The following is a 50,888-nucleotide window of genomic DNA, read 5'->3' as shown; positions in this document are numbered from 1 at the left end:
AAAGCTGGCGCAACTGGAGCTACAGGTGCTACCGGTGCTACCGGTGCAACAGGAGCTAAGGGTGATAAAGGTGAAACAGGTGCAACAGGTGCAACTGGAGCTAAAGGAGAAGATGGCAAGCCATCATTGGCTCAAGTCGTAGACAACAACGACGGTACTCATACTGTTAAAGTTGGTCTGGATAAGAATGGCAACGGTCAGTTGGATCCAGATGAAGTAACCTCATCTACTATCGTTAAAGACGGTAAGGACGGTAAATCTCCACTAGCTAAGGTTGTTGATAACAACAACGGCACCCATACTGTTCAAGTCGGTTTGGATAAGAATGGCAACGGTCAGTTGGATTCAGACGAAGTAACCTCATCTACCATCGTTAAAGACGGTAAGGATGGTAAATCTCCATTAGCTGAAGTAGTTAACAACAACGACGGTACTCATACTGTTAAAGTTGGACTCGATAAGAATGGCGACGGTAAGCTTGATCCAAGTGAAGTAACGTCAACGACTATCGTGAAAGATGGCGCAACTGGTGCTACAGGAGCAACAGGAGCCAAGGGTGAAGATGGTAAATCATCATTAACTGAAGTAGTTGATAACCACGATGGTACTCATACTGTTAAAGTTGGACTCGATAAGAACGGCGATGGTAAACTTGATCCAAGCGAAGTGACTTCAACAACTATCGTGAAAGACGGTAAAGATGGTAAGACACCATTAGCAGAAGTAGTTGACAACCAAAATGGAACACACACCATTAAGATTGGATTTGATACAAATGGCAATGGTAAGCTTGATCCAGACGAAGTAACCTCTGCTACAATCGTCAAAGATGGTAAAGACGGAAAAGATGGTAAGGACGGAAAAGATGGTAAGGACGGAAAAGATGGTCAAAGCTCTCTTGTAACTATCGTTGAAAATGGAGATGGCACTGTTACTATTCTTGTTGGAATTGATAAGAATAATAATGGTAAGGTTGATCCTGATGAAGTAACATCTTCTACAATTATCAGAAATGGTAAAGACGGCAAAGACGGAAAAGATGGTAAAGACGGTAAAGACGGAAAAGATGGCAAGGGTGTAACCGGCCCAACCGGTCCTACAGGTCCAACCGGTCCTACAGGTCCAACCGGCCCAACTGGTCCTACAGGTCCAACTGGCCCAACAAAACCAGTAGTTCCGACTGATCCAACTGGTCCTACTAAACCAATTAAACCAGTAGTTCCAACCGATCCAACAGTTCCAGCTAAGCCAACAAAACCTGCAGGAACAACCAAAGTAGTAGCTAAGTCAGGAACCCTTCCTAAGACTGGTGATAATAGCAACCATGAAGTAGGTGTTGTGGGTGCAGGACTTCTATCTGCTGCACTTCTAGCTGCCTTAGGTGTTTCTAAGCGAAAAGAAGAAGAACTCTAAGATATTCCCATTGTAAACTTTAAGGAATATCAAGTTTAGAGTAAAACAGAGGCTATTAGAATTGTAAATTCTATTAGCCTCTAGTTTTGTTGTATTAATGTTTTGGAGGAATTGAATGTCATCAATTGTATTAAATATGATTGTAAAAAATGAAGCCCATATAATTTTGGAAACACTCCAAAATTTAGTCAATTCGATTACTTTTGACTACTGGGTCATTTCTGACACTGGATCCACAGATGGAACGGAAAACCTTATCTTGAACTTTTTTAGCGAAGTAGGGATTCCGGGAGAGTTATATAAAGATGAATGGCAGAACTTTGCGCACAATAGAAATGTGGCTTTAGACCATGCAAGAGGGAAGGGAGACTATGTTCTTACCTTTGATGCAGATGATAGGGTTGAAGGGAATTTAAAAATTTCTACTGATCTGGAAGCAGATGCCTATTATCTTAATTTTTCAGATGAGAGCGGAACTCTTTCATTTCGTCGCGTAGCCATTTTTAAAAATAGGCCAGAAGTCTATTGGCGAGGGGTTGTGCATGAATTCATTGAATTACCTGAGGGTGCCACTTATGGAAATCTTGTCGGACCTTATTCAGTCATTGCAAGAACTAGAGGTGCACGAAGCCTAGATGGTGCTAAATATTTTAATGATGCAACTTTACTTGCAAATGCTGTTCATAATAACCAAGACCCTGATTTAGAGCCCAGATATACTTTTTATTGCGGGAGATCTTACCGTGGTGCAGGCTTAAATCACGAGGCCCTTCCTTGGTTTAAAAAGCGAGCAGATATGACGAATGGATGGTCAGAGGAAGCTTATTATTCTTGTCTAGAAATAGCACAAATTTATGAAAATGAAGGGAAAGCTTTTGAAGGTCGAGAGTATTTGGAAAAAGCTATCCAGATCAATCCTAATCGTGCTGAAGCATGGTCTGAATTAGCTAAATTGTATAGAGAAAAAGGCCAGCATCACATTGCTTTTGCCTATGCTTATATGGCTAAGGATTTAGAATTAAATCCGGATAGTCTATTTAGCTGGGAGGCGGTTTATGATTATTGGATTCCATTTGAATTGTTAGAAAATGGTGTTAAGATAGGGAATTTTGAAGTTGCCTACCAAGGCTTCAGAGCCTTAATTCTGGCAGGACAAGCCGATACTTATAAAAATTATTATGAATACTTGCCTCAATTTGAACAATATCTAGATAATGAGATTATTGAGAAAATCATAGAAGTAATCAACGGTACAGAAGCTTAAGAGCAGCAATGCTAGATAGACTTTTGTCAATTATAGTGGCTTGATACAGCCTAAAAGTTGGAGAGGACCAAATGGTCTTCTCCATTTTTTGTTTTTGGAGAAGTTCCTATTAGTCTAATTCTTACTTTTGAAAGGCAGAAAAAAACCAGAAATTCATAAGGAATTTCTGATTCTTTATTTATTCTTGATAAGAAACGATGCCAATGATAGTATCGACAGCGCGTTCCATGGTTTCTAGGCTGACATATTCGAAGCGGCCGTGCATGTTTTCGCCACCGGCAAAGAGGTTAGGTGTTGGGATGCCCATAAAGGAAATTTTAGAGCCGTCAGTTCCGCCCCGGATAGGCTCGATGACAGGCTGGATGTCCAGACTTTCCATGACTGCTTTGGCGATATGGATAGGTGTCATGTCCTTTTCAATGACCTGTTTCATGTTGTAATACTGGTCTTTGAGGGTCAAGATGACGCGCTCGCTGCCCAGCTCTTGGTTCATCTTATCAGCAATGACCTGCATAGCAGCTTTGCGATTTTCAAAAGCTTCTGTCTCAAAGTCACGGACAATGTAGCTAGCCTGAGCTTCTTCAACAGTTCCGGTCAGGTTCATCAGGTGGTAGAAACCTTGGTAGCCCTCGGTCCTCTCTGGTCGATCGGCTTCTGGCAGCTGGTTGTGGAAGTCAATAGCCAGCTGGAGAGCATTGACCATCTGGTCTTTAGCAGTTCCTGGGTGGACATTGCGACCTTGGAAAGTCAGCTCTGCTCCAGCAGCGCTAAAGGTCTCATACTGGAGCTCACCTAGAGGGCCGCCATCTACTGTGTAGGCAAAGTCCACATCGAAGTTCTCAGCGTCAAACTTATCAGCGCCGATACCGATTTCTTCATCTGGTCCAAAGCCAACTCGGATTTCTCCGTGCTTGATTTCTGGATGGGCAGACAGGTATTCGATAGCAGTCATGATTTCAGCAATACCTGACTTGTCGTCTGCTCCCAAAAGAGTGGTTCCGCCAGTCGTAATCAGGGTTTGGCCCTTGTATTTATGGAGACTGGCAAAGTCCGCAGGATCTAAGTTAAAGCCAGATTGTCCCAGCGGAATCACACCGCCGTCATAATTCTCAACGACCTGCGGCTGGATGTTTTCCGCGTTGAAGTCTGCCGTATCCATGTGGGAAATAAAACCAATCTTGCGGGTAAAGCTAGGGTCGTTGGCTGGCAGAGTTCCAATCGCAAAGCCGTTGGGCAGGTAGTAGACATTTTCCAAGCCAACCCGCTTCATCTCAGGAATGAGGACATTGTTGGCAAAGTCCACCTGACTCTGGGTGCTGGGTGTAGTAGTAGATGTCTCGTCTGAGCGCGTGTTGACCTTGACATAGGTCAGGAAACGATCTAAAAGATTAGGGTATTTCATAAAGGCTCCTTGTTTTCATAGATTAAGTCTATTTTAGCACAATCTTGAACAAAAGACATCTGTAAGTCAACATTTCTCTAGTTGAAAGGTCTTGGAAGATGAGCGCAATGGAAATAGGTGAAAATAAGCCTTATAAGCTTGAAGAATAGGATTTTTTGCAAGACTATGAATATAAAATGATTGAGAAAAGCAATGGCAAATATGCTAGAAGCGCATGTTAAAGGAAATTTTGTGATATAATAAAAAGTAGAAAATCAATATAGTAAATAAGAGGTAGTACCATGATTTATGAATTTTGTGCGGAGAATATCACCTTGCTGGACAAGGCTTTAGAGGCTGGAGCGAAGCGGGTTGAGCTGTGTGATAATCTAACAGTTGGTGGAACAACGCCTAGCTACGGTGTCATCGAGGCTGCAGTACGAATGGTCAAACCTTATGATGCGACTGTGATGACCATGATTCGTCCTCGTGGTGGGAATTTTGTCTATTCAGATTTGGAAATTGAGATAATGCTTTCGGACATCCAGAAGTCACGTGAAGCAGGGAGTCATGGCCTCGTTTTTGGTGTTTTAACGGAAAATAACGAGATCGATTATCCTAAGATGGAGCGGCTGCTTGAGGCAGCTCAGGGACTGGATGTGGTCTTCCATATGGCTTTTGATGCTATTCCTGCTGAATATCAGTTCGGAGAGCTAGACTGGCTGGTTGAACATGGAGTTAAGCGGATTTTGACTCATGGCGGGCCAGCGTCAGAGTCTATTCTAGAGCATTTGGCTTGGCTGGATGAATTGATTGAGCATGCGGCAGGGCGGATAGAGATTTTACCTGGTGGTGGGATTAATCTAGAAAATCGTGCTGAGATTGCTGACACTTTGGGTGTTGATCAATTACACGGTACTAAAGTAGTATTTTAGCAGGAAAGTTCATGCTGGATTTATTTGAAAAATACAGGCTGAAGGAAGAAAGTTTGCTGGATTATGGTTTTGTCAGGTCTGGTGCAGGATACAGTTATTCGACTGAGATCATGGCTGGTGACTTCCAGATGGATGTACTGATTTCCGATGGAAAGCTGGATTTTCAGGTGCTTGACTTGGATACAGGTGATGAGTACCGGCAGGTCAAGATAGAAAGTATGGCTGGAGAATTTGTCGGACAAGTCAGGGCGGCCTGTCAGGAGGTTTTGCTGGATATTCGGCAGCATTGCTTTGAGGAAGTAGGTTTTCTTTATGAGCAAAGTCAGCGACTGAGTAGCTATGTGGCGACTAATTATCAGGGGCAGTTGGAGTATCTTTGGGAAAAATCTTCTCGTAAAAGCACTAATAGAGCCGCTGTTTTTCGCCATCAGGATAGCAAGAAATGGTACGGAGCTTTTTTGACGACCGATTGGTCTAAGTTTGAAAAGGAGCGCAATGGTGCGATCGAGGTTCTCAATGTCAAGAGTGACCGAGTTGCGGAACTTATTCAGCAAAAGGGAATTTATCCCGCCTTTCATATGAATAAAAAATACTGGCTCAGCCTACCCTTGGATGGAACCTTGTCGGATCAGCAACTTTTTGATTTGTTGGACACCAGCTTTGTCCTGACTAAGAAAAGATGAGCATAGTTTGCCTGAGTTTCATTTTTAGATGAAATAGCGTATAATAGAGATAGTAAGAAACGGACAGTCGGATTAAGGGCTGTCCGTCCTTTGTTTGGAATGAGGAAACAAAATGAATCTTATCAGAAAACTGGATTGGTTTTTTAAACTGGAGAAGCGGCGCTATATGATCGGCATTTTGGCCTTGTCTCTGGTCAGTGTTTTTAATCTGATTCCGCCACGAGTCATTGGACAGGTTATAGACCAGATTGCTGGGCGGAGTCTGACTGCTGGAGAACTTGCTTATAATCTTCTCCTTTTGATTTTGGCTGCTTTTATTATGTATGGTTTGCGGTATGTCTGGCGGCTCTACATCTTTGGTACAGCAAATAATCTGGGACGCCTCTTACGCTTTCGGCTTTTTGAGCATTTTACGCGGATGTCGCCAAGTTTTTATCAAAAATACCGAACGGGTGACCTCATGGCACATGCAACCAATGATATCAATGCGGTAGTCAGCGTAGCTGGCGGTGGTGTTATGTCAGCGGTGGATGCTTCTATTACAGCCTTGGTGACCCTCATCACCATGTTCTTGGTCTTGGACTGGCGGCTGACCCTGATTGCCATTCTCCCTCTGCCCTTTCTGTCTTGGGGAACCAGCTTGATTGGTCAGAAGAATCACGAGAGCTTTAAAGCGGCTCAGGAGGCTTTTTCTGATCTCAACAACAAAGTTCAGGAGAGCGTAGCGGGGATTAAAGTTACCAAGTCTTTTGGCTATCAGAATGCAGAGACTCAGTCTTTTGCAGCTATCAACCAAGAAGTCTACCAAAAGAACATCTTGGCTGCCAAGTACAATTCCCTGTTTGACCCGATGGTGCTAATTTTTGTCGGCTTATCCTATGTTCTGACCCTGATTTTTGGGGGAATATTTATCTCTCAAGGTCAATTTACAGTCGGTGAGCTGGTTACTTTTATGACTTATCTGGATATGCTAGTTTGGCCGCTGCAGGCGATGGGCTACCTAGTGAATATCAGCCAGCGGGGAGCCGTTTCCTATGAACGGATTGAGAACTTGCTGGCTGAAGAGTCGGATGTAGAGGAAGCCCAGCAGCCACTTGCCAGTATTCAAAATGGCCGACTGGACTATGAGATAGATTACTTTGCTTATGAGAATGAAGCCACTTTGAAGGATATTCACTTTACATTAGAAAAAGGGCAGACCTTGGGGATTGTCGGACCGACTGGATCTGGGAAGACCACCTTGCTACGCCTTTTGCTACGGGAGCAGGATATTCAAGAAGGAGCAATCTATCTGAATGGCCACGATATCCGAGAGTATGCTCTTAAGGATCTGCGTGGTCTGATTGGTTATGTGCCTCAGGATCAGATACTCTTTGCTTTGTCCATTCGGGAGAATATCCGCTTTGCCAATCCAGAACTGTCAGAAGAGCAGGTTATCCGAGCAGCCCAGCTTTGTGGTGTTTATGAGGATATTAAGGCTATGCCGGATGGTTTGGATACGCTGCTTGGAGAGCGGGGCGTCTCGCTTTCTGGTGGTCAAAAGCAGCGTTTGGCTATGAGCAGAGCCCTCATCACCAATCCAGAAATTTTGATTTTGGATGATTCCTTGTCAGCAGTGGATGCCAAGACAGAGCATGAAATTTTAGAAAATCTCAAGCAGGAACGAGCTGGCAAGACGACCATTATCACTGCCCATCGTCTTTCAGCCATTGTCCATGCAGATTTGATCCTAGTGCTGGAGAATGGCCGTATTAAGGAACGAGGTAGCCACCAAGAACTTCTAGAAGCACAGGGTTGGTATGCTCAAACCTATCAAAATCAGCAACTATATGAACGCTTTGAGGAGGAGTCTGCAAAATGACAACACAATCAACTTTTAGACGCCTCCTAGGTTATATGTGGCGCTATAAATGGATTAGCCTGCTGGCTCTAGCCTTTATTTTCGCAACGACTCTAGTGACAACGGCCTTACCGCTTTTGGCTCGTTCTTATATTGACCAGTTTGTCAGCCGAGAGGCAGCCCAAAGTGGTCTCTATCTGCTGGGGATTTACTATGGTCTCTTTCTTTTGCGGGTGCTCCTTACTTTTCTGGGGCAGTATGCTTTTGCACGAGTGGCTTATAGCATTGTCCGTGATCTTCGGCAGGAAACTTTTGCGAATATGCAGCAATTAGGGATGGCGTATTTTGATCAGACTGCAGCAGGGGCTATCGTTTCTCGCTTGACCAATGATACCCAGTCAGTAGCTGATATGTTTAGCAGTATTTTTTCGAACTTCCTCAGCTCCATGCTTATCTTGGTGGTGACAATTGCAACCATGCTGGCTCTGAATTGGCGGCTGACTCTGCTGATTGTCCTCTTTTTGCCTGTCATGCTTGGTTCGATTATCCTGTATCAGCGCCTGTCCAATCGCTTGCTCAAGCAAGTTCGAGCCAGACTGAGCGACCTCAATGTCAAACTTTCTGAGAGCATTGAAGGGATGCGGATCATCCAAGCTTTTAGTCAGGAAAAGCGGCTAATCGAAGAATTTGAAGCAATCAATGGGGAACACCTAGACTTTAGCAACCGCTATCTGAATGTGAACAGTCTCTTTCTGCGTCCTGCCATGTCTTTGCTGAAAATCTTGGCTTATGCCCTTATTCTGACTTATTTTGGCTTAAGTTGGCAAGTAGCTGGAGTAACTGCGGGTGTCATGTATGCCTTTATCCAGTATGTCAACCAGCTTTTCAATCCCTTGATTGATGTCATGCAAAATTACTCTGTTCTTCAGACATCGATGGTGGCTGCGGAGCGCGTTTTTGAACTGATGGATCGTCGAGACTTTGAGCCTGAGCAAGCAGAAGAAGGACCTGAGATTCAGGCAGGCAATATTGACTTTCAGCATGTGAGCTTTTCCTATGACGGAAAGAGGGAGATTCTAAAGGACATTTCCTTTAGCGTCAAACAAGGCGAGACCATTGCCTTTGTCGGGCCAACGGGTTCGGGCAAATCTTCTATTATCAACCTTTTCCTGCGCTTTTATGAATTTGAGAAAGGCAAGATTCTTATCGATGGCAGAGACATCAGAGACTACAGTCAAGCAGAATTACGCCGCACTATCGGTCTTGTTTTGCAGGATCCCTTCCTCTACCACGGCACCATTGCATCCAATATCCGCATGTATCAGGAAAATCTATCGCAAGAGGAGGTCGAAGAAGCAGCTCGCTTTGTTGATGCCCATGAGTTTATCAGCCAATTGGCTCAGGGATATGATAGTCCGGTTACTGAGCGTGGCTCCACCTTCTCCAGTGGCCAACGACAGCTTTTGGCCTTTGCCAGAACCATCGCAACCAAGCCTAAAATCTTGATTTTGGACGAGGCCACTGCCAATATCGATTCGGAAACTGAGGAGCTGATCCAGCATTCTCTCCGGAAAATGCGGCAGGGTCGAACCACTATTGCCATCGCCCATCGGCTGTCTACGATTCAGGATGCCAATTGCATCTACGTTTTAGATAAGGGGCGCATCATTGAGTCCGGCAGCCACGAAGAGCTTCTAGCACAAAATAGGACCTATAAGAAAATGTATCAGCTGCAGGCTGGGATGATGGATGCCTGATAAACAAGGAGAAATTCAAACAAAAGTTGTAGGACAATATGCCTACAACTTTTTTAGATAGTCTTTCAATTTTTCCAGATTTTCTTTCAAATCATCAAACCGTAGCTTAGCATAGTGGTAGGGGCAGGTCTCAATGTAGCTGCTTTCAAAAAAGTCCAGCGGCAGCTTGCTATGTTTGAGGGAGCTGACTGAGGAGAGGGACTGGAGGTCAAAAATCACACCATCGGTTGTCAACCGGTGGGGTAGAGGGAAATGAAGGTCGTCCAAGAGGAATTGTGCCTTATTCTTTTCAATTTCCAGTTGGTTCAATAATGCCAGACGATTCTTTTCAAACATCAGATTGTCAATGTAGAGGGAGAGAGCTTTTTGCATGATGAGGTTGCTGTCGTAGTCAACCGCTTTTTTATAGGACAGAAAGGTTTCTCGAATCTGTGGTGGCAGAGCCAAAGCAGTGATGCGCAAGGCTGGAAAAAGACTGGTGGAAAAAGACTTGATATAGAGGACATGCTGGCTGTCATCTATATAGTAAAAAGGCAGTTCTCGCTTGCTATCAAAGTCAGCCAGATAGTCGTCTTCAACGATATAGACATCATAACGCTTAGCGAGGGAAAGGATTTCTTCCTTTTCCTGACGGCTGTAGGAATGTCCTAGTGGATAGTGGAAACGGGGAATCGTATAGAAAAACTTGATTTGCCTTGTTTGAAAAATCTTCTCTAACTCTTTCAGGTCAATCCCAGTCGGTTTACGCTCTATGGTCTCATAAGGTAGTTTCTGATTTAGCAGTAAGTCGTTGATCCGATGATAGGTGGGTTGCTCAACCAGAATGGTCTCTTTGCCATTGGGGAAGTCAATCTGAGAGAGAATGTAGAGGGCTTGTTGGGTACCGGAAGTCAGAATCAGATTGTCTGCAGAAGTGTAGACTGCCGAGTCCAAGAGTAAGCTCTGGACCGACTGTCGCAGATCTTCCAGTCCTTCTTGCTGGGAGTAGTAGTTAAAAAGATAGTTTTCTCGGCCAATCAGCGTTTCATTGACACAAAGACGGAAGTCTTCATAGGCTTGGTGGCGGTCGTCTGTCACAGCCAGCTCAATATCTTCCTTTTTGTTTTGGTCATTTTCCAAGACATAGTAGCCACTCTTAGGTACAGCATAGATGTACTTCTGATAACGAAGTTCAATCAGAGCCTTCTGGGCAGTATCTTTGCTGCAATGGTAGCGGTCTGCCAGCTTGCGGACGGAGGGAATCTTTTGCCCCGTATTAAGCCTTCCCTTTTCAATGTCCTTAATAATTTTATCCATGATGACTTGGTATTTAGCTTTTGCTGCCATTCTGTCCCCCTACAGATTTCTTTCTCTTATTTTACCTTATTTCTAGGAAGCTGACAAAGTTTCTTGTTTATTCAAAATATAAAAACCAGCCTTGACTTTCTTTCAAAACTGGTTCAATCTAGGATATTTGCTTCGTGCTTATTCTTGCAGAAAGCCAAGTGTAGCTAAGGCTTCCTCGATATAGTCTAGGTCCTGCTGAGAGTCCGCTTCGATTAGATGGTAGTGGACTCCATTTGTTAGCTCAGATAAGGCACGAAAATCGCTCTCTGAGACTTGCTCTAAAAATTGCTGCACATCGCGACGGCAGGTTAATTTCAAATAGGTCTGGATTTCCCCATAGACAGGATGCTCAATCATGATATTTTGCACCCGTCCGCCATTATCAACGATAGCCAAAAGTTCGGCTTCGATATCGTCCGCCTTGTGTTTGAGTTTAAAGAGCCTATGACAATGAGCGGGTTCATTGCTTTCTTTATAGAGATAGCCCCTATTGGTACTGATAATCGGAGCACCATCGGCCCGCAGCAGGGCAATATCCTGAACGATAATCTGGCGAGTGACATGAAATTGCTCCGCTAAAAATTGCCCGTTTAAAGGTTGTCGAGCTTCTTTCAAAAGCTCTAATACATCATTTCTTCGTTTTTTTGTCATATCTTCATTGTAAATCAAATCTCTAGAAGATTCAAGGTTTAGCGTATCTTTTTCAGAGCCTGATAGACAAATTTTGCAATGACAAAGTCCACCATGCTGTGTACAATTGTACCAAATCCAACTAAACCAAAGAGGATATAGAAGGCATTCGCCGGATAGGCTGTTGTCGTATAAAAGAGAATGCAGACCACTACCTCACCAAAGGCATGAATCAGGGCCAGCACAAAATTAAAGATCCAAGTCTTTTTCTGACTGTCCAGTGTTTCAGGATGCTTTTGCAGATAAAGAGCGCCGATAGTCCCGAAGAGCAGGTGAGACAGGGCTCTCAGGGTGATGATGAAAGGAAGGCCGGACATGAAAAATCCGATGGTAGAGCCGAGAACGACAATCACTGTCATGAGTGGTGAGATGAACATGGCCAGAAAGATTGCAACGTGGCTGGCTAAAGTGAAGGAAGCGGGCGGAATGACAATCTTAATCGGCATAACCAGCGGAATAACGATGGCTAGGGCAGTCAAGAAAGCGGTCAGTGTCATAAACTGATTTTTGGATGTTGGTTTCATAATAAACTCCTTTTATCTACTGTATATACACTAGAATAGTACATTGTTTTGTCATAAAAGTCAAGAAAGTTTTTTGAAAACAAGTGATTTTCTTTGCCCATTTGTCAAATAAGATAAAATATCGTATAATAAGACGGTAAAATATGGCTGTCACTCAGTTCTTATTCTTTTCTGAATGTCTGCCCACTTATAAGGAGAAATGATTTAATGAATAATTTACCAAATTGCCCAAAATGTAACTCAGAATACGTTTATGAAGATGGTGTCCTCTTGGTTTGTCCAGAATGTGCCTACGAATGGGATCCTGCGGAAGTTGCAGCAGGAGAAGCTGGTCCAGTAGCTATTGATGCGAACGGAAACCAGTTGGCCGATGGAGATACAGTTACCTTAATCAAGGACTTGAAAGTCAAAGGTGCTCCTAAGGATCTCAAACAAGGAACGCGCGTGAAAAATATCCGCATTGTCGAAGGTGACCACAATATTGACTGTAAGATTGATGGATTTGGTGCTATGAAGCTCAAGTCAGAATTCGTCAAGAAAATCTAAGAAACCTTATGAATAAAAAAGTAATTTTTGCTTATCGTCTTCTTCTTCTGATTTTATCTTTTGTCGGAGTCTATCTAGAAATCACTAAGTATGGCGTGGGAATGCTGATGTACTACACGGTCTTGTCCAATCTTCTGGTTCTGTTATTCACCGCCTATCTCATTTTTAGAATGTGGACGGACAATAACTGGGAGAGTTCCAAGCTGTTGCGCGTGAAGGGCGGCGTGACCATGTGTATCATGATTACCTGCGTGGTCTATCACTTGCTCCTAGCTCCGATTGCGACCGATTTTTATCGCTTGGAAAATTTCCTTTGCCATTACATTGTGCCACTCATGTTTTTCTTTGATACTCTTGTATTTGATAAAACTCGGCAGTATCGTTGGTTTGATCCCATTTCTTGGACGAGTGTTCCGCTGATTTACATGATTTTTGCCCTTATTAACGGTTTTTTCTTGAAAATTGATATTCCGAATGCCAAGGATAAACCCTTTCCCTACTTTTTCCTTAATGTCTATAAGCACGGTTGGCCTTATGTTATCAAGATGTGCTTGATTATCTTTGTGGCCTATCTGATCTTTGGTTATGTTTTTTACGGAATCAAATCTATCTCATTTTCAAAGAAGCAAAAAGCTTAGATAGTTATAATAGGTGATGAAAAACAGATTTTTTTCTGTTTTTTATTTTGTCTCTATTTTTTTCTTGCCAATATCATATTTGTGTGATATACTTAACTAGTTAACGATCAACCGGTTAAGTATTGAGGGGGAAATATGAAATACAATCAAAAATTGTTAAGTTTAGCAGGAATTATTTTAGCTTGTAACCTTTGCTTGGCGGCTTGCCAGTCTCAGTCATCTCGTCAGGAAAACAGCAAGGAGAAAGTAAAAGTTAAGCGAGAGGTGAAAAAGGAAAGCAAAGCTAGTAAAAATAAGGAAGTTCCTGGTGTAGATAAGCCGACGGATGATGGCTTTCTTTTTAAAAGCGAATCTCAGATTAAAGCCAAAACTAGTGAAGGTTTGATTTTAGAACATGATGGCCACACCCACTTCATTTTTTATTCTGATTTAAAAAATAGTAAATGGGCTTATCTGATACCAAAAGATGGTCAAGAGTCTGTAGGCGCGCCTAAGCTGACAGATCAAATGAACACTGCTGATGATGGCTATGTTTTTAATCCGAGAGACATCGTGTCAGAAGACCAATACGGCTATGTTGTGCGTCACGGAGATCATTTCCATTATATTTTGAAGCAGCCTGTGGATAATCTTGCTCAAAAACCAACCTATCGTCCAAACCTCTCTGGCAATGCAACAGGACATATTTATCAGCCGAGTCCTGTACCATCTATTCCGCAATATCAAGGTACAAATAAGCGACAGTTTGCTGGGATTGATTATCCTACAAGTGATGGATTCTTATTTAGAGGGACAGGAGTAACGGGCAAGCTGGCTACAGGCTTGCTGGCAGATCATAATGGTCATACTCATTTCATTCCTTATGAGCAGCTGATTGCTTCACCATGGGAGTCATTGATTCCAGCAGAACATAAGAAAGCTGCTGAAGATGCCTATTATGGCCGACGAGGGCACGCACAGCCTTCACCAGAACCATCGCCGGCACCAGCACCTACACCTACTCCATCAAAAGAGGAAGAAGAAATTGCTAAGAAAAAGGCCTATTTGGCTCAGCAATTAGGAATCGATGAAAGCTTGATTCAAGTGAGCGATACAGATAAAGGAAAGGTATTTATCTATCCGCATGGCGATCACAGTCATTCGACCTTGATTAGTAAGATTGATACTACCAAGCCTTTTGACCCTCATGGAAATCCTCACGCTCATGACGCAGTCGGTATGGCAACCTTGAAAGCTCTAGGATTTGATGATGAAATCATTGAAGATATTTTACATGCTACGGCAGACACCCCATTCCCGTCAGATGAGACGGATAAGGAAAAGATGAAAGCCTGGCTGGCAACTGTAAAATACTTAAATATCGGTCAACGCAAAGACCCTCTGGAGCGAAAAGGTTTAGAACTAATGCCAAATATTGAAGTTCTGGGAATTGGCTTTACTCCGATAAAGGATATCAGACCAGTGCTGCAATTTAAACATTTAAAACAGCTGTGGATGACAAAGACAGGCGTTACCAACTATGATTTCTTAAAAGAAATTCCGACCTTGGAAGGCTTGGATATTTCGCAGAATGGCATCACTGATTTATCTTTCTTGAAGAATTATCCAAATCTCAAAACAGTCGCAGCAGCAGGGAATGATATTACGGACATTTCACCTTTGGCTAAGTTGAAAAATCTGGAGTCATTGAACCTTGACTACAACAATATCTCAGATATTTCTGCTTTGACGAAACTTTCAAAATTAAAAGCGGTAAGTTTAGAGCACAACCAGCTAAAAGATGTGTCTGCTCTAAGCCAAAAAGAAGATTTAACGCGGCTCTTCTTATCCAACAATCCGAACTTAAATCTTAATACCCTCAAAGCCTCCAAACTTGAAGAACTAACAGCTGACAATTCCAATGTTCAGAGCTTGAACTTCCTGAAGTCTAATCCAAATCTAACAACTCTAAGCCTAAATGATAATCGCCTGACTTCGCTGGCAGGAGTTGAAGCTGCTAAGAACTTAGTTACCTTGTCCGCAACACAAAACAAGATTAAAACTTTAGACATTCCAGCCGCTCAGTCTTCCTTGAAGAATTTAAACTTGGGTGAGAATGAGCTGAAAAACTTGGAAGGAATTAATCAGTTTAGAGCTTTAGACAATCTCGCTGTCAACAAGAATAAAATCACAACCTTAGCGTTGCAGGAACCAAATAAGACTGTGACTTATATCAATGTAAGCGACAATCACATCCCTAAAGCAGAGCTTGAATTGAATGAAAATAAAATTCCGAAGGCTTTAGCACAGCATTTCCCAGATGTTCAGGGGGGCAGCATTGATAATAATAAGCCTGCGGATGCAAAAGCTGAAGAAATTACTGCTTTAAAAGATCAAGAAACTACTGAAAGCAAAGCTGAAGAAAATAAGGAAGTGGTAAAAGAGAGCGAGGCTGACGGAACGTCTGAACAAGTGAAGGAAGCATCTGATAAGCCAGCCTCAGCTGAAGCAAGCAGCCCAGGAACTTCAAATGATAGCGAGTATCCAGCTGTATCTCCTGAAGCAGAGGTAAATGAGCAAGCGGAAGCTTCTTCAAAACCATCATCAGAAGAAGTGCCAGCTGCCGAAAAGCCTGCATTAAATGATGAGCCAGCTCAAGCAGCAGACAAAGAAAATCAAAAGGATCCGAAAGATAAGGAAAAAGCGGATAAAGAAGCTAATCACTGATGCTTATCTAAGACAATCATAAAAAACATGATTTTTTTCTTGAAATAGTTTTTAATTTGTGGTATAGTTATAAACAATTAAATAGTCCTTTAATTCTATCCAGAGAGATAGGCAAGGAGCAAAGTAAAAATGATAGGTGGAGTGTGACAAGTGCGTCTTGTTTCAGCCTGTCTCTATTTTCTGAGGTCTCCTTGCAAAAGGAGGCTTTTTTAATGTTTTTAGGAGGTTTAGATGAAGACAAAGGAAGTTGTCGATGAGATCACCATGAATCGTGCCATCACGCGAATCACCTATGAAATCATCGAGCGCAATAAGGATTTAAGCCAAATCGTTTTGGCAGGCATTAAGACCAGAGGGGTTTTCATTGCCAAGCGGATCCAGCAACGACTGGCTCAGCTTGAGAAAATTGAGATTCCAGTTTGCGAAGTGGATACAAAGCCCTTCCGAGACGATATCAAGGTCAAGGAAGACACGACAGTGATTTCAGTTGACATTACTGATCGTGAAGTGATTATCGTTGACGATGTGCTCTATACAGGCCGGACTATTCGCGCAGCCATTGATAATCTTGTCAGCAATGGGCGACCATCACGTGTCAGTCTCGCTGTTCTAGTGGACCGCGGACACCGTGAGTTGCCGATTCGGGCAGACTATATTGGCAAAAATATTCCAACGAGCCACCTTGAAGAGATTATTGTTGAAATGACTGAAAAAGATGGTCAGGACCGAGTTCTGATTGTAGAGGAGGAGACAAGATGAGTCAAGAAGTTAAATACGATGTCCATGATATGCCAAAACCTGGCTTACTCTTAGGACTTTCATTCCAACATTTATTCGCTATGTTTGGGGCGACAGTGTTGGTTCCGATTCTGGTGGGAATTGACCCAGCGGTAGCCCTGTTTTCAAGTGGTTTGGGAACGCTGGCCCACTTGACAGTGACCAAGTACAAAATCCCTGCTTATATGGGTTCCAGCTTTGCTTATATCGCTGCCATGCAAATCCTAATGAAGACAGATGGGATTGCTGCGGTTGCGCAAGGTGCTATCACGGGAGGTTTGGTCTACTTCATCGTAGCCCTCATCGTGAAATTCGCAGGAAACGCCTGGATTGATAAGATTTTGCCGCCAGTAGTGGTGGGGCCGATCATCATGGTGATTGGTCTGAGTCTAGCGGGTACAGCCGTTGGCGATGTGATGTATAAGACCGTTGGAGACCAGAAGGTCTACGACATTACCTACTTTGCTATCGGGATGGTAACCCTCCTCTGTGTCATTCTCTTTAACATCTACGGTAAGAAAATAGTTGGTATTATTCCAGTTCTGCTGGGCTTGATTGTCGGCTATATCTTCGCTCTGATTGTTGGAGCGGTGACAGGTCAGGAGATTATCTCTTTTGCCAACGTGACAAAAGCTTCTTGGCTCCACGTTCCGCCAATGAATCTTCCGTTTATAGATTATGATTTTAAATTGTATCCAAGTGCAATTCTAACAATGGCACCGATCGCCTTTGTAACGATGACAGAGCACTTTGGGCATGTAATGGTTCTGAATAGCTTGACAGGCAAAGATTTCTTTAAAGAGCCTGGTTTGGATAAGACTTTAGCTGGAGATGGTCTGGCTCAGGTTATCGCGGGTATCTTTGGTGCTCCGCCAGTGACTAGCTACGGTGAAAATATCGGGGTTATGGCGCTCAATAAAATCTACAGTGTTTATGTGATTGCTGGTGCTGCTGTATTAGCGATTATCATGAGTTTTGTTGGGAAAGTATCCGCCCTGCTCCAATCGATTCCAAGTCCAGTCTTAGGAGGCATTTCCATCGCCCTCTTCGGGGTAATTGCTTCCAGTGGTTTGAAAATTCTGATTGAAGCCCAAACCAATTTTGACAACAAAAAGAACCTGCTGATTGCCAGTGTCGTTCTGGTATCTGGTATCGGTGGTCTGACCCTGCAACTATCAGGTCTGCAAGTTTCAGGAGTTGCCTTGTCAACTGTTCTCGGAATTGCCCTCTACCTCATCCTGCCAGAACCTAAAAATTAGGCTGACGAGATTGCTACATTTGTCCAAAGTTTTTAATAAAAAAGGAGTATAACATCATGTCATCAAATCAAATCGCACTTAAAAATCTTGTATCTATGGAACACCTTACGAACGAAGAAGTAATGGCCCTGATCAAGCGCGGGATTGAATTTAAAAACGGCGCAAAGGTTCATTATGATGAGCAGCATATCGTTGCAAATCTCTTCTTTGAATCTTCAACACGGACTCACAAGGCTTTTGAAGTAGCAGAATTAAAACTTGGATGCGACCTGCTTGACTTTGATGTCAAGACAAGCTCAGTCAACAAGGGAGAAACCTTGTACGACACGATTTTGACTATGTCAGCTCTCGGTGTAGATGTCTGTGTCATCCGTCACCCTGAGGTCGATTACTATAAAGAATTGATCGAAAGCCCAACGATTACAACTTCTATCGTAAATGGTGGTGATGGCTCTGGTCAGCACCCAAGCCAAAGTTTACTTGACTTGATGACAATTTACCAAGAATTCGGTCATTTTGATGGTTTGAAAGTAGCCATCGCTGGTGACCTTGATCACTCTCGTGTAGCCAAATCTAATATGCAAATCTTAAAACGTCTCGGTGCGGAGCTCTTCTTTGCTGGTCCAGATGAGTGGAGAAGTGAGGAATTTGCTGACTATGGTAAATTCGTAACGATTGACGAAGTGATTGACCAAGTGGATGTCATGATGTTCCTCCGCGTACAGCACGAACGCCATGACTACAACTCCATTTTCTCTAAGGAAAATTATCATAAACTTCATGGTTTGACGCAAGAGCGCTATGATCGCATGAAAGATACCGCTATCTTGATGCACCCAGCGCCTGTCAATCGCGATGTAGAAATTGCAGATCATCTGGTTGAAGCTCCAAAATCTCGTATCGTAGAACAAATGACAAATGGCGTCTTTGTCAGAATGGCAATCATTGAGGCTGTTCTCAAAGGACGCAACTAATCTCAAAATGTAGCTTGGGAGTAGGATTGGACTCAAGAAGGGCCTGCCTACTTCTTTTTTAAACTTAAACTTAAAAACTTATAAAAAAACAAATGTTAAAATCAAAAGAACTACTCGAAATCACGTTTTCTGAGTAGTTCTTTTGATTTATGCATTGCTGGATTTTGCAAAGATTCTTGGGATAACTTTTTTGAGTTGTGGGATGAAGACGAGACTGACCCCAATAACGATGAGGCGGTCTGCATAGTCGGTTAGCGCTTGGACGATGATGGTGCTGGTGACTAAATCTAAGCCTAAACCGTGTAAACCTTGAACGATAATACTAGATCCGCTTGGGGTAATTCCTTTGAAGACTATCACAGTGATCAGAGAGGCCAAAGCAGTAGCCGGCAGAGAGACTAGAATCGTTTTCCAGAGGAGGTTTAGTCTTGGTTTTGAATCAGAGTTGAAAGAGGCTGAGACGAGCAGGGCCAAAAGAATGGCTACTGGAGAGAAATAAATAGCAGAGATATCCGTTGTAAAGGCGCTAATAAGAGCACTGGCAACCGCTGTTCCTACTCCCAAAATAGGTCCTAAAATGAGGCTAGCCAATATCGTTCCAAAAGTATCCAAATAAACTGGGAGTTTTAGAAAAAGTGCGATGTTGGCACCGATATAGTTTAGAGCGATGCAGATAGCTGTAAATGTAATGGTAAATGGTGTTGTTTTTTTCATAGTTTTATCCTAAATTTAAAGTTTCTAGATCTTGGCAGATGATTTCCTTTGAAGTGTTGAGTACCACGGAGAGAAAATCCTGAAAGAAGAGGTGGGTGTTTACTTGAGTCAGCACCTTAGCATTGGCTTGTTTACCATAAAAATGATAGGCATCAACTAGCGTTTGTCCTAAGGCAATACCTTCCGTTGCGAGATCGACGAAGGAGTCGAATCCTTGACAAAGGTCTTTATGTAGGAAATGGGCAACGGCCAATGGATCGTTGATGACACAGCCGATGATACGTTCATACTCCCAATGAAAATCCCAGTAAAAACGAGTGATTTTTCCGATAAAGTCAGCGACTTCAGGGTTGATAAAACGCATATATTCCAAGAGATTAGGCGTCAACACAATCTTTCGCGTGACATCTAGACCGACCATTTCAATCTTTTTTCCAAGTTTTTCATAGGTTTCTTGCGCTGCATGTGGATCGCACCAGTAGTTGTACTCCGCTACGGGCGAGCAGTTGCCATGCGATTTGTAGCTGCCGCCCATGCTGACAAATCGGTTTAGATGCTGCCCAAGGTTAGGATTTTTCCTAAGAGCCAAGGCAATATTGGTCAAAGGCCCCAGTGCTATGATGGAAGTATCTTTATTTTTCTGGAAATAGTCTGCCAGATAGTCATAAGCTGCTTGTGGCTGGGCTTGGGTGGAACTGCTTCTTGCTATCCCGCTTTCCCCCAATCCATCCATGCCGTGGGTATCCTGAGCGGAGACGAAATCACGAACCAAGGGCTTGTCGGCTCCTGCATATACTGGAATATCTAGCCGATTCAGCCTTTCTAGGATTTTAAAGGCATTTTCAAGACCAAGTTCTACTGGGACATTTCCAGCAACTATGGTCAAAGCAACGACCTCTAAGTCAGGGTGTTGCAGGGCATAGAGCAGGGCTAGGCTGTCGTCTATGCCAGGATCGCAGTCAATAATAACTTTTCTTTTCATAGGTCCTCCTTTTAAGAAATAAAATAAGGCTGAAACCTCCGTCTCAACCTCTCAGTTAGTTCTGCCAAAGTGGCAGGACACCAGAAAAAACTATGCGCAATTACATTACTTTAGAATATAAGGGTACTTAGTTTTTTATACTGGGAAGTTTGCGAACCAGTCCAAAACGGGTGTTTTGAATTATGCATTTACTATCATAAAGAAAAATTTCCTAAAAGTCAATGGGAAGGAGGACAAGAATAGTCAGTCTTTTGACTTTATGATATAATAAGTAAGATAAAAGAAATGAGGAGAATACAATGGCAAAAATAGTACAAACAGATAAAGCACCGGCAGCAATCGGACCTTATGTCCAAGGAAAAATCGTCGGCAACCTTTTATTTGCAAGTGGTCAGATTCCTTTGTCACCAGAGACGGGAGAAATTGTAGGAACAACGATTGAGGAGCAGACCCAGCAAGTTTTGAAAAATGTAGGAGCCATTTTAGAAGCAGCTGGTACAGATTTTGAACATGTGGTCAAGGCAACCTGCTTTCTAAGCGACATCAATGATTTTGTGCCATTTAATGAGGTCTACAAAACGGCCTTTAAGAGCGAGTTTCCAGCTCGTTCGGCAGTAGAAGTGGCTCGCTTGCCTCGTGATGTAAAAATCGAAATCGAAGTCATTGCTGAGATTGTAGAATAAATGATTGGGACCGGGAGAAGTTTCCCGTCCTTTTTTAGAAATAAAATGTTAGACGAAGGGAGAAAGAATGGCTGAACACAAGATTCAATTAGTGATTGTGACAGGAATGAGCGGTGCCGGAAAGACTGTCGCCATCCAGTCTTTTGAGGATTTGGGTTATTTTACCATTGATAATATGCCGCCGACCTTAGTACCAAAGTTTTTGCAGTTGGTCGAAGGGACAAAGGACAATGATAAGTTGGCTCTGGTTGTTGATATGAGGAGTCGCTCCTTCTTTTTGGAGATTCAGGATATTCTGGATGAGCTAGAAAGAAGCACGGAAATCGATTTTAAAATTTTATTTTTAGATGCGGCTGACAAGGAGTTGGTGGCTCGCTATAAGGAAACTAGACGCAGTCACCCTTTGGCAGCTGACGGGCGAATTTTAGATGGTATTAAACTGGAGCGCGAACTTTTAGCTCCTCTGAAAAATCTCAGTCAAAATGTTGTAGATACGACGGAACTGACACCACGGGAGCTCAGAAAGACCATCTCTGAACAATTTTCAAACCAGGCTGACCTGCACAGTTTCCGCATTGAGGTTATGAGTTTTGGCTTCAAATACGGTTTGCCTCTGGATGCGGACTTGGTTTTTGATGTACGTTTCCTGCCCAATCCCTACTATAAACCTGAGCTGCGCAATCAGACAGGATTGGACAAGGATGTCTTTGATTATGTCATGAACCATGCGGAGTCAGAAGAGTTTTACCAGCATTTGCTGGGCCTGATTGAGCCGATTTTGCCCGGCTATCAAAAGGAAGGAAAGTCTGTGCTGACCATCGCAGTTGGCTGTACAGGTGGACAACACCGTAGTGTGGCTTTTGCACAGCGTTTGGCGGATGATTTAGCGAAAAACTGGCCAGTTAATGCCAGTCATCGCGACAAAAATCGCCGGAAGGAAACGGTGAATCGCTCATGAGAAAACCGAGAATTACAGTTATCGGCGGTGGTACAGGAATTTCAGTCATTTTAGACAGCCTGCGGAAAAAGGATGTAGAAATCACAGCTATTGTCACAGTTGCAGATGATGGCGGCAGTTCTGGTGAGCTGCGGAAGAACATCCAGCAGCTGACGCCGCCGGGTGACTTGCGAAATGTTTTGGTGGCTATGTCTGATATGCCAAAGTTTTATGAGAAGGTTTTCCAGTATCGCTTTGCCAAAGGAGACGGCGTTCTAGCAGGTCATCCCCTTGGGAATCTGATTATTGCAGGCATTTCCGAAATGCAGGGTTCGACCTATAATGCCATGCAGCTTCTGACCAAGTTCTTCCATACAACAGGTAAAATCTACCCTTCAAGCGACACTCCTCTGACTCTGCATGCTGTGTTTACTGATGGAACGGAAGTTGTCGGTGAGAGTAATCTAGCCAGTAAGGCTGGGATGATTGAGCGGGTCTATGTGACCAATACCTATGATGATGCAAAGCCTGTTGCCAGTAGAAAGGTGGTCCAGAGCATTTTGGATAGCGATATGGTGGTGCTGGGACCGGGTTCTCTCTTTACCTCCATCTTGCCAAACCTCGTAATCGAAGAAATCGGCCAAGCTATTTTAGATACTAAGGCAGAAGTAGCCTATGTTTGCAATATTATGACTCAACGTGGCGAAACTGAGCACTTTTCAGATAGCGACCACGTTCAAGTATTGCATCGCCATCTGGGCAAAAAGTTCATTGATACTGTCTTGGTCAATATCGAGCCAGTTCCGCGTGAGTATATGAACAGCAATAAATTTGATGAATATCTGGTTCAGGTTGAGCATAATTTTCGAGGGCTGCAAGTGCAAGTTCCGCGTGTCATTTCATCGAATTTCCTTCGATTGGAAAATGGCGGAGCTTTCCATGACGGAGAGTTACTTGTTGATGAATTGATGCAGATTATACAGGTGCGCAAATGAGCTTTACAGTAAAAGTAAAAGAAGAGCTTTTAAGCTTATCTGTAAAAGACAAAAATGAGTTGGCTGCCATGATTAAGATGGCTGGTAGTTTAGGAATTTCTTCGACCGGCCTCACCTTATCCATTTCAACAGAAAATGCCAAGATTGCTCGCCATCTCTATGAGCTGCTGTCGGACCTTTATCAGGTCAAGTCAGAAATCCGCCACCATCAGAAGACTAATCTGCGCAAGAATCGCGTTTATACAGTATTTCTAGATCAGAAAGTAGAAGAAATCTTATCTGACCTGCACTTGGCTGACTCCTTTTTTGGTATTGAGGCAGGGATTGACCAGGCCATTTTGTCAGATGACGAAGCCATCCGAGCTTATCTGCGAGGGGCCTTTCTCTCAAATGGTAGCATGCGGGAGCCAGACTCAGGCAAGTACCAGCTGGAAATCTTGTCCGTTTATCTGGATCATGCTGAAGATTTGGCTGCCTTGATGCGTCGTTTTCTGCTGGATGCCAAGACCATCGAGCGTAAGAAGGGGGCTGTCACTTATCTGCAGCGTGCTGAAGACATCATGGATTTTCTCATTGTCATTGGGGCTATGGAAGCCATGGCTGAGTTTGAGTCTCTTAAGCTTATGCGGGAAGCGCGCAACGATCTTAATCGCGCCAATAATGCGGAGACAGCGAACATCGCTCGCACGGTCACAGCCAGTATGAAAACCATCAACAATATTGCCAAAATCAGCGATAATATCGGCATTGAGAGTTTACCTGTAGACCTGCAGGAGGTTGCTCAACTTCGTATCCAGCATCCGGACTATTCGATCCAGCAGCTAGCTGATAGTCTGAGCCGGCCTCTAACTAAGAGCGGTGTCAATCATCGCTTGAGAAAAATCAATAAAATCGCAGATGAATTATAAAAGCTGCTGAGCTTAAGCTCGGCAGCTGTTTTTTTATAGGCTTGTAGAATGTTTGGGTTGGACTTTTTGCTCAGGATAGATATGGTTAATGGCATTGTTGACAGCAGTAGGTGCCTCACCCAGCCCAGTGGCAATCAGATCAATCTTCCCCTCGTAGCTACAGCAGTCTCCAGCTGCATAGATACCTGGCACGGAAGTTTCTTGCTTGCTATTGACCAAAATCTTGTGACGGTTAAGCTCCAAGCCCCAATCTTTGAGATTGCCGACAGAGGATTTAAAACCGTAGTTGACAAAGAGATGATCCAGAGGCAAAAGCTGACTATCCTCTCCCTTGACTTGGCTGATTTCCAAGTGGGTAATCTTGCCATTTTCGCCGATTAATCGATGAGGTACAAAGGGTGTCTTAATTTCAACACTAGAAGCCTTGAGTTCTTCCACACTATGTTCTAAAGCCCGGAAGTTGTCCCGACGATGAACCAGACTGGTTTCCGCAATCTTTTCAAAAGCTAGCGCCCAGTCAACAGCCGAGTCGCCGCCTCCCAGAACAACAACTTTTTTACCAGCGTACTGGCTGATGTTTGAAACGTGATAGTGGAGGTTGCTGTAGGCTTCAGCATCATCTAGCTCCAAAGCTCTCGGTTTGAAGGCGCCACCTCCCATGGCGATGATAATGGTTTTGGTCTGATGCTGGGCTTGAGAAGTCGTGATGATGAAGCCATCATCAGATTTAACGATATCCAGAACCGTTTCGTTGAGGCAAATTTCAGTCTGGAAAGTCTCCAGCTGCTCAATCAGACGCTGAGTCAACTCTTCGCCAGTCAAATTAGTAAAGCCAGGCACATCCAGAATCTTCTTTTCTGGATAGAGAATGGCTGGCTGACCGCCCAGCTGAGGCAGAGAATCAATGATTTTAACCTTGGCTTGGCGCAAATGAGCGTAAAATGCAGCGAATAAGCCAACTGGACCGCCGCCGACAATCGTAATATCATACAGTTCAGACATAATTTTCCTCAATCTTTTTAAAATAAACTAGCATTATTGTACCACAAAAAGAGGTTGAAATGTAGTTAAATTTTTGTAGGGATTGTAAAAGCCCCATTAGGGGCTTTAAATTAGATAGCAAATAAATCATTGAGGTTTTCAGCCAAAGTCGGATGAGTGAAGATTTGCTTGCTCAAGTAGGTATAAGGAATCTTATTATCCATGGCTACAGTTAGGATATTGATAATTTCCTGAGCCCCTGCTGAGAAGATTGTTGCTCCGACGATTTCCTTGGTTTCGGTGTTGACAACAGCTTTGAAGGCACCGCGTAAGTCAGCATTGACATGTCCGCGAGGCATAGCTGCGACTGGAATCTCCTTAACTGCAATCGGCAATCCTTGATCTTGGGCTTCCTTTTCAGTCAATCCGATTTGAGCCAAAGGCGGTGTGATGAACATGCTGGTAGGGACGTTCTTACGATCTTCCAGTGTGTAGCTGCCGTCGCCAGCCAGATAGCTATAAAGGATACGGAAGTCATCCAATGAGATATAAGTAAACTGCAGACCGCCATTGACATCGCCCGCTGCAAATACACCAGGTACAGATGTTTCCAAGTGTTTATCAACCTTGATAGCTCCGCGCTCTGTCAGCTCGATATCTGTATTTTCCAACTTCAGTGGTTCAACATTAGGCTTGCGACCAGTAGCATAGAGCAGAGCGTCAAAGCGGAATTCTCCATCTTCTGTCACAACCACAACTTCATCACCATCATTTTTAATTTGCTTGGTTTGCACATTTTGCAGGAGCTGGATTCCGTCTTCTTCCATATATTGCTTAGCCAGAGCAGCGATAGAAGGCTCTACTCGAGGGAGAAAGACAGGTGCAGCATCCAGTACAGTTACTTGACTGCCTAATTTGTTGTAGAGTCCAGCAAATTCTAGGCCGATGTTACCGCCACCCAGAACTCCTAAACGTTTAGGAAGTTCCTTCAAATTTTGGATGCCAGTTGAGTCATAGACATGCTCGGTTTCAGTCAGTCCTGGAATTGGCAGGACATTGGAAACGGCACCGGTATTGATAACAATAGTTTCAGCCGTCAATTCCTCTTTCTCATCGCCAGCTGTGATTTCGATGACTTTGTTTGAAAGGAAATGAGCTTCCGCATCGATGATGACGACACCAGCGCCACTGATTGCTGCGTAGTTCTTCCCGTTGAGACGGCTGATTACAGCATTCTTCTCAGCCATTACTTGGTCAAAAGCCAGACCTTTTTCAGCTGCGACGAGCAGGGTCTTGGTTGGGATGCAGGCGATATTGATACAGGTTCCCCCGTACATAGCCTTGCTTCGCTCAATCAAAGCAACTTTTTTTCCTTGGGCCGCCATTTTGGCTGCCAATGTTTTACCGGCCTTACCAAAGCCGATGACAATTAAATCATAGGTTAACATAATTTACCTCCATTTTTCAAAAAGATTGTATCACGTCTGATCAGAAAATGCTCATTTCTGCTACGCCTATTTTAAAAAGGTATCATAAAACATTTTAATAGACTTTGTCCATTTTATTGGAACTAAATTTTAGCGCTTTTTCTTGCTATATGTTATACTTTTTTTCATCATAAATTACTATAAGGAGAAGAAAATGTCTGTTTTTACACTGATTTTGGCAAGCTTGGTTGCCTTGGAATTTTTCTATATTATGTACCTGGAGACCATCGCAACGACCTCAGCTACGACAGCACGGGTCTTTGGTATGCCTCAAGAGGAGTTGGAGCAGCAGTCGGTCAATACACTTTTCAAAAACCAAGGAGTTTACAACGGGCTGATAGCTGTTTTGGTCTTGATTGCGGCTTTTGTGCAGCCTAGTCCAGTTTGGCTGGGGATTTTTATGGTTTATATCATCTTGGTAGCTGCTTACGGTGCAGTGACTAGCGATCCGAAAATTTTGTTCAAGCAGGGCGGACTAGCAATGTTGACTTTGTTGAGTTTATTTTTCTAGAAAGAGCGGGAAATAGTGATTCCCAGCTCTTTTTTTACACAATGATTGACTTTTTTATTAGACATGTGTAGAATAAAATCAGAAGAAGACTTTAGAAAGGATGGAAATGTAATGAATCATTCAATTAAACGTTTACCAGATGGTGAATTTGCCATTTTAAAGATTATTTGGCACCTGCCAAATCCAACGACCTCTGCTCAAATCATGGAAAAGCTGGGTGAAGATAACCATTGGAAGCCTCAGACTTTGTTGACAGTCTTAGCTCGCTTGACGGAAAAGGGCTTTTTAGAAAGTGTTCGCAAGGGACGTGAAAGGCAGTATACGGCCTTGATTTCGGAAGAGGAATATTTAGAAGTAGAGACGTCAGACTTTTTGAAGCGCTATAGCGGACATTCCATGGGAGGCTTTGTCAAGACTCTCTTTTCATCTAATTCTTTTTCAGAAAATGAACTGGATGAGCTGCGTAATTTACTGAATCAGAAAGAGTAAGATGAGGTAGTATCCATGAAACAGTTCCTTTTGTCTTTCCTCTTAACCAGTTTCTCAACCTCGATCTTGGTTCTGTTTTTGAGCCTTCTTTTTGTAGCCCTCAAGACCAAGATTTCAGTCAAGGTCAAGTATGTTATCTGGTTTTTAATCTTGCTGAGTTTTTTATTCCCATTCCGTCCTCAGTTTGGCTCTGGTTTGATTCGGCTGAGTACTGGGGCGACTATTCAGACAGCTGTTAGAGCTGGCCAGACAAGTGGAGGGCAAGCTGTTTCTCAAGTAGCTGAAAAAGCTAGCCAGGCCAATCTCTGGGAGGCTTTTCTAGGTCTACCTTGGTTTGAAATATTCTTTACCATTTGGCTGCTTGGTTGTGCATTTAATCTAGGCAAATATGCCTATTCTTATATCCGTTTCAAAAAGATGTTGCAACGTTGGGGGACAGAGGTTGAGGACGAAGAGACTTTGTTCCAGTTGCATTTGATCAAAGAAAAGATGGGCATTAAAAGCAAGATTCGCCTGCTTCACTACCCTATGACACAGAGTCCAATGTTGCTCGGTTTCAGGGATGTTTTGATTGTGCTACCGGAGCTGGACTATACGGAGGAGGAGCTGCAGCTGATTTTCCAGCATGAGTTGACCCATTATCAGCACTATGATGTCTTGATTAATCTTTTTGCAATTTTCGCCAAGAGCCTGCATTGGTTTAATCCAGTGGTTCGTTTTGCTTGTCGGGAAACTCAGGAAGCAGGAGAAATGTACTGCGACTACGATGTTTTGAGTAGAAAAGATACAGCTTATCGAACTTTTTATGGTGAAACCATTCTGACAATGATTGACCGTAGTAAGAAGACTCCGATTGCTTTGACAACTTGTTTTTACTCTGATAAGTTTAATCTTAAGCGACGGATTATTGGTATCATGGACAGCCGCCTGCCGAAAAAGTTTCTGTCTGCTTCTTTTGTAGTAGTAGTTCCTCTACTTTTGCTCTTGACTAGCTCGGTCTTTGCCTTAGAAAATCCTGTCGCACAAGATAGTAAACTTGTCTTAGAGTCTAAGAAAACGGAAGGACTTAGTCCGCGTCAGGCCTTAGAAACAGTTTTGAAAGAACTTTCTTTGGCTGAAAAGGACGTTAAGGATGTGCAGATTTTACGTGAGAAAGGCAATTATAAGATTCTCTTTTCACATGGACAGACGGCTCATGAGATGCTTGTCAATGCCAAGACTGGAAAAGTCGTCCAATCCAAGCAGAATACCATTGTCGAAAGGACAGTAACAGTTGAAAAAGAAGTTCCGCCATCATCGTCTTCTGCAGCGACTCCAGCTGATAGTGGAAGTGGGAATGGGAATGCGGGTCAGACGGGAAGTGTTAGCTCTCCGCCTCCTGCGACCAATACTGTGACAAATTCAAATACAAACACTAGTACAGCACCTGTCCAACCTCCTTCTCAAACTAGCTCCTCAAAGAGTAAGGATAAAGATCGTGATGATGACAAAGACAAAGACGATGACGACGATGATGATGACGATTAGATAAAAGATTCTACCAATCAAAGTTTCTTGATAGAAGCAGCGATTGGTAGAATTTCTTTATCTTTATTTTTGGTAGAATCCAGTCTTCAACTTATAAATTGAGGTTAATTTTAAAGTTTTTTTAAATTTTAGTAATTTTCCTCTTGACTTTTTAAAACTACAAGTGTAGAATTTAAGCGTAAACTACAAATGTAGAATGAAGCTTTTAAAATACTGTCCGGAAAGTATGAGAGTAGTAGAGCAAGGGCTCTCTTTCTTTTAAAACCAAAAACTACATTTGTAGAATAAAAGGAGAATACAAATGAAACAAAAACAAATCCAAACGAACTTCCAACGTGTTGAAACAAAATACATCTTAGAGCGTGCGACCTTGGCTCGCTTAGAAGCTGAAATGCATGCTTACCTCATTCCAGATGATTACGCAACTTCGACCATTTCAAATGTCTATTTTGACAATGATGATTTTCAAATGATCCAAGATTCGATTGCTAGAAGAGGTGGTCGTGAAAAGTTACGGATGCGGACTTATGCAGCGGAGCCAACAAAGGATAGTCAGGTATTTTTGGAAATCAAGAAAAAGTCGGAGGACGTTGGCTTCAAGTATCGACTAGTTTCAAATCTTACTTCGGTCGTTAATTATATTGAGAAAGGACTTGCAGACCAGACTATTTCTGATGAGCGGGTCAAGACAGAAGTGGAGCTGTTGCAGGAGCGTTATGCAGGCTTAAAACCGAAAATGGTGATTAGCTATGACCGTTACTCGATGAAAGGCTCAGAGGACAAAAAAGTTCGTGTGACGGTTGATTCCAATATCCGCTTCCGTGATTATGATGTAGACTTGACTTCAGGACGCCACGGCTATCCTCTCTTGGAAGACGATATGGTGATTATGGAAATCAAGGTTCCAGGGGAATATCCTGAGTGGATGTCTGCTATCTTGAATAAATACGGCCTTGAAGATCAGTCCTTCTCAAAATACGGGAAAGCCTACCTAAAATCTAAAGAATTGATTCCCCAAGCCGCCAAGGTTTAAGGAGAGAGACAATGATTACACAACTATTTAACAGTATCTATTCTTCGGCTGAAATCAAGGTCAACCCTTTAGCCCTAATAGCCTCCCTCGTGACAGGCTTAATTTTGGGAATCATTTTGGCCAAGGTCTATAAGCACCAAACTATTTACACCAAGGAGTTTGTCATCACACTGTCTCTCTTGCCAGCCATTATCTCCATTATCATTTTCTTGGTAAATGGAAATCTGGGAACCAGTGTCGCTGTAGCAGGAACATTCAGTTTGATTCGTTTCCGATCAGCCGCAGGAGGATCCAAAGAACTTTTGGCCATCTTCATGGCGACAGCGATTGGGATCACGATAGGAATGGGTTTCTTAGCTCTAGGAGTTTTTTTCACGCTCCTCATTTCCTTCTTTTGGTTGCTATTTGAAAAGATGAGCTTTAGTTCGGTCAGCCAAACCAGACATTATGTTCAAATTCAGATTCCTGCTGAATTAGACTATGAAGTTCTTTTGGAAGCAATCTTTGAAACAGCCTGCGAAAGCTTTGAGTTGACCTCGGTCCAGTCAGTTGACAATAAGTTTATCAAATTGGACTATGTGGTTGATTTGAAACCAGATGTAAGCGACCAACGTCTCATCCAACGTTTCTTACGCTATGAAAAGATTAAGAATATTTCCCTCTCGAAAGAAGCAAAAAACGAAAGACTTTGTGAGGTAAAAAACAGTCGTTTTGAATGACCTGCATCCCAAAAGTTAGGCAAAGCTTATATCTTAGTATTTCCGTTTGCAATATGGTTTCTCAAACCTCAAAAATCCAGACACATACGAATGACATAAAATACTTGACACGACTTTCTATGTATGGTATCATTATATAGATTTTGGACTTGAAGGGAGTGAAAAAAATGTCAAAAACAGTAGTACGTAAGAATGAATCTCTTGACGATGCTCTTCGTCGTTTCAAACGTGCGGTTACTAAAGCTGGTACTCTTCAAGAAACACGCAAACGTGAATTCTATGAAAAACCTTCTGTAAAACGTAAACGTAAATCAGAAGCAGCTCGTAAACGTAAAAAATTCTAATCAATAGAATGAGGAAGCAGCCGATTTGGCTGTTTTTTTCTTTTGAATGGAAAGCGTATAATAAAACAGAGAGTGGGACAGAAATCGGTAATTCGTTAGAATTCGATTTCGTCGTCCCACCTCCGCACAGTTGAGTAGGGCTGTAGAAGTTGATGAAATCAGCGTAGTAGAGCCCACTCAACCACTGCGTCTTGCTCGACAATCCAAAGACAATTAAGAGGCTAGGACTTTTGTCCCAGCCTCTGTTTGGATATTAGTTTTGTTTTTCAAGCAAGCTCTTGATTTCTTGCAGAACTTCAAGTTCTGTTGGTCCAGCTGGTGCTTCTTCAGCAGTTTCTTCGTTCTTTTTAGCAAGGCTTTGTGCTTTTTCAGCAGACTTCACGATGAAGAAGAGAACAGTACCGACTACCAAGAAGTTAATCACGGCGCTCAAGAAGTTACCATAAGCTACTCCGTTCCATTTCAATTGAGAAATTTGCTCTAATTGTGCAGCTTTCAAAATTGGGTTGAGGAAGAGGGGAGTGATAACGTCAGTAATCAATGAGTTGACGATTGCTCCGAAAGCATTCGCAATGATAACCCCGACTGCCAAGTCAATTACGTTACCGCGTAGCAAAAATTCTTTAAGATCCTTTAACATTTTCTTTTCCTTTCAAAAAATAATTTAATATTTGAGATTATATTATAGCTTAAAGAAGCAATTATTTCAAGTTATTTGCCTATCAAATGTTTTACATTTGCGTCAAATTATTATAAAATATAGAGTGATATTCTGTGATGAATTGGAGGTATTGTCTATTGGATAAAGAAATGATTTCTGAAATAAAAAATAGTGTCAATATCGTCGATGTCATAGGAGAAACGGTAGCCTTAACCAAGGCTGGCAGAAACTTTCTGGGACTTTGCCCCTTTCATGGTGAAAAGACGCCTTCCTTCAACGTTGTAGAGGATAAGCAGTTTTATCACTGTTTTGGCTGTGGCAAGTCGGGGGATGTTTTCAAGTTCATTGAGGACTACCGAGGCGTATCCTTTATGGATGCTGTTCAGATTGTCGCAGACAGATCGGGCATTTCCTTAGGTATGGAGAGAGCGAGCGCAGATCGATCGAGGCAGACTCATCCGCATCAGGCGCTCTATGATATTCATACAGAGGCAGCTAAGTTTTACCATGCAGTCCTGATGACGACCAAGATAGGAGAAGACGCACGCGCTTATCTCTACAATCGTGGGCTGACGGATGAAGTCATTAAGCATTTTCAAATCGGTCTGGCTCCCAGTGAGGGCAATTACCTGCATCAGAGCATGGCTGGCAAGTTTGATGAAAACACCATTATGAACTCAGGCCTCTTTAATCTGGCAGAGAATAATCTGGTCTATGATGCTTTTCAGAACCGGATTATGTTCCCTTTGACCAACGACAAGGGTCAGGTTATCGCCTTTTCTGGTCGGATCTGGCAAGATTCGGAGGCTGGTTCACAGACTGCCAAGTATAAGAATAGTCGTAGCACCCCTATTTTTAATAAAAGCTATGAGCTTTATCATCTGGATAAGGCCAAGCCGGTTATCAAGAAGAGCCACGAAGTCTATCTGATGGAGGGCTTTATGGATGTGATTGCGGCTTATCGGGCTGGAGTTGAAAATGCAGTCGCGTCGATGGGAACAGCTCTGACGCCTGAGCATGTCCAGCATCTGCGTAAGTATTGCAAGAAAATTATTCTGACTTATGATGGAGACAGGGCTGGTCAGGCTGCGACAGCCAAGGCTTTAGAAGAGCTACGGGATATGTCGGTAGAGATTGTGTCCTTTCCTGACAATATGGATCCAGACGAATTTATCGCTAAAAATTCTGCCGAGGAGTTGCGACAATTTTTGACTAAAACGCGAATTAGTGATGTAGAGTTCCTTTTACGCTATCTCAAACCAGATAATATTGAAAATTTGCAGGCTCAGATTGAATTTGTGGAGCGAATGGCGCCAATTATTGCTCAGACGCAGTCTATTACAGCTCAGAATTCCTATATTTATATGTTGGCTGAGTTGCTGCCGGATTTTGATTACCAGCAGGTAGAGAACACGGTTAATAATAGCCGTTTGGCTGAACGAAGTAGTCGAAGCGGACAGCAGTCAGAATCTCTAAGAAGACCTGTACTGGTAGATCTTCCGTTGTCTAAACAGCTATCACGGTTGATAAAGGCAGAAATCCATATCCTTTATCGTATGGTACACAATCCTCTGGTTTTAAATAGCTATCGGCTTCGCACAGATTTTGCCTTTGATACGGCGGAACTGCAGGAGTTATACGAGCTTTTACTAGTCAATGGTGAAGTGACCTCGCAGGATTTATCCAGCTTACCGGAAAGAGTCCAGCAACTTTGGTATCGGATGTTGGAGGAAGATTTGCCAGAGGAGATGGAAGACGGAGAGTTAGCAGAAGTTGAGTTAACTAGGGAACGTGAATTGCTTCGTAAGAATAATCAGCTGATTAGCAAAAAGATTCGAGAAGCTTTGCATACTGGAGATGAGAATGCCGCTATATTAGAAGTGGAGCGCTTAATCGCACAAAAAAGAAGAATGGAGTAGGTATGGCTACAAAACAAAAAGAAGTAACAACATTAGACGTTCAAATTGCAGAATTCATCCGCAATCACAAGCAGACAGGTGTAGCGACAGACGATGAAATCAATGACCAGCTGGTCATTCCTTTCACTTTGGACGCTGATGGGATTGAGGATTTGCTGCAACGCATTCAGGATGCGGGCATTTCTATCACGGATAAGGAAGGAAATCCCAGCGCGCGTGTCTTGAATACTGAAGAGGAAGAAGTAGAACTGACCGATGAAGAGCTCTTGGGTAGCAATTCAGCCAAGGTCAATGACCCAGTCCGTATGTATTTGAAAGAAATCGGGGTTGTGCCCCTTCTTAGCAATGAAGAAGAGCAGGAACTGGCTATCTTGGTGGAGCAGGGAGACTTGGAAGCCAAGCAGCGTCTGGCTGAGGCCAACCTTCGTCTAGTTGTTTCCATTGCCAAGCGCTATGTCGGCCGTGGTATGCAGTTCCTTGACTTGATTCAAGAAGGAAATATGGGGCTGATGAAGGCCGTTGATAAGTTTGATTACACCAAGGGATTTAAGTTTTCAACTTATGCGACTTGGTGGATTCGTCAGGCCATTACCCGTGCGATTGCTGACCAAGCTCGGACTATTCGGATTCCAGTTCACATGGTGGAAACCATTAACAAGCTAGTCCGTGAGCAACGTAATCTCTTGCAGGAATTAGGTCAAGACCCAACACCAGAGCAAATTGCTGAGCGCATGGATATGACGCCGGACAAGGTTCGTGAAATTCTCAAGATTGCTCAAGAGCCGGTTTCTCTGGAGACCCCTATCGGTGAGGAAGATGACAGTCATCTGGGAGACTTTATCGAAGACGAAGTGATTGAAAATCCAGTCGATTACACGACTCGTGTCGTTCTTCGTGAGCAGTTGGATGAGGTCTTGGATACGCTGACAGACCGAGAGGAAAACGTCTTGCGTCTGCGCTTTGGTCTGGACGATGGAAAAATGCGGACGCTGGAAGATGTCGGCAAGGTCTTCAATGTCACCCGCGAACGGATCCGCCAGATTGAAGCCAAGGCACTGCGTAAACTTCGCCACCCAAGCCGCAGTAAACCACTCAGAGACTTTATCGAAGATTAAGAACTGAAAAGCAAGAAGGGGCAGAAATCTTTCAGTAGGAAGTGTCAAGTCGGCGATCCTTGCTGAAAACAAAGACCCCCTCGAGCTAACTTGAACTTTCTGCTATATCTATAAGGAGGATATTGCATGTCAGAAAAAAAATACAGCCCTGAAGAAGTTGAAAAGATTAAAACGCGTATTTTGGAGAGCTTGGAGCAGGTCATTGACCCAGAGCTGGGAATTGATATTGTCAATCTCGGCTTGATTTATGAAATCCGTTTTGACAAGAGCACTGGGGAAACGGAAATCGATATGACCCTAACAACCATGGGATGCCCGCTGGCGGATCTTCTGACTGACCAGATCTATGATGCCATGTCAGATGTTCCAGAGGTTACCAAGACTGATGTTAAGTTGGTTTGGTACCCCGCTTGGACAGTGGAAAAGATGAGTCGTTATGCTCGGATTGCATTAGGGATTAAATAGCGACATCACACTGGAAGAAAGACTATACAGAAAAGCACTTGAAATGAAAATCAAGTGCTTTTTGAATGCAATTTTATACAAACTACCAGCTAGTCAGTGAAATTTCCCCGCTGTTGAGCCAGATATTTTGGCCGTTCTCCAACTGGACTAGAAGTTGGCCGCTGTCCGAGATATCGCTAGCGATTCCCCTATAGGTTTGATTATTTTGCTGGAAGCTCACTTGGCGACCTAGGACTAGAGAGTGCTTTTTATAAAGATAGAGCAAGTCTTGGGGATCGCTTTCGTAGAAACATCTCCAGATTTCAGCAATCAGCTCATTTCTGCTGATAGGAGCTCGCTCTGTAAAGAGTGATCCAGCCTTAGATTGCAATTCTTCTGGAAAATCATTAATGCAAAAGTTAAACCCGACCCCGATAATAATGTCTGTGACTAAGCCTGTCTCGACTGAAGTAATGGCCTCGGTTAAAATACCTGCGATTTTTTTATCCTTATAGTAAATATCGTTGACCCACTTGATATCTATATCAATCAGGGTTAGATTTTTTACAGCCTGATAGATGGCTCCAGCTGTTAGGAGAGTATAGGCGGGAATTTGATCGAAAGCCAGGTCGGGCTTGAGATGGAGGGACATGTAAAAGCCGCCTTGTTTTGGAGAGAAAAAGTTTCGGCCGAAGCGACCGCGTCCGGTTGATTGAGCAGCAGCTAGATAGAGGGTATTTGCTTCGCCGCCCGCTTCCAGACCTGCTTTGGCATCTATCTGAGTAGATTGGCAGTTGGGGTTGAAGGAAACCTTGATGGGTGCCTCCTTTTCAATGATTTCTGGGATTAGTAAATCCCCTGCTTTGAGCTTATAGCCCCGATTTTTAACGGAATCAATCTGGATTCCTTCTTTTTCCAAGCGTTGAATGGCCTTCCAAATGGAGGTTCTGGAAATGCCTAATGTCTGAGCTAGACTTTCTCCATTGACATAATCGTCAGCTTGGCTGAGAATGGTAAATAATTGTTCGTAGGTTTTCATTCATTCTTTCTCTGTTAAATACTGCTTTCTCGAATGGTCAGCTTGGTAGAAAGTTTGACCATATAGGGAATGGAGTCCTCTTCGGATGTTAAAATTTGATTCAGAATGTGCAGAGCCTGCTTGCCCATTTCTTCTGTAAAAACGGTGACCGTACTGAGACTGGGATAGATGTACTTAGCAATAGACGTATCATTAAATGAAATAATGCTGACATCTTGGGGAACTTGGATTCCGTGTTCTTGCAAAGCCCGCAAGGCACCAATTGCTAAAGCATCGCTAGAGATGAAGAAGGCGGGCGGGAGCTGGTCTTTGTGTTCATTGATAATCTCTGTCATCATCTGATAGCCTGATTCCGAAGAAAAGCTGCCTACCTTAACCAAGTCAGCTTGGAAGATTCCTTTATCAGATAGATATTGCTGAAAGCTTGCCAAACGAGGGTCGCTGATGAGGCTAGCCTGGTCAGAGGTTCTTTCCTGCCCAGCAATCATGCCGATCTGGTCAAAACCAGCGTTCATGAAGTGCTCAAGAACCTTCTGTACAGCATTCTCAAAATCAATCGTCACACAGCTGTGGCCTGCATTAAGTGTATCACTGTCGACAAAAACTAAGTGGTTGCTGTATTTCTCCAGCTGCTGGATTTGAGCTGGACTGAATTTGCCGATGGCAATCAAGCCATCAATGTCTTTCAATTGCTCAAGAGAATCATTTTGAAAGACTCGGAGAGTCTCATAGCCCAATTCTTGAGCTTTTTTTTCAATGCCCAAACGAATGGAGTAGTAGTAAAGGTCATCGAGCTCTTCCTGCTCAGTGTACCATTCGATGAGCCCGATTCGGTAGGCCTGAGTCTTATTTGGCTTGGTTTTTCTTGATTTTTTATAGTTCAGCTGCTCAGCGATGTCAAAAATCTTTTTACGAGTGCCATCACTGACCGACATGGCTGGGTCGTAGTTGAGTACGCGAGAGACCGTAGCGGGAGAGACCCCAGCAGCTTGGGCAATATCCTTAATCGTAGCCATTTTTTTCTCCTATTGTCTTATATGGGCTATTATACCTCAAAAACAAGTAAATAACAAAGAGGAATTTAGTAAATATTTCGCATTTGGCTTGGTGAACAGTTGAAATATTTTTTGAAAGTTTTTGAAAAATAAAGCGGGTCAGAAAAACCAACCGAATAGGCAATAAATTTAATTGGTTGAGTAGTAGTTTCTAGAAGTTGTTTTCCTCGATGCATACGTATATAATGCAGATACTCTTTGGGAGAGAGTCCATTGTATTCTTTAAAAATGGTTGTCAAATAGCTGCGATTGACATTTAGTTCATTAGCAATACCTTGGATGCTCAGTTGTTCAAGTGGATAGCGAGTTTCTAGAATACGTTTAGTATCTAAATACAACTGATAAGTGGAATTTTGTTGTTTTAGGAGCTGTTGGTTTGGTGCGAGCTTCCCCAATTTAAATAGTAGTTCATAGAGCATGGCGAGAAGTTGTAAATGACTTAGCATGGTAGATTGGGAATGTTCAGCCTCTTGAATAATATCTATAATAAACTTTCCTAAACTATCAGTAGGAGTAGTACTTGAATTTCTTAGAAAACCTGTTTTGCCAATTTCTGATAAGTTAAAATAATCCGAAACCTTTGTTCCACTAATTCCGAGCCAATAATAGGACCAAGGATCTTCAGAATCTGCCTTATAGTAAGTTAGTTCGTTTGGTTTTAGTAGGAATAAATCTCCAGCTTTCAGGAAAATTTGTTCCCCTTTATAGTGAAAGACTCCTTTGCCTTTTGTAATAAAATGAAGGACGAATCCGTCACGAATAGCAGGCCCGAAAGAATAGTTTGGCTGGCAATCCTCATAGCCGTAAAAGTCTAATAATAAATCAATTGTTCCCGTCTGGTATTCTGAAAATATAAGCATACTTTTTACATCTCCATACTTTAGAAATGATATTGTAATTTTTATTGTTACCTAACATTTTACCATATTTTCCTAACATAATTCTATTTTAGGGAGCGTTTTCAAAAGGTAAAATATTAGTAAATATGGAGGTTCAAAAATGACAATCAAAATAGACAAACATCTATTCTACATCAATACAAAAAATTCCAGTCTTATCATTGAGGAAAGGGATGGCTACCTTTTGCTTAAACACTTAGGCAGAAAAATCGAATCCTATCATTTTTCCAATACAGTATTTGAGCGAGATCATGCTTTTTCTGGTAATCCGAGATCGAATGAGCGAAGTTTTAGCTTAGATACCCAGCGGCAGGTTTTGGGTCAGCATGGTTTAGGAGACTTTCGGCAACCTTCTCTGCAAGTCCAACATGCTAATAATGAAGTAACAGATTTTCGGTTTGTTGAGAGTCAGCTGATTAAGGGAGGTTTGGAAGTTCCAGGACTGCCTAGCCCTCACAGTACAGAAGATGCAGAAACACTGGCCTTTATTTTAGAGGATACAGTTGCTCACTTACGCCTCACTCTCTATTACACAGCTTTTGAAGATAGCAATACCATTGCAACCTTTACTAAGCTGGAAAATATCGGTAGAGAGACAGCAATCATACATAAGAACTTGAGCTTAATGGCTGATTTGCCGGCAGGGACTTATGATGTGATTAGTTTACAGGGAGCTTATGCTAGGGAGAAAACAGTTCGTCGTCACAAGCTAGAACAAGGAATTTTCAAAATAGCTTCCAACCGAGGAGCTTCTGGTCACGCGCAGACTCCGAGCCTTATCCTTTGTGATAGTGAAACGACGGAAGAGGCTGGTCAAGTTTGGGCAATTCAGCTCCTTTATAGCGGAAACTTTGAAGCTTGGATTCAGCAAAATCAGTTGAATGAAGTTCGGCTAGGTATTGGTATCAATGAGGATAACTTTGCTTGGAAACTGGAAGCAGGGCAGACTTTCTATAGTCCTGTTGCTCTGTTGAATTATTCGGCTCAGGGTTTGACTGGTCTTAGTCATGAGAGCCAAGCTTTTGTTCAAGAGCATATCATTCCTAAAGCTTTTGCGAAGCGAGAGCGGCCAATTTTAATCAATAACTGGGAAGCAACTTACTTTGATTTCAAAAAAGAGAAGTTGCTAGAGTTAGCAGATGAGGCACAGAAAGTTGGTATTGAGCTCTTTGTTCTTGATGATGGCTGGTTTGGCAACCGATTTGATGACAATCGGGCTCTGGGCGACTGGTTTGTCAATGAAGATAAGCTAGGCGGCAGTTTGACGGAGCTCATAGCAGAAGTTCATAGCAGAGGATTGCAATTTGGTTTATGGGTTGAGCCAGAAATGATTTCCGTAGACAGTCAGCTTTATCAGGCACATCCAGACTGGGCTATTCAAGTGCCTGATCGGGATCATACCTACTCTCGAAATCAACTCGTATTGGATTATGCTAATCCAGATGTGGTAGCCTATATCAAAGAAACACTGGATCAGCTGTTAAGTCAGCACGATATTGACTACATAAAATGGGATATGAATCGTAATATTACCAATCTTGGGAATGGCACTAACTATCTGGAGACCAAAATGCAGTCGCATAAGTATATCTTGGGGCTTTATGAAATTGTAAAATATTTGACAGAGAAATATGAGAATATTTTATTTGAGTCCTGCTCAGGTGGTGGTGGACGAAATGATCTTGGTATGATGAGGTATTTCCCTCAAGTCTGGGCTAGTGACAATACCGACGCCATAGCTCGTTTGCCAATCCAATATGGGTCTTCTTATCTTTATCCGACTATTTCAATGGGTGCCCATGTGTCGGCAGTGCCTAATCATCAGATGGGACGAATTACTCCGCTGGCAACTCGTGGTCATGTAGCTATGATGGGAAATCTGGGGTATGAGCTTGATTTGACTAGTCTATCAGATGAAGAGAAAGCTGCGATTGCTGACCAGGTGAAGTTGTATAAAGAATTACGGCCAGTGGTCCAGTTAGGGCGTCAGTATAGGCTAATCAATCCAGATGTTGGCTCCAATGAAGCAGCAGTTCAATTTAACTATGAAGATCAAACGATTGTAACCTACGTCCGAGTCTTATCAGTTGTGGAAACGATGGAAACAACCTTGAAACTAAAAGACTTAGAGGAAGAAGGGCTTTATGAGCTGCAGGGAAATGGCGCAGTTTACTCAGGTGCAGAACTCATGTATGCTGGTATCACTATGAATCTTCCGCAAGGAGATTATCTTAGCAGACAGTTGCATTTTATTAAAAAATAAGGAGGCTAGACCATGAAATGGTATAAAAAGATGAGCTTAGCTGCTATTACAGGACTGTCCCTTTTGGGGCTGTCAGCTTGCAGCAGCCAAGGGGAATCGGCAGATGGTAAGGTAACGATTGAGTATTTCAATCAGAAGGGTGAAATGGTTGATACCCTTCGTGAGATTGCAAAAGACTTTGAAAAAGAAAATCCGAATGTGCATGTGAAAGTGGTGAATGTCCCTAACGCTGGGGAAGTACTCAAAACTCGCGTTCTGGCTGGAGATGTTCCTGATGTTGTCAATATCTTTCCCCAGTCTATTGAATTGCAAGAATGGGCTAAGGCTGGGTACTTTGAAGATTTATCTGACAAAGACTATATTAAGCGAGTTAAGAATCATTACGCAGATAAATATGCGATAGATGGAAAGATTTACAATATCCCTTATACTGCTAATGCTTATGGTATCTATTACAACAAAGATAAATTTAAAGAACTGGGATTGAAAGTTCCAGAGACTTGGGAGGAATTTGAGGAATTAGTTGATAAGATTATAGCAAAAGGGGAAACACCTTTTGCCATTGCAGGAGCAGATACTTGGACCTTGAATGGTTATCATCAGTTAGCTCTTGCCACTTCTACAGGAGGTGGTAAGGAAGCGAATGATTACCTACGTTTTTCCAAGCCAAATGCCATCAAGTCTTCAGATTCAGTGCTTAAAGATGATTTCAGGCTGTTAGATTTATTCCGCAAAAAAGGGGCAATGCAGACCAACTGGCAGGGAGCAGGCTATACTGATGTTGTCGGTGCCTTTGCTAGAGGCGATGCCCTGATGACTCCAAATGGTTCTTGGGCTATCACAGCAATCAATGCGCAAGATCCTAAGTTTAATGTTGGAACTTTCCCTTTTCCTGGAAAGCAAAAAGGACAAAGCTTGACCATTGGAGCAGGAGACCTAGCTTGGTCTATCTCGTCAAGTAGTAAGCACAAGAAAGAAGCCAATGATTTTGTTGAATATATGTCACGTCCAGAAGTTATGCAGAAATATTATGATGTGGACGGCTCACCAACAGCTATTGAAGGTGTCAAGGAAGCAGGTTCAGATGCACCGCTAGCTGGTCTTGCTGAATTAGCATTTACAGACCGACATCTCGTTTGGCTAGCTCAAGACTGGACCAGTGAAAGTGATTTTTATACCTTGACTGGGAACTATATTACAACTGGAAACAAAGAGGATATGACGAAAGCACTAAATGCCTTCTTCAATCCGATGAAAGCAGACGTAGAGTAGGAGTAGATCTACTATGAAAAAATTGATTGAGAAATATTGGGGCTGGCTCTTTGTCCTTGTTCCCCTTGTACTACAGGCTGTATTCTTCTATGTGCCCATGTTTCAAGGTGCCTTCTACAGCCTGACAAACTGGACTGGTTTGACCTATAATTATAAGTTTGTTGGACTCAATAACTTTATGCTCCTCATGAGCGACCCTAAGTTTATGAACGCGATGGGCTTTACATTTATCATTACTATCTGTATGGTAGTTGGTGAGATTATGCTGGGAATCTGGATAGCCCGAGCTCTCAACTCGAAGATAAAGGGGAAGACTTTCTTCCGAGCTTGGTTTTTCTTCCCAGCTGTCCTATCTGGATTGACTGTGGCTCTCATCTTTAAGCAACTATTCAACTACGGATTGCCAGCTATAGGGAATTCCTTAGGAATTGAATTTCTTAAAACCAGCCTTCTAGGAACGAATGGCGGTGCAATCTTTGCAGCAATCTTCGTCTTGCTTTGGCAAGGGGTAGCCATGCCTATTATCATCTTCTTAGCTGGCCTTCAGTCTATCCCGACTGAGATTACAGAAGCAGCTCGAATTGATGGAGCTAGCAGCAAACAAATCTTTTGGAAGGTAGAACTTCCTTATCTTCTACCAAGCGTTTCCATGGTCTTTATCTTGGCTCTAAAAGGTGGTTTGACAGCATTTGACCAAGTCTTTGCCATGACAGGCGGCGGTCCGAATAATGCGACCACCTCTCTAGGACTTCTGGTATATAACTATGCTTTTAAGAGCAATCAATTTGGTTATGCCAATGCCATTGCTGTTATCTTGTTTCTCTTGATTGCGGTTATTTCTATTGTCCAGTTGAGAGTATCTAAGAAATTTGAAATCTAAGAGGAGAAGCCCGATGAAAAATGCAGAAAGAAAAGCTAATTTCAGTAAATATATCTTGCTAACACTGGGATCTATTATCATTTTAATTCCACTCTTAGCAACAATATTTAGTTCCTTTAAGTCTACCAAAGACATCGTTAATAATTTTTTCGGATTTCCGACTCAACCGACTTTAGAAAATTTCCAACGCCTTTTGGCTGATGGTATCGGAGGCTATTATTGGAATTCAATTGTAATCACGGTTCTATCTTTGGCTGTTGTCATGATTTTTATTCCCATGGCTGCTTACTCTATCGCTCGTAATATGTCTAAGAGAAAAGCTTTTGGTATTATGTATACACTTTTGATTTTAGGGATTTTCGTTCCTTTTCAAGTTATCATGATTCCTATTACAGTTATGATGAGTAAGCTAGGACTAGCTAACACTTGGGGATTAATTATCCTCTATCTGGCTTACGCTGTTCCACAGACTCTCTTTCTCTATGTAGGCTACATTAAGATTTCCATTCCAGACAGTCTGGATGAAGCAGCAGAAATTGACGGTGCTGGAAAGTTTACAACCTATTTCAAGATTATCTTTCCTATGATGAAACCCATGCATGCGACAACCATGATTATCAATGCCCTCTGGTTCTGGAATGACTTCATGCTTCCTCTCTTGGTACTCAATAAAGATTCCAAGATGTGGACTCTGCCACTCTTCCAATATAACTACACAGGTCAATACTTTAATGATTATGGACCGAGCTTTGCTTCTTATGTTGTTGGGATTATTACCATTACTATCGTCTATCTCATCTTCCAGCGCAATATTATTGCTGGAATGAGCAATGGGGCAGTGAAGTAAGCTCAAGATACAAAGACCGTAAAAAGCTCACAGTGCATACAAAGGCAACCACATCCGTAAACTACTGAATTAGTAACGGCTGTGGAAGATTCATCTTTTTCGCACAGAGCTTAGGGCGTGTTCTATTCAGCGCACGGGAAAGAGTATATAAGACAAGATTTTAGAGGAGAAAACTATGGCTATTCAAAATAAGACCATGCTGATTACTTACTCAGACAGCCTGGGGGAGAATTTAAAAGATTTATATGACAATTTAGAAAAGCATTTTGGGGATGCGGTTGGAGGAGTGCATTTGCTTCCTTTCTTCCCATCAACTGGTGACCGGGGGTTTGCCCCAGTAGACTATGAAGAGGTTGATCCAGCCTTTGGTGACTGGGAGGATGTAGAAAAGCTGGGCGAGAAATATTATCTCATGTTTGACTTTATGATCAACCACATCTCACGTCAATCCAAGTATTATAAGGATTTTCAGGAAAAGAAGGATCAGAGTGAGTATCGTGACCTCTTTCTCAGCTGGGATAAGTTTTGGCCAGAAAATCGTCCGACGCAAGCTGATGTTGATTTGATTTATAAGCGTAAGGATCGGGCACCTAAGCAGGAAATCGTCTTTGCAGATGGAAGCACCGAGTATCTGTGGAACACCTTTGGTGAAGAGCAGATTGATCTAGATGTTCGCAGTCAGGTAACTAATGATTTCATCAAGAAAACATTGCGTCAACTGTCAGAGCATGGCTGTGATCTGATTCGTTTAGATGCATTTGCCTATGCAGTCAAAAAGTTAGATACCAATGATTTCTTTGTTGAGCCAGAAATCTGGGATCTATTAGAAAAAGTCCAGCAGCAAGCGGCTGAGTTTGGGACGGATATTTTACCAGAAATTCATGAGCATTATTCTATCCAGTTCAAGATTGCAGAGCATGGCTACTTTGTCTATGATTTTGCACTGCCGATGGTAACTCTTTATTCTCTATACAGTGGTAAAGCAGAGCGTCTAGTCAAGTGGCTTGAAATGAGTCCTATGAAGCAATTCACAACACTGGACACTCACGATGGTATTGGGGTTGTTGATGTTAAGGATATTCTGACTGATGAAGAAATTGACTTTGCGACCAATGAACTATATAAGGTCGGGGCCAATGTCAAGCGTAAGTATTCCTCAGCTGAGTACAATAATCTGGACATTTACCAGATTAACTCGACTTACTACTCAGCCCTGGGCGATGACGACAAGAAGTACTTCATTAGTCGTCTGATTCAGGCTTTTGCTCCAGGGATTCCACAGGTCTATTATGTTGGTTTCTTAGCTGGGAAAAATGACCTTGAACTGCTAGAAAACACTAAGGAAGGCCGCAATATCAACCGTCATTATTACAGTAATGAGGAGATTGCTGAAGAAGTCAAGCGTCCAGTTGTGCAAGCCTTGCTCAAGCTTTTCAGTTACCGCAACCAGTCTGCTGCCTTTGACCTAGATGGCACTATTGAAGTGAATCTATTGGATGAAAATAGCCTCCGGATTGTCCGTAGCAATGCAGATAAGTCAGTCACTGCTCAAGTAGTTATTAACCTCAAAGAATTGACATATAGCGCGAGTGAAAATGGCCAAGCTATCACTTTTGAATAGAGATAAGAAAAGAGAAGAAGAATGGTAGAATTAAATCTGAAAAATATCTATAAAAAATATCCCAACAGCGACCACTACTCAGTGGAAGACTTCAATTTAGATATCAAGGACAAGGAATTTATCGTCTTTGTCGGTCCATCTGGTTGCGGGAAATCAACTACGCTGCGTATGATTGCGGGTCTTGAAGACATCACAGAAGAAACTGCTTCTATTGACGGTACAGTGGTTAATGATGTGGCACCAAAAGACCGTGACATCGCTATGGTCTTCCAGAACTATGCCCTTTATCCGCACATGACTGTCTACGACAACATGGCTTTTGGTCTCAAGCTGCGCAAGTACAGCAAGGAAGATATTGAAAAACGGGTCAATGAAGCAGCAGAAATCCTGGGCTTGAAGGAATTCTTGCAGCGCAAGCCAGCCGACTTGTCTGGTGGTCAGCGTCAGCGGGTAGCAATGGGACGCGCTATCGTTCGTGATGCAAAGGTTTTCCTTATGGATGAGCCTTTGTCTAACTTGGATGCTAAGCTACGTGTTTCTATGCGGGCGGAGATTGCCAAGATTCACCGCCGTATCGGTGCAACAACTATCTATGTTACCCACGACCAGACTGAAGCTATGACCTTGGCGGATCGTATCGTTATCATGTCAGCGACCAAGAACCCTGCTGGGACTGGAACGATTGGACGGGTGGAGCAGATTGGTACGCCGCAGGAAGTCTACAAACATCCGGCAAATAAGTTTGTTGCTGGCTTCATTGGTAGCCCAGCTATGAACTTCTTCGAAGTAAGTGTAGAAGGCGATCGCCTGGTCGGACTGAACGGTGACTTTAGCCTCAAGGTACCAGAAGGCAGCCTTAAGGGCCTCAAAGAAAAAGGCTATCAAGGCAAGAAAGTTATTCTGGGTATTCGTCCGGAAGATATCAACATGGAACCAGCCTTTCTGGAGACCTTCCCTGAGTCAGTTCTAACTGCGAAGATTTCTGTTTCTGAGTTGCTTGGAGCGGAGTCCCATCTCTACTGTGCGGTTGGTGGCAGTGAATTTGTTGCCAAAGTTGATGCACGCGATCATATGAATACCGGAAGTAGTATCAAACTAGGCTTCGATCTAAATAAGGCGCATTACTTTGATGTTGAGACTGAAGACAATATTTTCTAAGCTATTGCTCCTTATAAAATAATCCAGACAGATTACTGTTTGGATTATTACAAAAAATCTATCTATGAAATTAGTAAAAATTTTACTAAATTTATTGAAGTTTTACTCAGAAACAGTTATAATGAAATTAAGAAAACGATTACAATATCGATCATCATTTTAAAGGAGTTTAGTTTATGTCAAATGTCATTTCAGTAGAGCAAATCCGCGCAGATTTTGCCAAGGTTTTTGGAGTAGAAGCGGACCACACTTTCTTTTCACCCGGTCGGATCAATCTGATTGGTGAGCATACGGACTATAACGGTGGCCATGTCTTTCCTGCAGCCATTTCTCTTGGAACTTATGGAGCGGCTCGCAAGCGGGACGACCAGCTCTTACGATTCTTCTCAGGGAATTTTGAAGAAAAAGGGATTATTGAAATGTCGCTGGAAAACCTACACTTTGAGCCTGAGCATAACTGGACCAACTATCCGAAAGGAGTTCTGCATTTTCTGCAGGAGGCAGGCCATACGATTGACCGAGGTATGGATGTCTATGTTTATGGAAATATTCCTAACGGATCGGGCTTGTCTTCTTCTGCATCACTAGAGCTTTTGACGGGTATCATTGCTGAGAAGCTTTTTGACTTGCAGTTGGAACGACTGGATCTAGTGAAAATCGGTAAATTGACTGAGAATGAGTTTATCGGAGTTAATTCTGGCATTATGGACCAGTTTGCTATCGGAATGGGAGCTGACCAGCGGGCTATTTACTTAGATACCAATACTCTTGAGTATGATTTGGTGCCGCTTGATCTCAAGGACAATGTCGTAGTGATTATGAATACCAACAAGCGTCGTGAGTTGGCGGACTCTAAGTACAATGAGCGTCGGGCGGAGTGTGAAAAAGCTGTTGAAGAATTGAACCGCAAGCTGTCTATCGCTACCTTGGGTGAGTTGGACGAGTGGTCCTTTGACGAGTATAGCTATCTGATTGAGGACGAAAATCGTCTCAAACGGGCTCGCCATGCTGTTTTAGAAAATCAACGCACTTTGCAAGCGCGGACAGCTTTGCAGGCAGGCAATCTTGACAAATTCGGCCGTCTCATGAATGCATCCCACGTTTCTTTGGAACATGACTATGAAGTGACTGGTCTAGAGCTGGACACCTTGGTTCACACGGCCTGGGAGCAAGAAGGCGTTCTGGGGGCACGTATGACCGGAGCTGGCTTCGGTGGCTGTGCCATTTCCTTGGTGCAAAAAGATGCCGTTGAGGCCTTTAAGGAAGCTGTTGGCAAGCACTACGAGGAAGTCGTTGGATACGCTCCAAGCTTCTATATCGCTGAAGTTGCAGGTGGCACTCGCGTTTTAGACTAGGAGAGAAGTAAATGGACGCTGTAATATTTGATTTAGATGGCTTATTAGCTGATACTGAGATCATTTCTCTAAAAGTTTATCAAGAATTGCTTGAAGATTTTGGAATTCCTTTCACGGAAGAAACATATTCTAGAGAATACAGTGGACATAGGGAAGAGGAGAATGTTCAACGATTTTTGGATACCTATGATTTACCTTGGAACTTTGACCAAACCTTGGAAAAAGTTTATGAACTGGAAGCTCGAATATTAGCCAAAGGTGTAAATTTAAAAAAAGGTGCTAAAAATTTGCTTGCTTTTTTGCAAAGAGAAGGTATTCCAATCGCCTTAGCAACTTCAAGTATTGAATCTCGAGCGAGAATGATCTTGGATAGCAATGATATATTGTCCCTATTTGACCATCTAGTTTTTGCAAAAGATGTAAAGAGAAGCAAACCTTACCCTGATATATTTTTAAAGGCTTGTAGAGATTTGAACGTTTTACCAGAGAATTGCTTAGTACTAGAGGATAGTGAAGCAGGGATTGAGGCAGCGTATAGGGCTGGGATACCAGTTATTTGTATTCCAGACTTAAAAATGCCAGCGCAGTCTTTCTTAAATAAAACAGAACAAGTTTTTCAGGATTTAGACGCTGTCAGAGACTATTTAGAATGTAAGAAGGAGAATCAATGAGTCAGGGAGTTCTAGATGCATTTATCACAGAAGTCATTTCTGAAAGTTCATTTGAGGAAATGGATCGAATCTACCTGACCAATCGTGTTTTGGCACGAGTGGGAGATGGTGTTTTAGAAGTTGAGACTGAGTTGGATGACTTGATTGACCTCAAGGACCAGCTGGTTGAGGAGGCAGTTAGATTAGAGACGATTGAGGATAGTCAGACTGCGCGTGAAATCCTTGGTGCTGAGCTTATGAACTTCATCACACCAGCCCCTAGTCAGCTCAATCGGGACTTTTGGACGACTTATGGCTCCAATCCTGAGCAAGCTGTGGCTGATTTTTACCAGCTTAGTAAAAAGAACGACTACATCAAACTCAAGGCCATTGCTAAAAATATTGCTTTCAAAACACCGACTGAATACGGAGATTTGGAAATCACCATTAATCTCTCTAAGCCAGAAAAGGATCCCAAAGAAATTGCGGCAGCTAAAAAGGCCAAGAATAGTAATTATCCAGCCTGCCAGCTTTGCATGGAAAATGAAGGCTACCAAGGCCGCTTGGATCACCCTGCCCGCGCTAACCATCGGATTATTCGATTCGATTTAGCCGGACAGGAATGGGGCTTCCAGTATTCGCCTTATGCCTACTTTAATGAGCATTGCATCTTTCTGCACAGCCAGCACCTTCCTATGGCCATTAGCCGGCTGACCTTTGAGCGCCTGCTGGACATCGTTGAGTCCTTTCCAGGCTATTTCGCAGGTTCTAACGCCGACCTACCTATTGTTGGTGGCTCCATCCTGACCCACGACCACTATCAGGGCGGACGTCATACCTTCCCTATGGAAATAGCAGAGCTGGATTGCAGCTTTACTTTTAGCGGATTTGAAGAGGTGGAGGCAGGCATTGTCAAGTGGCCTATGTCAGTCATTCGTCTAAGGTCTGAGAAAAAGCAATTGTTGATTGAGTTGGCTGACAAGATCTTGCAAGTTTGGCGGACTTATTCTGATCCTAGTGTGCAGATTTTGGCAGAGTCTGAGGGTGAGCCTCACCATACCATCACACCGATTTCCCGCAGAAAAGATGGATGTTTTGAGCTAGACTTGGTCTTGCGGGACAATCAAACTTCCTCAGAATATCCAGATGGCATTTACCATCCTCATAGGGATGTGCAGCATATTAAGAAAGAAAATATCGGCCTGATTGAGGTTATGGGACTGGCTATTCTGCCGCCTCGGCTCAAGGAAGAACTCAAACAAGTTGAGCTTTTTCTGCTGGGAGAAGACTGTCGGGTCGCTGCCTATCATCAGGAGTGGGCCAATCAACTCAAAGACCAGAATCCAGATGTTTCCTCTGAGACGGTGGAAGGAGTAGTTCAGGCCTCGGTTGGACAGATTTTCAGCCGAGTACTGGAAGATGCGGGAGTTTACAAGCGAACTGAGGAGGGCAAGGTGGCTTTCATGCGCTTTGTCCAATCTGTTGGTTTGAAAGAGGAATAATTGCAGGAGAGTTTTCATTTGTCCCTATTTTTGATAGAATAGTTAAATAAAAATCAAGACAAGAAAGAGAGAAACATGGCAATTTTAGTATTAGGTGGAGCTGGCTATATCGGCTCGTACATGGTAGACCGTTTGGTAGAAGCAGGCAAGGAAGAGGTAGTCGTCGTTGATAATTTGGTGACTGGTCATCGCGCAGCGGTTCATCCTCAGGCAGTCTTTTATGAGGGGGATTTGGCGGATAAGGACTTTATGCGTGGCGTTTTTGCCAAGCATCCATCTATCGATGCAGTCATTCACTTTGCTGCCTTTTCACTGGTTGCTGAGTCTATGGTAGATCCACTCAAGTATTTTGACAATAACACAGCCGGCATGGTTTCTCTTTTGGAGGTCATGCAGGAATGCGGCATTAAAAACATTGTCTTTTCTTCGACTGCGGCAACTTATGGCATTCCTGAGGAAGTTCCGATTCTGGAAACGACTCCGCAAAAGCCGATTAATCCTTATGGTGAGAGCAAGCTTATGATGGAGACCATTATGCGCTGGGCAGACCAGGCTTATGGCATTAAGTTTGTAGCCCTGCGTTATTTCAATGTGGCTGGTGCCAAGCCCGACGGATCGATTGGCGAGGATCATGGACCAGAGACCCATCTCCTGCCCATTGTGCTTCAGGTAGCTCAGGGTAAACGAGAGAAGATTGCCGTCTTTGGCGACGATTACGATACTCCAGACGGCACCAATGTCCGCGATTATGTCCATCCTTTCGACTTGGCTGATGCCCACATTCTGGCTGTTGAGCATCTGCGTGCAGGACAGCCTTCAGATGCCTTTAACCTTGGCTCTTCGACTGGTTTTTCCAACCTGCAGATTGTAGAAGCAGCACGCAAGGTGACCGGCCATCCTATTCCTTTGGAAATAGCAGAGCGACGTCCAGGGGATCCAGATACGCTGATTGCTTCCTCTGAGAAGGCAAGAAATATTCTAGGTTGGCAGCCGAAATTTGACAATATCGAAACCATTATCGAAACTGCTTGGAAATGGCATTCCAGTCATCCAAATGGCTACGATGATCGCCAGTAATCAGTGTAGTTTCATATTTTTTTGCAATATTGACAGAGACACCTTGTTAGGAATAGCAAGGTGTCTCTTTGGAGTGTTAGAAGTTCTTTTTCTTAGATTTAATTTGTT

47 protein-coding genes and 1 riboswitch are annotated in these 50,888 nt (G+C 42.9%); of the genes, 35 read left to right on the top strand and 12 right to left on the bottom strand.

Annotation, left to right across the window (positions count from 1 at the left end; translation table 11 throughout):
- Together SCRDD08_RS12090 and SCRDD08_RS06590 are read left to right on the top strand one after the other, a co-directional pair.
- Window positions 1-1,413 (top strand): collagen-flanked surface repeat-containing protein (locus SCRDD08_RS12090; protein ID WP_196756176.1); only part of this gene is annotated, 1,413 nt, incomplete at its 5' end.
- A gap of 115 nt (window positions 1,414-1,528) precedes the next feature.
- On the top strand, window positions 1,529-2,677 hold the full coding sequence (locus SCRDD08_RS06590; RefSeq protein ID WP_061422937.1) for a glycosyltransferase: 1,149 nt from the start codon (window positions 1,529-1,531) through the stop codon (window positions 2,675-2,677).
- 178 nt (window positions 2,678-2,855) lie between these two features.
- On the opposite strand, the gene pepT is transcribed toward SCRDD08_RS06590, so the two are convergent.
- Entirely contained in the window at window positions 2,856-4,079 is a 1,224-nt protein-coding gene (gene pepT / locus SCRDD08_RS06585) for a peptidase T (RefSeq protein WP_061422936.1), read from the bottom strand.
- Between the two features lie 281 nt (window positions 4,080-4,360).
- Between pepT and SCRDD08_RS06580 the strand changes: the two genes are divergently transcribed.
- The 4 genes from SCRDD08_RS06580 (at window position 4,361) to SCRDD08_RS06565 (ending at window position 9,273) form a co-directional block, all read left to right on the top strand.
- Entirely contained in the window at window positions 4,361-4,993 is a 633-nt protein-coding gene (locus SCRDD08_RS06580) for a copper homeostasis protein CutC (protein WP_061422935.1), read from the top strand.
- 11 nt (window positions 4,994-5,004) lie between these two features.
- On the top strand, window positions 5,005-5,676 hold the full coding sequence (locus SCRDD08_RS06575; protein ID WP_061422934.1) for an MmcQ/YjbR family DNA-binding protein: 672 nt from the start codon (window positions 5,005-5,007) through the stop codon (window positions 5,674-5,676).
- A 112-nt stretch (window positions 5,677-5,788) separates the two neighbouring features.
- Window positions 5,789-7,537: an ABC transporter ATP-binding protein gene (locus tag SCRDD08_RS06570; RefSeq protein ID WP_061422933.1), complete on the top strand. Its 1,749-nt coding sequence runs from the start codon at window positions 5,789-5,791 to the stop codon at window positions 7,535-7,537.
- Window positions 7,534-9,273 carry an ABC transporter ATP-binding protein gene (locus SCRDD08_RS06565; RefSeq protein WP_061422932.1) on the top strand — a complete coding sequence of 580 codons (1,740 nt, stop codon included), beginning with the start codon at window positions 7,534-7,536 and terminating at the stop codon, window positions 9,271-9,273. The genes SCRDD08_RS06570 and SCRDD08_RS06565 overlap by 4 nt, the downstream gene beginning before the upstream one ends.
- Window positions 9,274-9,315: 42 nt before the next feature.
- Here the strand turns inward: SCRDD08_RS06565 and SCRDD08_RS06560 are convergent, their stop codons facing one another.
- The 3 genes from SCRDD08_RS06560 to SCRDD08_RS06550 form a co-directional block, all read right to left on the bottom strand.
- Window positions 9,316-10,599 (bottom strand): aminotransferase-like domain-containing protein, encoded by a 1,284-nt coding sequence (locus tag SCRDD08_RS06560; protein WP_061422931.1) that lies wholly within the window; start codon window positions 10,597-10,599, stop codon window positions 9,316-9,318.
- Between the two features lie 138 nt (window positions 10,600-10,737).
- Window positions 10,738-11,250: a transcription repressor NadR gene (locus tag SCRDD08_RS06555; RefSeq protein WP_061423277.1), complete on the bottom strand. Its 513-nt coding sequence runs from the start codon at window positions 11,248-11,250 to the stop codon at window positions 10,738-10,740.
- A 38-nt stretch (window positions 11,251-11,288) separates the two neighbouring features.
- The gene (locus SCRDD08_RS06550; RefSeq protein WP_061422930.1) at window positions 11,289-11,813 is read right to left on the bottom strand and encodes an ECF transporter S component; all 525 of its coding nucleotides are present in this window, start codon (window positions 11,811-11,813) and stop codon (window positions 11,289-11,291) included.
- Window positions 11,814-12,020: 207 nt separating this feature from the next.
- Here SCRDD08_RS06550 and SCRDD08_RS06545 point away from each other — a divergent pair, with 207 nt between their 5' ends.
- The 6 genes from SCRDD08_RS06545 to SCRDD08_RS06520 all read left to right on the top strand — a co-directional run bounded on the left by SCRDD08_RS06545 (window position 12,021) and on the right by SCRDD08_RS06520 (window position 18,713).
- The gene (locus SCRDD08_RS06545; protein ID WP_005590197.1) at window positions 12,021-12,359 is read left to right on the top strand and encodes a zinc ribbon domain-containing protein YjdM; all 339 of its coding nucleotides are present in this window, start codon (window positions 12,021-12,023) and stop codon (window positions 12,357-12,359) included.
- Between the two features lie 8 nt (window positions 12,360-12,367).
- Complete coding sequence (locus SCRDD08_RS06540) at window positions 12,368-12,997, top strand: Pr6Pr family membrane protein (protein ID WP_061422929.1); 630 nt, start codon at window positions 12,368-12,370, stop codon at window positions 12,995-12,997.
- Window positions 12,998-13,132: 135 nt separating this feature from the next.
- Window positions 13,133-15,703, top strand: a complete 2,571-nt coding sequence (locus SCRDD08_RS06535) for a pneumococcal-type histidine triad protein (RefSeq protein WP_061422928.1) — start codon at window positions 13,133-13,135, stop codon at window positions 15,701-15,703.
- A gap of 231 nt (window positions 15,704-15,934) precedes the next feature.
- On the top strand, window positions 15,935-16,462 hold the full coding sequence (gene pyrR / locus SCRDD08_RS06530) for a bifunctional pyr operon transcriptional regulator/uracil phosphoribosyltransferase PyrR (RefSeq protein WP_061422927.1): 528 nt from the start codon (window positions 15,935-15,937) through the stop codon (window positions 16,460-16,462).
- Complete coding sequence (locus SCRDD08_RS06525; protein ID WP_061422926.1) at window positions 16,459-17,739, top strand: uracil-xanthine permease family protein; 1,281 nt, start codon at window positions 16,459-16,461, stop codon at window positions 17,737-17,739. The genes pyrR and SCRDD08_RS06525 overlap by 4 nt, the downstream gene beginning before the upstream one ends.
- Window positions 17,740-17,795: 56 nt before the next feature.
- Window positions 17,796-18,713 carry an aspartate carbamoyltransferase catalytic subunit gene (locus SCRDD08_RS06520; protein WP_061422925.1) on the top strand — a complete coding sequence of 306 codons (918 nt, stop codon included), beginning with the start codon at window positions 17,796-17,798 and terminating at the stop codon, window positions 18,711-18,713.
- A gap of 147 nt (window positions 18,714-18,860) precedes the next feature.
- On the opposite strand, the gene SCRDD08_RS06515 is transcribed toward SCRDD08_RS06520, so the two are convergent.
- Together SCRDD08_RS06515 and SCRDD08_RS06510 are read right to left on the bottom strand one after the other, a co-directional pair.
- Entirely contained in the window at window positions 18,861-19,427 is a 567-nt protein-coding gene (locus SCRDD08_RS06515; protein ID WP_061422924.1) for a LytS/YhcK type 5TM receptor domain-containing protein, read from the bottom strand.
- 4 nt (window positions 19,428-19,431) lie between these two features.
- The gene (locus SCRDD08_RS06510) at window positions 19,432-20,409 is read right to left on the bottom strand and encodes a nucleoside hydrolase (RefSeq protein ID WP_061422923.1); all 978 of its coding nucleotides are present in this window, start codon (window positions 20,407-20,409) and stop codon (window positions 19,432-19,434) included.
- A gap of 121 nt (window positions 20,410-20,530) precedes the next feature.
- A riboswitch (PreQ1 riboswitch) is annotated at window positions 20,531-20,575 on the bottom strand.
- A 133-nt stretch (window positions 20,576-20,708) separates the two neighbouring features.
- On the opposite strand from SCRDD08_RS06510, the gene SCRDD08_RS06505 reads away from it, so the two are divergent.
- From SCRDD08_RS06505 to whiA, 4 genes are all read left to right on the top strand, one after another.
- On the top strand, window positions 20,709-21,092 hold the full coding sequence (locus SCRDD08_RS06505) for a RidA family protein (protein WP_061422922.1): 384 nt from the start codon (window positions 20,709-20,711) through the stop codon (window positions 21,090-21,092).
- 67 nt (window positions 21,093-21,159) lie between these two features.
- Window positions 21,160-22,050, top strand: a complete 891-nt coding sequence (rapZ, locus tag SCRDD08_RS06500; RefSeq protein ID WP_045497166.1) for an RNase adapter RapZ — start codon at window positions 21,160-21,162, stop codon at window positions 22,048-22,050.
- Window positions 22,047-23,024 (top strand): YvcK family protein, encoded by a 978-nt coding sequence (locus SCRDD08_RS06495; RefSeq protein WP_061422921.1) that lies wholly within the window; start codon window positions 22,047-22,049, stop codon window positions 23,022-23,024. Before rapZ ends, SCRDD08_RS06495 begins: the two co-directional genes overlap by 4 nt.
- A complete protein-coding gene (gene whiA / locus SCRDD08_RS06490; protein WP_061422920.1) occupies window positions 23,021-23,932 on the top strand; it encodes a DNA-binding protein WhiA in 912 nt (303 codons plus the stop codon). Before SCRDD08_RS06495 ends, whiA begins: the two co-directional genes overlap by 4 nt.
- Window positions 23,933-23,965: 33 nt before the next feature.
- On the opposite strand, the gene SCRDD08_RS06485 is transcribed toward whiA, so the two are convergent.
- Both SCRDD08_RS06485 and SCRDD08_RS06480 read right to left on the bottom strand, forming a co-directional pair.
- On the bottom strand, window positions 23,966-24,934 hold the full coding sequence (locus SCRDD08_RS06485) for an NAD(P)/FAD-dependent oxidoreductase (protein WP_061422919.1): 969 nt from the start codon (window positions 24,932-24,934) through the stop codon (window positions 23,966-23,968).
- Between the two features lie 110 nt (window positions 24,935-25,044).
- Entirely contained in the window at window positions 25,045-26,361 is a 1,317-nt protein-coding gene (locus tag SCRDD08_RS06480) for an FAD-containing oxidoreductase (RefSeq protein ID WP_061422918.1), read from the bottom strand.
- 193 nt (window positions 26,362-26,554) lie between these two features.
- On the opposite strand from SCRDD08_RS06480, the gene SCRDD08_RS06475 reads away from it, so the two are divergent.
- The 6 genes from SCRDD08_RS06475 to rpsU all read left to right on the top strand — a co-directional run bounded on the left by SCRDD08_RS06475 (window position 26,555) and on the right by rpsU (window position 31,023).
- Window positions 26,555-26,911, top strand: coding sequence for a DUF1304 domain-containing protein (locus SCRDD08_RS06475; protein WP_061422917.1), 357 nt, complete (start codon window positions 26,555-26,557; stop codon window positions 26,909-26,911).
- A 111-nt stretch (window positions 26,912-27,022) separates the two neighbouring features.
- Window positions 27,023-27,400 (top strand): BlaI/MecI/CopY family transcriptional regulator, encoded by a 378-nt coding sequence (locus SCRDD08_RS06470; protein ID WP_005592027.1) that lies wholly within the window; start codon window positions 27,023-27,025, stop codon window positions 27,398-27,400.
- Between the two features lie 15 nt (window positions 27,401-27,415).
- Window positions 27,416-28,927 carry a M56 family metallopeptidase gene (locus tag SCRDD08_RS06465; RefSeq protein ID WP_061422916.1) on the top strand — a complete coding sequence of 504 codons (1,512 nt, stop codon included), beginning with the start codon at window positions 27,416-27,418 and terminating at the stop codon, window positions 28,925-28,927.
- 301 nt (window positions 28,928-29,228) lie between these two features.
- On the top strand, window positions 29,229-29,960 hold the full coding sequence (locus SCRDD08_RS06460; protein WP_061422915.1) for a polyphosphate polymerase domain-containing protein: 732 nt from the start codon (window positions 29,229-29,231) through the stop codon (window positions 29,958-29,960).
- 11 nt (window positions 29,961-29,971) lie between these two features.
- Window positions 29,972-30,679, top strand: coding sequence for a DUF4956 domain-containing protein (locus SCRDD08_RS06455; protein ID WP_061422914.1), 708 nt, complete (start codon window positions 29,972-29,974; stop codon window positions 30,677-30,679).
- A 167-nt stretch (window positions 30,680-30,846) separates the two neighbouring features.
- Entirely contained in the window at window positions 30,847-31,023 is a 177-nt protein-coding gene (rpsU, locus tag SCRDD08_RS06450) for a 30S ribosomal protein S21 (RefSeq protein ID WP_000048054.1), read from the top strand.
- A 253-nt stretch (window positions 31,024-31,276) separates the two neighbouring features.
- Here rpsU and mscL read toward each other — a convergent pair whose 3' ends face one another.
- Window positions 31,277-31,663 carry a large conductance mechanosensitive channel protein MscL gene (gene mscL, locus SCRDD08_RS06445; RefSeq protein WP_061422913.1) on the bottom strand — a complete coding sequence of 129 codons (387 nt, stop codon included), beginning with the start codon at window positions 31,661-31,663 and terminating at the stop codon, window positions 31,277-31,279.
- Between the two features lie 137 nt (window positions 31,664-31,800).
- Here mscL and dnaG point away from each other — a divergent pair, with 137 nt between their 5' ends.
- The 3 genes from dnaG to SCRDD08_RS06430 all read left to right on the top strand — a co-directional run bounded on the left by dnaG (window position 31,801) and on the right by SCRDD08_RS06430 (window position 35,183).
- Window positions 31,801-33,603 (top strand): DNA primase, encoded by a 1,803-nt coding sequence (gene dnaG / locus SCRDD08_RS06440; protein WP_081104264.1) that lies wholly within the window; start codon window positions 31,801-31,803, stop codon window positions 33,601-33,603.
- A gap of 2 nt (window positions 33,604-33,605) precedes the next feature.
- On the top strand, window positions 33,606-34,718 hold the full coding sequence (gene rpoD, locus SCRDD08_RS06435) for an RNA polymerase sigma factor RpoD (protein WP_005590235.1): 1,113 nt from the start codon (window positions 33,606-33,608) through the stop codon (window positions 34,716-34,718).
- Window positions 34,719-34,844: 126 nt separating this feature from the next.
- Window positions 34,845-35,183: a metal-sulfur cluster assembly factor gene (locus SCRDD08_RS06430; protein ID WP_061422911.1), complete on the top strand. Its 339-nt coding sequence runs from the start codon at window positions 34,845-34,847 to the stop codon at window positions 35,181-35,183.
- Window positions 35,184-35,265: 82 nt separating this feature from the next.
- On the opposite strand, the gene birA is transcribed toward SCRDD08_RS06430, so the two are convergent.
- The 3 genes from birA to SCRDD08_RS06415 form a co-directional block, all read right to left on the bottom strand.
- The gene (gene birA / locus SCRDD08_RS06425; RefSeq protein WP_061422910.1) at window positions 35,266-36,201 is read right to left on the bottom strand and encodes a bifunctional biotin--[acetyl-CoA-carboxylase] ligase/biotin operon repressor BirA; all 936 of its coding nucleotides are present in this window, start codon (window positions 36,199-36,201) and stop codon (window positions 35,266-35,268) included.
- 14 nt (window positions 36,202-36,215) lie between these two features.
- Window positions 36,216-37,217, bottom strand: a complete 1,002-nt coding sequence (locus tag SCRDD08_RS06420) for a LacI family DNA-binding transcriptional regulator (protein WP_061422909.1) — start codon at window positions 37,215-37,217, stop codon at window positions 36,216-36,218.
- Between the two features lie 65 nt (window positions 37,218-37,282).
- Window positions 37,283-38,116, bottom strand: a complete 834-nt coding sequence (locus tag SCRDD08_RS06415) for an AraC family transcriptional regulator (RefSeq protein WP_061422908.1) — start codon at window positions 38,114-38,116, stop codon at window positions 37,283-37,285.
- A 139-nt stretch (window positions 38,117-38,255) separates the two neighbouring features.
- Here SCRDD08_RS06415 and SCRDD08_RS06410 point away from each other — a divergent pair, with 139 nt between their 5' ends.
- From SCRDD08_RS06410 to galE, 10 genes are all read left to right on the top strand, one after another.
- A complete protein-coding gene (locus tag SCRDD08_RS06410) occupies window positions 38,256-40,418 on the top strand; it encodes an alpha-galactosidase (protein WP_061422907.1) in 2,163 nt (720 codons plus the stop codon).
- Window positions 40,419-40,430: 12 nt separating this feature from the next.
- The gene (locus SCRDD08_RS06405) at window positions 40,431-41,690 is read left to right on the top strand and encodes an extracellular solute-binding protein (protein WP_061422906.1); all 1,260 of its coding nucleotides are present in this window, start codon (window positions 40,431-40,433) and stop codon (window positions 41,688-41,690) included.
- Between the two features lie 13 nt (window positions 41,691-41,703).
- Window positions 41,704-42,570, top strand: coding sequence for a carbohydrate ABC transporter permease (locus SCRDD08_RS06400; protein ID WP_061422905.1), 867 nt, complete (start codon window positions 41,704-41,706; stop codon window positions 42,568-42,570).
- Between the two features lie 13 nt (window positions 42,571-42,583).
- Window positions 42,584-43,417 (top strand): carbohydrate ABC transporter permease, encoded by an 834-nt coding sequence (locus tag SCRDD08_RS06395; RefSeq protein WP_002912289.1) that lies wholly within the window; start codon window positions 42,584-42,586, stop codon window positions 43,415-43,417.
- Window positions 43,418-43,592: 175 nt separating this feature from the next.
- The gene (gtfA, locus tag SCRDD08_RS06390) at window positions 43,593-45,038 is read left to right on the top strand and encodes a sucrose phosphorylase (protein WP_061422904.1); all 1,446 of its coding nucleotides are present in this window, start codon (window positions 43,593-43,595) and stop codon (window positions 45,036-45,038) included.
- Window positions 45,039-45,059: 21 nt separating this feature from the next.
- Entirely contained in the window at window positions 45,060-46,196 is a 1,137-nt protein-coding gene (locus SCRDD08_RS06385) for an ABC transporter ATP-binding protein (protein ID WP_061422903.1), read from the top strand.
- A 176-nt stretch (window positions 46,197-46,372) separates the two neighbouring features.
- Window positions 46,373-47,551, top strand: a complete 1,179-nt coding sequence (locus SCRDD08_RS06380; RefSeq protein ID WP_061422902.1) for a galactokinase — start codon at window positions 46,373-46,375, stop codon at window positions 47,549-47,551.
- An 11-nt stretch (window positions 47,552-47,562) separates the two neighbouring features.
- On the top strand, window positions 47,563-48,222 hold the full coding sequence (locus SCRDD08_RS06375) for an HAD family hydrolase (protein WP_061422901.1): 660 nt from the start codon (window positions 47,563-47,565) through the stop codon (window positions 48,220-48,222).
- Entirely contained in the window at window positions 48,219-49,703 is a 1,485-nt protein-coding gene (galT, locus tag SCRDD08_RS06370) for a UDP-glucose--hexose-1-phosphate uridylyltransferase (protein ID WP_061422900.1), read from the top strand. The genes SCRDD08_RS06375 and galT overlap by 4 nt, the downstream gene beginning before the upstream one ends.
- Window positions 49,704-49,778: 75 nt before the next feature.
- Window positions 49,779-50,780: a UDP-glucose 4-epimerase GalE gene (gene galE, locus SCRDD08_RS06365; protein ID WP_061422899.1), complete on the top strand. Its 1,002-nt coding sequence runs from the start codon at window positions 49,779-49,781 to the stop codon at window positions 50,778-50,780.
- Window positions 50,781-50,888 lie beyond the last annotated feature (108 nt).

This window comes from Streptococcus cristatus (assembly GCF_001578775.1).
Classification (GTDB): Bacteria; Bacillota; Bacilli; order Lactobacillales; family Streptococcaceae; genus Streptococcus; species Streptococcus cristatus_A.
Note: the sequence above shows the minus strand (reverse complement) of the source record. Positions and strands in the feature narration are given on the sequence as shown.

Coding starts and splice junctions, on each gene's coding strand:
- SCRDD08_RS06420 (WP_061422909.1), bottom strand. CDS start 37,217: ATGGCTACGATTAAGGATATTGCCCAAGCTGCTGGGGTCTCTCCCGCT.
- SCRDD08_RS06540 (WP_061422929.1), top strand. CDS start 12,368: ATGAATAAAAAAGTAATTTTTGCTTATCGTCTTCTTCTTCTGATTTTA.
- gtfA (WP_061422904.1), top strand. CDS start 43,593: ATGGCTATTCAAAATAAGACCATGCTGATTACTTACTCAGACAGCCTG.
- SCRDD08_RS06395 (WP_002912289.1), top strand. CDS start 42,584: ATGAAAAATGCAGAAAGAAAAGCTAATTTCAGTAAATATATCTTGCTA.
- SCRDD08_RS06470 (WP_005592027.1), top strand. CDS start 27,023: ATGAATCATTCAATTAAACGTTTACCAGATGGTGAATTTGCCATTTTA.
- SCRDD08_RS06465 (WP_061422916.1), top strand. CDS start 27,416: ATGAAACAGTTCCTTTTGTCTTTCCTCTTAACCAGTTTCTCAACCTCG.
- whiA (WP_061422920.1), top strand. CDS start 23,021: ATGAGCTTTACAGTAAAAGTAAAAGAAGAGCTTTTAAGCTTATCTGTA.
- SCRDD08_RS06415 (WP_061422908.1), bottom strand. CDS start 38,116: ATGCTTATATTTTCAGAATACCAGACGGGAACAATTGATTTATTATTA.
- birA (WP_061422910.1), bottom strand. CDS start 36,201: ATGAAAACCTACGAACAATTATTTACCATTCTCAGCCAAGCTGACGAT.
- mscL (WP_061422913.1), bottom strand. CDS start 31,663: ATGTTAAAGGATCTTAAAGAATTTTTGCTACGCGGTAACGTAATTGAC.
- SCRDD08_RS06590 (WP_061422937.1), top strand. CDS start 1,529: ATGTCATCAATTGTATTAAATATGATTGTAAAAAATGAAGCCCATATA.
- SCRDD08_RS06460 (WP_061422915.1), top strand. CDS start 29,229: ATGAAACAAAAACAAATCCAAACGAACTTCCAACGTGTTGAAACAAAA.
- pyrR (WP_061422927.1), top strand. CDS start 15,935: ATGAAGACAAAGGAAGTTGTCGATGAGATCACCATGAATCGTGCCATC.
- SCRDD08_RS06405 (WP_061422906.1), top strand. CDS start 40,431: ATGAAATGGTATAAAAAGATGAGCTTAGCTGCTATTACAGGACTGTCC.
- SCRDD08_RS06570 (WP_061422933.1), top strand. CDS start 5,789: ATGAATCTTATCAGAAAACTGGATTGGTTTTTTAAACTGGAGAAGCGG.
- galE (WP_061422899.1), top strand. CDS start 49,779: ATGGCAATTTTAGTATTAGGTGGAGCTGGCTATATCGGCTCGTACATG.
- SCRDD08_RS06565 (WP_061422932.1), top strand. CDS start 7,534: ATGACAACACAATCAACTTTTAGACGCCTCCTAGGTTATATGTGGCGC.
- SCRDD08_RS06480 (WP_061422918.1), bottom strand. CDS start 26,361: ATGTTAACCTATGATTTAATTGTCATCGGCTTTGGTAAGGCCGGTAAA.
- dnaG (WP_081104264.1), top strand. CDS start 31,801: ATGAATTGGAGGTATTGTCTATTGGATAAAGAAATGATTTCTGAAATA.
- SCRDD08_RS06410 (WP_061422907.1), top strand. CDS start 38,256: ATGACAATCAAAATAGACAAACATCTATTCTACATCAATACAAAAAAT.
- galT (WP_061422900.1), top strand. CDS start 48,219: ATGAGTCAGGGAGTTCTAGATGCATTTATCACAGAAGTCATTTCTGAA.
- SCRDD08_RS06580 (WP_061422935.1), top strand. CDS start 4,361: ATGATTTATGAATTTTGTGCGGAGAATATCACCTTGCTGGACAAGGCT.
- SCRDD08_RS06485 (WP_061422919.1), bottom strand. CDS start 24,934: ATGTCTGAACTGTATGATATTACGATTGTCGGCGGCGGTCCAGTTGGC.
- SCRDD08_RS06495 (WP_061422921.1), top strand. CDS start 22,047: ATGAGAAAACCGAGAATTACAGTTATCGGCGGTGGTACAGGAATTTCA.
- SCRDD08_RS06535 (WP_061422928.1), top strand. CDS start 13,133: ATGAAATACAATCAAAAATTGTTAAGTTTAGCAGGAATTATTTTAGCT.
- SCRDD08_RS06555 (WP_061423277.1), bottom strand. CDS start 11,250: ATGACAAAAAAACGAAGAAATGATGTATTAGAGCTTTTGAAAGAAGCT.
- SCRDD08_RS06380 (WP_061422902.1), top strand. CDS start 46,373: ATGTCAAATGTCATTTCAGTAGAGCAAATCCGCGCAGATTTTGCCAAG.
- rapZ (WP_045497166.1), top strand. CDS start 21,160: ATGGCTGAACACAAGATTCAATTAGTGATTGTGACAGGAATGAGCGGT.
- rpoD (WP_005590235.1), top strand. CDS start 33,606: ATGGCTACAAAACAAAAAGAAGTAACAACATTAGACGTTCAAATTGCA.
- SCRDD08_RS06400 (WP_061422905.1), top strand. CDS start 41,704: ATGAAAAAATTGATTGAGAAATATTGGGGCTGGCTCTTTGTCCTTGTT.
- SCRDD08_RS06375 (WP_061422901.1), top strand. CDS start 47,563: ATGGACGCTGTAATATTTGATTTAGATGGCTTATTAGCTGATACTGAG.
- SCRDD08_RS06550 (WP_061422930.1), bottom strand. CDS start 11,813: ATGAAACCAACATCCAAAAATCAGTTTATGACACTGACCGCTTTCTTG.
- pepT (WP_061422936.1), bottom strand. CDS start 4,079: ATGAAATACCCTAATCTTTTAGATCGTTTCCTGACCTATGTCAAGGTC.
- SCRDD08_RS06515 (WP_061422924.1), bottom strand. CDS start 19,427: ATGAAAAAAACAACACCATTTACCATTACATTTACAGCTATCTGCATC.
- SCRDD08_RS06430 (WP_061422911.1), top strand. CDS start 34,845: ATGTCAGAAAAAAAATACAGCCCTGAAGAAGTTGAAAAGATTAAAACG.
- SCRDD08_RS06520 (WP_061422925.1), top strand. CDS start 17,796: ATGTCATCAAATCAAATCGCACTTAAAAATCTTGTATCTATGGAACAC.
- SCRDD08_RS06510 (WP_061422923.1), bottom strand. CDS start 20,409: ATGAAAAGAAAAGTTATTATTGACTGCGATCCTGGCATAGACGACAGC.
- SCRDD08_RS06545 (WP_005590197.1), top strand. CDS start 12,021: ATGAATAATTTACCAAATTGCCCAAAATGTAACTCAGAATACGTTTAT.
- SCRDD08_RS06505 (WP_061422922.1), top strand. CDS start 20,709: ATGGCAAAAATAGTACAAACAGATAAAGCACCGGCAGCAATCGGACCT.
- SCRDD08_RS06560 (WP_061422931.1), bottom strand. CDS start 10,599: ATGGCAGCAAAAGCTAAATACCAAGTCATCATGGATAAAATTATTAAG.
- SCRDD08_RS06385 (WP_061422903.1), top strand. CDS start 45,060: ATGGTAGAATTAAATCTGAAAAATATCTATAAAAAATATCCCAACAGC.
- rpsU (WP_000048054.1), top strand. CDS start 30,847: ATGTCAAAAACAGTAGTACGTAAGAATGAATCTCTTGACGATGCTCTT.
- SCRDD08_RS06525 (WP_061422926.1), top strand. CDS start 16,459: ATGAGTCAAGAAGTTAAATACGATGTCCATGATATGCCAAAACCTGGC.
- SCRDD08_RS06575 (WP_061422934.1), top strand. CDS start 5,005: ATGCTGGATTTATTTGAAAAATACAGGCTGAAGGAAGAAAGTTTGCTG.
- SCRDD08_RS06475 (WP_061422917.1), top strand. CDS start 26,555: ATGTCTGTTTTTACACTGATTTTGGCAAGCTTGGTTGCCTTGGAATTT.
- SCRDD08_RS06455 (WP_061422914.1), top strand. CDS start 29,972: ATGATTACACAACTATTTAACAGTATCTATTCTTCGGCTGAAATCAAG.